The sequence below is a fragment of the Pseudoxanthomonas koreensis genome, assembly GCF_010093225.1.
GTDB classification, from domain to species: domain Bacteria; phylum Pseudomonadota; class Gammaproteobacteria; order Xanthomonadales; family Xanthomonadaceae; genus Pseudoxanthomonas; species Pseudoxanthomonas koreensis.
On the sequence record NZ_PDWM01000023.1, the window covers coordinates 1 to 48,106 of the forward strand.

General features: G+C 69.7%; 41 protein-coding genes, 1 tRNA gene and 1 pseudogene. 9 read left to right on the plus strand and 34 right to left on the minus strand.

What is annotated here, in order from left to right; translation table 11 throughout:
* Positions 1-119 precede the first annotated feature (119 nt).
* From CSC64_RS08475 to yddG, 6 genes are all read left to right on the plus strand, one after another.
* The gene (locus CSC64_RS08475) at positions 120-1,658 is read left to right on the plus strand and encodes an amino acid permease (protein ID WP_162434888.1); all 1,539 of its coding nucleotides are present in this window, start codon (positions 120-122) and stop codon (positions 1,656-1,658) included.
* A 118-nt stretch (positions 1,659-1,776) separates the two neighbouring features.
* A complete protein-coding gene (locus CSC64_RS08480; RefSeq protein WP_162434889.1) occupies positions 1,777-3,078 on the plus strand; it encodes an amino acid permease in 1,302 nt (433 codons plus the stop codon).
* 10 nt (positions 3,079-3,088) lie between these two features.
* Complete coding sequence (locus CSC64_RS08485) at positions 3,089-3,739, plus strand: methylthioribulose 1-phosphate dehydratase (protein ID WP_162434890.1); 651 nt, start codon at positions 3,089-3,091, stop codon at positions 3,737-3,739.
* A 149-nt stretch (positions 3,740-3,888) separates the two neighbouring features.
* Positions 3,889-4,443, plus strand: coding sequence for a 1,2-dihydroxy-3-keto-5-methylthiopentene dioxygenase (locus tag CSC64_RS08490; RefSeq protein WP_162434891.1), 555 nt, complete (start codon positions 3,889-3,891; stop codon positions 4,441-4,443).
* Between the two features lie 67 nt (positions 4,444-4,510).
* Entirely contained in the window at positions 4,511-5,209 is a 699-nt protein-coding gene (mtnC, locus tag CSC64_RS08495) for an acireductone synthase (protein WP_162434892.1), read from the plus strand.
* A 13-nt stretch (positions 5,210-5,222) separates the two neighbouring features.
* A complete protein-coding gene (yddG, locus tag CSC64_RS08500; RefSeq protein WP_202922340.1) occupies positions 5,223-6,074 on the plus strand; it encodes an aromatic amino acid exporter YddG in 852 nt (283 codons plus the stop codon).
* Between the two features lie 296 nt (positions 6,075-6,370).
* On the opposite strand, the gene CSC64_RS08505 is transcribed toward yddG, so the two are convergent.
* From CSC64_RS08505 to CSC64_RS08550, 10 genes are all read right to left on the minus strand, one after another.
* The gene (locus tag CSC64_RS08505) at positions 6,371-7,930 is read right to left on the minus strand and encodes a calcineurin-like phosphoesterase C-terminal domain-containing protein (RefSeq protein WP_425501701.1); all 1,560 of its coding nucleotides are present in this window, start codon (positions 7,928-7,930) and stop codon (positions 6,371-6,373) included.
* 229 nt (positions 7,931-8,159) lie between these two features.
* Complete coding sequence (hisIE, locus tag CSC64_RS08510) at positions 8,160-8,837, minus strand: bifunctional phosphoribosyl-AMP cyclohydrolase/phosphoribosyl-ATP diphosphatase HisIE (RefSeq protein WP_162434895.1); 678 nt, start codon at positions 8,835-8,837, stop codon at positions 8,160-8,162.
* A complete protein-coding gene (gene hisF / locus CSC64_RS08515) occupies positions 8,830-9,603 on the minus strand; it encodes an imidazole glycerol phosphate synthase subunit HisF (protein ID WP_162434896.1) in 774 nt (257 codons plus the stop codon). The genes hisIE and hisF overlap by 8 nt, the downstream gene beginning before the upstream one ends.
* Complete coding sequence (gene hisA, locus CSC64_RS08520; RefSeq protein ID WP_162434897.1) at positions 9,597-10,379, minus strand: 1-(5-phosphoribosyl)-5-[(5-phosphoribosylamino)methylideneamino]imidazole-4-carboxamide isomerase; 783 nt, start codon at positions 10,377-10,379, stop codon at positions 9,597-9,599. The genes hisF and hisA overlap by 7 nt, the downstream gene beginning before the upstream one ends.
* Positions 10,379-10,969 (minus strand): imidazole glycerol phosphate synthase subunit HisH, encoded by a 591-nt coding sequence (gene hisH, locus CSC64_RS08525; RefSeq protein ID WP_202922341.1) that lies wholly within the window; start codon positions 10,967-10,969, stop codon positions 10,379-10,381. The genes hisA and hisH overlap by 1 nt, the downstream gene beginning before the upstream one ends.
* Before the next feature lie 20 nt (positions 10,970-10,989).
* Positions 10,990-12,081: a bifunctional histidinol-phosphatase/imidazoleglycerol-phosphate dehydratase HisB gene (gene hisB / locus CSC64_RS08530; RefSeq protein WP_162434899.1), complete on the minus strand. Its 1,092-nt coding sequence runs from the start codon at positions 12,079-12,081 to the stop codon at positions 10,990-10,992.
* Positions 12,078-13,178, minus strand: a complete 1,101-nt coding sequence (gene hisC, locus CSC64_RS08535) for a histidinol-phosphate transaminase (protein ID WP_162434900.1) — start codon at positions 13,176-13,178, stop codon at positions 12,078-12,080. Before hisC ends, hisB begins: the two co-directional genes overlap by 4 nt.
* Positions 13,175-14,509: a histidinol dehydrogenase gene (gene hisD, locus CSC64_RS08540; protein ID WP_162434901.1), complete on the minus strand. Its 1,335-nt coding sequence runs from the start codon at positions 14,507-14,509 to the stop codon at positions 13,175-13,177. Before hisD ends, hisC begins: the two co-directional genes overlap by 4 nt.
* On the minus strand, positions 14,506-15,429 hold the full coding sequence (gene hisG, locus CSC64_RS08545) for an ATP phosphoribosyltransferase (protein WP_162434902.1): 924 nt from the start codon (positions 15,427-15,429) through the stop codon (positions 14,506-14,508). The genes hisD and hisG overlap by 4 nt, the downstream gene beginning before the upstream one ends.
* Positions 15,426-15,752, minus strand: a complete 327-nt coding sequence (locus CSC64_RS08550) for a YerC/YecD family TrpR-related protein (protein WP_162434903.1) — start codon at positions 15,750-15,752, stop codon at positions 15,426-15,428. The genes hisG and CSC64_RS08550 overlap by 4 nt, the downstream gene beginning before the upstream one ends.
* Before the next feature lie 145 nt (positions 15,753-15,897).
* Here CSC64_RS08550 and CSC64_RS08555 point away from each other — a divergent pair, with 145 nt between their 5' ends.
* A complete protein-coding gene (locus CSC64_RS08555; protein WP_162434904.1) occupies positions 15,898-17,733 on the plus strand; it encodes a sensor domain-containing diguanylate cyclase in 1,836 nt (611 codons plus the stop codon).
* Here CSC64_RS08555 and CSC64_RS08560 read toward each other — a convergent pair.
* Together CSC64_RS08560 and hisS are read right to left on the minus strand one after the other, a co-directional pair.
* Positions 17,730-19,640, minus strand: coding sequence for an HAL/PAL/TAL family ammonia-lyase (locus CSC64_RS08560; protein WP_162434905.1), 1,911 nt, complete (start codon positions 19,638-19,640; stop codon positions 17,730-17,732). The two genes, CSC64_RS08555 and CSC64_RS08560, sit on opposite strands and share 4 nt — an antisense overlap.
* 1 nt (position 19,641) lies before the next feature.
* Positions 19,642-21,066: a histidine--tRNA ligase gene (gene hisS, locus CSC64_RS08565; RefSeq protein ID WP_162434906.1), complete on the minus strand. Its 1,425-nt coding sequence runs from the start codon at positions 21,064-21,066 to the stop codon at positions 19,642-19,644.
* Positions 21,067-21,174: 108 nt separating this feature from the next.
* Here hisS and CSC64_RS08570 point away from each other — a divergent pair, with 108 nt between their 5' ends.
* On the plus strand, positions 21,175-21,918 hold the full coding sequence (locus tag CSC64_RS08570; RefSeq protein WP_162434907.1) for a Crp/Fnr family transcriptional regulator: 744 nt from the start codon (positions 21,175-21,177) through the stop codon (positions 21,916-21,918).
* Between the two features lie 99 nt (positions 21,919-22,017).
* Here the strand turns inward: CSC64_RS08570 and pnp are convergent, their stop codons facing one another.
* From pnp to CSC64_RS08680, 22 genes are all read right to left on the minus strand, one after another.
* Entirely contained in the window at positions 22,018-24,123 is a 2,106-nt protein-coding gene (pnp, locus tag CSC64_RS08575; protein WP_162434908.1) for a polyribonucleotide nucleotidyltransferase, read from the minus strand.
* Positions 24,124-24,320: 197 nt separating this feature from the next.
* Positions 24,321-24,581: a 30S ribosomal protein S15 gene (rpsO, locus tag CSC64_RS08580; RefSeq protein ID WP_052633351.1), complete on the minus strand. Its 261-nt coding sequence runs from the start codon at positions 24,579-24,581 to the stop codon at positions 24,321-24,323.
* Between the two features lie 185 nt (positions 24,582-24,766).
* Complete coding sequence (truB, locus tag CSC64_RS08585; RefSeq protein ID WP_162434909.1) at positions 24,767-25,708, minus strand: tRNA pseudouridine(55) synthase TruB; 942 nt, start codon at positions 25,706-25,708, stop codon at positions 24,767-24,769.
* Positions 25,709-25,885: 177 nt separating this feature from the next.
* Positions 25,886-26,284 carry a 30S ribosome-binding factor RbfA gene (gene rbfA / locus CSC64_RS08590; protein WP_162434910.1) on the minus strand — a complete coding sequence of 133 codons (399 nt, stop codon included), beginning with the start codon at positions 26,282-26,284 and terminating at the stop codon, positions 25,886-25,888.
* A gap of 19 nt (positions 26,285-26,303) precedes the next feature.
* A complete protein-coding gene (infB, locus tag CSC64_RS08595; RefSeq protein ID WP_162434911.1) occupies positions 26,304-28,937 on the minus strand; it encodes a translation initiation factor IF-2 in 2,634 nt (877 codons plus the stop codon).
* Between the two features lie 130 nt (positions 28,938-29,067).
* The gene (nusA, locus tag CSC64_RS08600) at positions 29,068-30,579 is read right to left on the minus strand and encodes a transcription termination factor NusA (RefSeq protein WP_162434912.1); all 1,512 of its coding nucleotides are present in this window, start codon (positions 30,577-30,579) and stop codon (positions 29,068-29,070) included.
* Between the two features lie 6 nt (positions 30,580-30,585).
* Positions 30,586-31,194: a ribosome maturation factor RimP gene (rimP, locus tag CSC64_RS08605; RefSeq protein WP_162434913.1), complete on the minus strand. Its 609-nt coding sequence runs from the start codon at positions 31,192-31,194 to the stop codon at positions 30,586-30,588.
* Positions 31,195-31,426: 232 nt separating this feature from the next.
* A tRNA-Met gene (locus CSC64_RS08610) sits at positions 31,427-31,503 on the minus strand.
* 596 nt (positions 31,504-32,099) lie between these two features.
* Positions 32,100-33,548 carry an NADH-quinone oxidoreductase subunit NuoN gene (gene nuoN, locus CSC64_RS08615; RefSeq protein WP_162434914.1) on the minus strand — a complete coding sequence of 483 codons (1,449 nt, stop codon included), beginning with the start codon at positions 33,546-33,548 and terminating at the stop codon, positions 32,100-32,102.
* A gap of 13 nt (positions 33,549-33,561) precedes the next feature.
* The gene (locus CSC64_RS08620) at positions 33,562-35,073 is read right to left on the minus strand and encodes an NADH-quinone oxidoreductase subunit M (RefSeq protein WP_162434915.1); all 1,512 of its coding nucleotides are present in this window, start codon (positions 35,071-35,073) and stop codon (positions 33,562-33,564) included.
* A 19-nt stretch (positions 35,074-35,092) separates the two neighbouring features.
* On the minus strand, positions 35,093-37,228 hold the full coding sequence (nuoL, locus tag CSC64_RS08625) for an NADH-quinone oxidoreductase subunit L (RefSeq protein ID WP_162434916.1): 2,136 nt from the start codon (positions 37,226-37,228) through the stop codon (positions 35,093-35,095).
* 183 nt (positions 37,229-37,411) lie between these two features.
* Positions 37,412-37,717 carry an NADH-quinone oxidoreductase subunit NuoK gene (gene nuoK / locus CSC64_RS08630; protein WP_162434917.1) on the minus strand — a complete coding sequence of 102 codons (306 nt, stop codon included), beginning with the start codon at positions 37,715-37,717 and terminating at the stop codon, positions 37,412-37,414.
* Entirely contained in the window at positions 37,714-38,358 is a 645-nt protein-coding gene (locus tag CSC64_RS08635) for an NADH-quinone oxidoreductase subunit J (RefSeq protein WP_162434918.1), read from the minus strand. The genes nuoK and CSC64_RS08635 overlap by 4 nt, the downstream gene beginning before the upstream one ends.
* Positions 38,359-38,365: 7 nt before the next feature.
* On the minus strand, positions 38,366-38,854 hold the full coding sequence (nuoI, locus tag CSC64_RS08640; protein WP_162434919.1) for an NADH-quinone oxidoreductase subunit NuoI: 489 nt from the start codon (positions 38,852-38,854) through the stop codon (positions 38,366-38,368).
* 3 nt (positions 38,855-38,857) lie between these two features.
* A complete protein-coding gene (gene nuoH, locus CSC64_RS08645) occupies positions 38,858-39,949 on the minus strand; it encodes an NADH-quinone oxidoreductase subunit NuoH (protein WP_162434920.1) in 1,092 nt (363 codons plus the stop codon).
* Positions 39,946-42,195, minus strand: coding sequence for an NADH-quinone oxidoreductase subunit NuoG (gene nuoG / locus CSC64_RS08650; RefSeq protein WP_162434921.1), 2,250 nt, complete (start codon positions 42,193-42,195; stop codon positions 39,946-39,948). The genes nuoH and nuoG overlap by 4 nt, the downstream gene beginning before the upstream one ends.
* On the minus strand, positions 42,192-43,562 hold the full coding sequence (gene nuoF, locus CSC64_RS08655; protein WP_162434922.1) for an NADH-quinone oxidoreductase subunit NuoF: 1,371 nt from the start codon (positions 43,560-43,562) through the stop codon (positions 42,192-42,194). Before nuoF ends, nuoG begins: the two co-directional genes overlap by 4 nt.
* A gap of 11 nt (positions 43,563-43,573) precedes the next feature.
* Complete coding sequence (nuoE, locus tag CSC64_RS08660) at positions 43,574-44,101, minus strand: NADH-quinone oxidoreductase subunit NuoE (RefSeq protein WP_162434923.1); 528 nt, start codon at positions 44,099-44,101, stop codon at positions 43,574-43,576.
* Positions 44,098-45,405 carry an NADH-quinone oxidoreductase subunit D gene (locus CSC64_RS08665; protein WP_162434927.1) on the minus strand — a complete coding sequence of 436 codons (1,308 nt, stop codon included), beginning with the start codon at positions 45,403-45,405 and terminating at the stop codon, positions 44,098-44,100. Before CSC64_RS08665 ends, nuoE begins: the two co-directional genes overlap by 4 nt.
* An 8-nt stretch (positions 45,406-45,413) precedes the next feature.
* On the minus strand, positions 45,414-46,166 hold the full coding sequence (locus CSC64_RS08670; RefSeq protein WP_162434924.1) for an NADH-quinone oxidoreductase subunit C: 753 nt from the start codon (positions 46,164-46,166) through the stop codon (positions 45,414-45,416).
* A 35-nt stretch (positions 46,167-46,201) separates the two neighbouring features.
* A complete protein-coding gene (locus CSC64_RS08675) occupies positions 46,202-46,774 on the minus strand; it encodes a NuoB/complex I 20 kDa subunit family protein (RefSeq protein WP_162434925.1) in 573 nt (190 codons plus the stop codon).
* Complete coding sequence (locus CSC64_RS08680) at positions 46,765-47,121, minus strand: NADH-quinone oxidoreductase subunit A (protein WP_162434926.1); 357 nt, start codon at positions 47,119-47,121, stop codon at positions 46,765-46,767. Before CSC64_RS08680 ends, CSC64_RS08675 begins: the two co-directional genes overlap by 10 nt.
* Before the next feature lie 467 nt (positions 47,122-47,588).
* Between CSC64_RS08680 and CSC64_RS08685 the strand changes: the two are divergent.
* Positions 47,589-48,106, plus strand: a pseudogene (locus CSC64_RS08685) (hypothetical protein); the annotation flags it as partial.

Sequence of the window (48,106 nt, forward strand, 5' to 3'; positions counted from 1 at the left end):
GCCATTATCACCCTCCGGCGGATTTCGTCTTGTGCGGCGGAAGGCAATCCGGGTAAGGTCGGGCGCATCCACGCCCCGCCGTTCCGGCGGGGTAAACCGTTATGCAAGGGGACCCACCGATGCTTTTTTGGCGCGTCAAACCGCTCGACAAGATCCTTGAGACTGCCGAGAAGAAGTCGCTGAAGCGCCAGCTCGGCGCGTTCCAGCTGACCATGCTCGGCATCGGCGCCATCATCGGCCCCGGCATCTTCGTGCTGACCGCCGAGGCGGGCCAGAAGGCCGGCCCGGCGATGATGTTCGCCTTCGTGATCGCGGCGGTGGTCTGCGCCCTGGCCGCCCTGGCCTATTCCGAACTGGCCTCGATGGTGCCGGTGTCCGGCTCGGCCTACACCTACACCTACGGCGTGCTCGGCGAGGCGATCGCCTGGACCGTGGGCTGGGCCCTGGTGCTGGAATACGCGGTCGCCGCCGGCGCGGTGTCGGTCGGCTGGTCCGGCTACATGAACGGCCTGCTCACCAGTGCGGGGATGGAACTGCCCGCCGCGCTCAAGGCCGGCCCGCTGGATGGGGGCAGCTTCAACCTGCTGGCCTTCCTGATCGCGCTGGCGGTGACCGGCCTGCTGGTGATCGGCACCTCCAAGTCGGCCAAGGTCAACGCGGTGCTGGTGCTGGTGAAGGTCGCCGCGCTGACCGCCTTCATCTTCGTCACCGTGCCGGCGGTGCAGGACGCGAACTTCCAGCCGTTCTTCCCCACCGGCTGGGGCAGCCCGCTGGGCGGGATCGGCGTGCTCGGCGCGGCCGCGTCGATCTTCTTCGCCTACGTCGGCTTCGACGCGGTTTCCACCGCGGCCGAAGAAACCAAGAACCCGAACCGCAACATCCCGATCGGCCTGATCGGCTCGCTGCTGGTGTGCACGATCTTCTACATGCTGGTCAGCTACGGCGCGGTCGGCGCGATCGGCGCCCAGCCGATGCTCAACGCCGACGGCGTGGCGATCCATCCGGGCACCCCTGAACTGGCCGCCGCCTGCAAGGGCACCGATGCGCTGGTCTGCAGCAAGGAGCCGCTGGCGCACGTGCTCAAGGTGATGGGCTTCGCCGGCCTGGGCAACCTGATCGGCCTGGCCGCGGCGGTCGCCCTGCCGTCGGTGATCCTGATGATGCTGTACGGCCAGACCCGCATCTTCTTCACCATGTCGCGCGATGGCCTGCTGCCGGAGGGGCTGTCGAAGGTGCACCCGAAGTTCCACACCCCGCACGTGGTGACCATGATCACCGGCGGCTTCGTCGCCCTCTTCGCGGCGCTGTTCCCGGTCGGCATCCTCGCCGACATCTCCAACTCGGGCACGCTGTTCGCGTTCATGGCCGTGTCCGCGGCGGTGCTGATCCTGCGCAAGCGCGATCCGCTGCGCCCGCGCCCGTTCCGCACGCCGATGGTGTGGCTGGTGTGCCCGCTGGCCATCGCCGGCTGCCTGCTGCTGTTCCTGAACCTGTCGATCTACACCCTGGCGATGTTCTTCGGCTGGGCGATCGTGGGCCTGCTGATCTACTGGTCCTACGGCTACCGCAACAGCGACCTGGCCCGCGGCATCACCGGCCCGGAAGGCGGCCCGAAGATCGATCCGGAACCGCCGTTCCACGAAGGTCCGCAGGCCTGACCCGGCGGCACCGCGCGAAAGGCTCGCGCGGTGCACGCCGCAACGGACACCCGAAGCGGCCGGCCCTGTGCCGGCCGCTTCGTTTCCACCACCGCCCCATCCTTCCGGAACCGCGCAGATGAGCGCCACCTCCGCCCGCAAGATCGGCCCGGTCCTGGCGACCTTCGTCGTCGCCAACAACATGATCGGCTCCGGGTTCTTCCTGCTTCCAGCCACGCTGGCCAAGTCCGGCGGCGTCACCGCGCTGAGCTGGCTGCTGTGCACGGTGCTGGCGATGATGCTGGGCGGGGCCTTCGCCCGGCTCGCGAAGCACCACCCTGACCTGCAGTCGCCGGACGACTACGTGCGGCCTTCGCTGGGCCGCGATGTCAGCTTCCTGGCCACGACCATGTACTGGGTCTCGTCGTGGATCGGCAACAACGCCATTGCTGTCGCCGCGTTCGGCTACCTGCTGATCCTGCTGCCCCTGGCCGACACCCCCGGCGTGCACCTGGCCGGGCAGATCGCGCTGATCTGGCTGATGTTCGCGCTCAACCTGCTCGGGCCGCGGCCGATCGCGCGCTTCCAGTCGCTGTGCGTGGTGCTGGGCCTGCTGCCGGTGGCGGTGATCCTCACCGCCGGCTGGGCCCATTTCGACCCGACGCTGTACCGCGCGGCCTGGAACGTGTCCGGCCAGTCCGACCTGGCGGTGGTGATGCATTCGCTGGCGCCGATCTTCTGGGCCTTCATCGGCCTGGAGACCGGGGCGATGGTCGCCGGCGTGGTCGACGATCCCGACCGCAACGTGCCGCTGGCCACCCTCGGTGGCATCGCCATCGCCGGCGTGGTCTACCTGGTGTCCTCGGTGCTGATGATGGGCATCGTCCCGGCCGCGGAGCTGGCCGACTCGAGCGCTCCGTTCGCGCTGGTCGCCGGGCGCATGTTCGGCGCCTGGGCGGTGCCGCTGATCGCCGCGGCGGCCGCGCTCAAGGCGGTCGGCACGCTCGGCGGCTGGATGCTGGTCACGGGCGAGTCGGGCGCGCGCGCGGCGCAGCGCGGGTTCCTGCCGTCGGTGTTCGGACGCCTGCGCGCCAACGGTTCGGCCGGCACCGGCCTGTTCATCATCGCCGTGCTGATGACGCTACTGGCGATCGTGACCCTGTCGCCGACCGTGTCGGGCCAGTTCGAGATCCTGATCGAGATGGTCGTGATCCTGGTGGTGATGGCCTACGCCGCCGCCGGCCTGAGCCTGCTGCTGGGCACGCCCGAACGCCCCCCGGCCCGGCGCGAACAGGTGCTGGGCATGGGCGCGCTGGTGGCCTGCGGCCTGCTGGTCTACTCCACGCCGGTGAAGACCCTGGTCGGTGGCCTGGTGATCGCGCTGCTGTGCTGGGCCGCCTACCGCGGTTTCGCGCGCCGGTCGCCGCCGCCTGCGCGGTAGACTTCGCGGCATGAATGCCACCGCTTCCGCCCCCTACGATCCTGCGCGCCTGCAGCCGCTGGCGCGACTGCTGATCGACAACATCCGCGAGCTGGCGCAGGCCGGCTGGACCCCGGCCACCAGCAGCAACTTCTCGCACCGGCTCGACGACCACCACGCCGCGATCACCGTCTCCGGCCGCGACAAGGGCCGGCTGGTCGAGGACGACATCATGGTCGTGGACTTCGACGGCCAGGCCGTGGGCCGGCCGCTGCGGCCCTCGGCCGAGACCCTGCTGCACACGCAGCTGTACCGGCGCTTCCCGGAGATCGGCTGCGTCCTGCACACCCACTCCCCGGTGCAGACCGTGGCCTCGCGCCTGTACGCCGGCACCGGCCACGTGCGGCTGGAGGGCTACGAGCTGCTCAAGGCCTTCCACGGCAACAGCACCCACGAGGCCGCGGTCGACGTGCCGGTGTTCGCCAACACCCAGGACATGACCGTGCTGGCCGCCCAGGTCGACGCCCTGCTCGACCGGCAGCCGCTGTGGGGTTACCTGATCGACGGCCATGGCCTGTACGCCTGGGGCCGCGACATGGCCGAGGCGCGCCGCCACCTGGAAGCGTTCGAGTTCCTGCTCGGCTGCGAGCTGGAGCTGCGCAAGCTCGGCGTCCGCGGCTGACCGCGTTCCGGCGCTGGCAGCCAGGCAAGCCCGGCGCTACCGCCACGGCTGCGATGGGGCGTTGCGCCGGTGTTGTCGGAGGAGCGGGGCCGGGCTGGTAACCTAGCCTCCCCCACGGCGCGCGTGCGCCACCGCAGGTGAGACACCCCATGAGCCGACTGCGCATCTTCGACGAGAACGACCCGGGCCAGCCGCTGTTCGCCAGCAGCGACGGCGCAGCCATCGCCGCCGAACTGGAGAAGATCGGCGTGACCTTCGAGCGCTGGCAGGCCAGCCAGCCGATCGAGCCGGGCGCCACGCCCGAACAGGTCATGGACGCCTACCGCGCCGACATCGACCGGCTGGTCGCCGAGCGCGGCTTCAGGACCGTGGACGTGGTCAGCATCGCCCCGGACAACCCCGGCCGCGGCGAGATGCGCAAGAAGTTCCTCGACGAGCACTTCCACAAGGAGGACGAGGTGCGCTTCTTCGTCGCCGGCTCGGGCCTGTTCACCCTGCACGTGGACGGCAGGGTGTACGAGATCGAATGCGTGAAGGACGACCTGATCGCGGTGCCGGACGGCACGAAGCACTGGTTCGATATGGGCGAGGCGCCGAGCTTCGTGGCGATCCGCTTCTTCACCGAGCCGGACGGCTGGGTCGGCCATTTCACCGGCACCGACATCGCGCAGAAGTTCCCGCGCTACGAGCCGGAAGCGGCCTGAGCGCCCCACGAACACCACGCATTCCACACCGCCCCTCCCCGGAGGCGCGCCGTCTTTGCAGGACGCCATGACCCGCGCCATCCTCACCGACATCGAAGGCACCACCAGCAGCATCTCCTTCGTCCGCGACGTGCTGTTCCCGTATGCGCGGCGCGCCCTGCCCGGCTTCGTCCGCGCGCACGCGCAGGAGCCGCAGGTGCGGCAATGGCTGGATGCGGTGGCCACCGAGGCCGGCGGGCTGTGCCAGGACGACATGATCGTGGAGACCCTGCAGGGCTGGATCGACCAGGACCGCAAGCACACCGCGCTCAAGGCGCTGCAGGGCCTGGTCTGGGAAGCGGGCTACCGCAGCGCCGACTTCACCGCACCGATCTATCCGGACGCGGTGCCGACCCTGCAGCGCTGGCATGCGCTGGGCCTGCCGCTGTACGTCTACTCCTCCGGCTCGGTGCCGGCGCAGAAGCTGTTCTTCGGCCACAGCGACGCCGGCGACCTGACCGGGCTGTTCTCCGGCTGGTTCGACACCGAGGTCGGCGGCAAGCGCGAGGCGGACAGCTATGCCCGCATCGTCGGCGCCATCGGCCTTGCGCCGCACGAGGTGCTGTTCCTCTCCGACGTGGTCGAGGAACTGGACGCCGCGCGCACGGCAGGCATGCAGACCGTGCTGGTGGACCGGCCGGCGGACTACCCGGAGTCGCGCCAGGGCGAGGCGGCGCACGGGCACACCCGCGTCGCCAGCTTCCTCGACATCGAACTGCCGCTGTAACCGCATGGACGCCATGCGCAAGGCCACCCTCGCAGGCGTGGCCGCGATCCTGCTCTGGTCGTCGCTGGCGCTGCTGACCGTCGCCACCGAGGGCCTGCCGCCGTTCCAGGTGCTGGCCACCGCTTTCGCCGTCGCCGGCACGGTCGGCCTGCTGCGCGCGGGCCTGCGCGGCCGCGCCGGCTGGGCGGAACTGCGCCAGCCGCCGTCGGCGCTGGCCCTGTCCACCGCGGCGCTGTTCGGCTACCACGCGCTGTACTTCATCGCGCTCAAGCGCGCGCCGGCGGTGGAGGCCAACCTGCTCAACTACATGTGGCCGCTGCTGATCGTGGTCTTCGCCGGGTTCCTGCCCGGCGTGCGGATCGGCGCGCTGCAGTGGCTGGGCACGCTGATGGGCCTGGCCGCGGCAGTGCTGCTGGTGACCGGCGGGCGGCGCCTGCAGGTCGATCCGGCGTACCTGGCCGGCTACCTGGCCGCGCTCACCGCGGCGGTGCTGTGGGCCGCGTATTCGGTGCTCAACCGGCGCCACGCGCAGGTGCCCTGCGCGGCGATCACCGTCGCCTGCCTGGCCGTGGCCGTGCTCGGCGCACTGGTCCACTTAGGGTTCGAGCGCAGCGTGGCGCCCACGCCGGTGCAGTGGCTGGCGCTGCTGGCGATGGGCATCGGCCCCACCGGCGCGGCGTTCTGGCTGTGGGATACGGGCACCAAGCGCGGCGACATCGCCCTGCTCGGCAGCCTGTCCTACCTGGCGCCGCTGCTGTCGACGGTGCTGCTGGTGCTGTCGGGACGCACGCAGCCACATCCGCTGCAGGCGGTGGCACTGGCGCTGCTGCTGGGTGGTGCCTGGCTGAGCACGCGTTCGCGCTGAGAATGCTTCGCGTTTGAACGCGGCGCGGCGCGGCTGGCTAGACTGCGCGCCACGCAACCAGCCCGCACCTCGCGCGCCAGTCACGCAATCCGCGCCAGCCAGCCTTCGCCAGCCAGCCGCGGACCCATCGAAGACGCCCCCACGGGGCGTTTCTTTTTTGCCCTCCTGTAGGAGCCCACGTCAGGGGGCGACCCGACGAGGCCGGAACGCAGCCGCGCTCGACGCGACCGCTCCGGAGGGTCCGTGTTCAACGCGGCGCCTCCAGACGTGATCGCGTCGCCCCCTGAAGTGGGCTCCTACAGGGGAACTTCATCCAGGCGGTAGGTGGTCGCGGCGCGGGTCTCGCCCTGCCAGCGGTCGAACGCGCGCACCTCGACGCGGTGTTCGCCGATGGGCAGATCCGTAGGCAAGGCACCACGCCACAGGTGGGTGGAATCCACCGCTTCCGGCGACCGGTCGAAGCCGCGCAGGGCCGCGGCGAGATCGTCGGCGACGTTTTCCAGCAGCAGCCGCGGATCGGCGCGCTCGACCCGGCGCATCGGCTTCCACTCGCCGCCGTCCACGCGGTACTCGACGCGACTGTCGGCATCGCCCATGAACACGTTCGCGAACACGCCCCAAGCCGGATAGGCGCCACGGCGCAGGACCTTCGGCGCATGCAGGGCCATGCTGCCGGTGAAGGCCGGATCGTCCGCCGGCGGGCGTGCCGGATGCCAGGCCAGCGCGTAGCCGCCGGTGCCGTCGAGTTCCAGCGTCGCATGGCCGTTGGGCGTGCCGTCGGCCATGGTCGCGTCGGGAATGCCCTCCGCATCCGGCGCACCGGACCAGAACGCACCGCACGCCGCGCCCAGGTTGTACTCGTGCAGCGGCGCCGCGCCCTGCCAGCCGTCCTTCGCCGCGTGCCAGTAGTGCTGCTGCACGTGGCTGTGGCCGCTGAGCAGCAGCAGGCGCGGCCGCTCGCGCAGCAGCGCGAACAGGCGCGCGCGGTCGGCGGCGAGGAACGTCTGGCGGCCGCCGGTATCGAACACCGGGATGTGCATGCCCAGCACCAGCAGCCGCTCGCGCGGCAGCTGCGCCAGGTAGGCCTCGAGGAAACGGAACTGGTCCTCGCGCAGACCGCCGACGTAACCGGGCCCCTGCCCCGCCTGCACGACCACGTCGTCGAGGAACACGAAGGCCGCGCCGCCCTCCTCCACCGCATAGGTGTCCGGGCCGTAGACGCCGCTCCAGGTCGCCAGCGAACCGGCGTCGCCGGTCGAGCCCGGGTCGACATCGTGGTTGCCGGGCACGTGGAACCAGGGCACGCCCAGCTTCGCGGTCACGGCGTTGAGCGCCGGATACAGGTGCATTTCGTCGTCGACCAGGTCGCCGAGGGTGGTGCCGAAGGCGGCCCGGTGGCGACCGTCCATGGACGCGACGATGGGCTCGACGATGTCGCGGCGGTAGTAGTCGATGTCGCGCGTGTTCTTGACCTGGGTGTCGGTGAACAGCAGCACCTGCAGCGGCCTGGCGCCAGTGGCGGTGCGACCACCCTCTTCGACCAGGCTGAAGTCGAAGCTGCCGGCAGCCGCCCCCCCCGCGGGCGGCACCCGCCGCCAGAACGCAGGCAGTCCATCGGCGCCGGCGGCGAAACGGTAGCCGGCCGGCTTGACCACGAATACCAGTCCGTCCGGCGCGACATCGATGCGGTAGCGCCCCTGCGCGTCGGTGCGGACGATGTCCACGCCGTTGGACACGGCCACGCCGGCAAGCCCGGGCCCGAAGCCCTGTTCCGCGCCGCGCGCCAGATGGACCTGGCCGGAGATGGTGCGTGAGGCGGATACGGCCGGCGTGGCTGGTGCGGCGACAGCCTGCATGCAGGACGCGGCAGCCAGCAGGAATACGAGCAGAGAACGGATCGGCATGTCGGTCGGAACCCGGCGGGACCCGCCCATTGTAGGAGCCCACTTCAGGGGGCGACCCGATTCCCTCTGACGGCGCCACGTTGAACGCGGACCCTCCGGATCGATCGCGCCGATCGCGGCCGCGTTCCGGCGCCTTCGGGTCGCCCCCTGAAGTGGGCTCCTACAGGGAGAACGCTACGGATCAGGGGCGGTGGCGCTGCTCCAGCACGGCGACCGCGTCGGCCAGGGCCAGGCCGCGGGAGTGCAGCAGCACGGTCAGGTGGTAGACCAGGTCCGCGGCCTCGCCCAGCAGTTGCTCGTCGTTCTGCGCAACGCCCGCCAGCGCGGTTTCCACGCCTTCCTCGCCGACCTTCTGCGCGATCCGGCGCACGCCGGCCTCGAACAGGCGCGTGGTGTAGCTGCCCGCCGGCCGATCGCGGGCGCGGGTCGCGACCAGCGCGTCGAGTTCGCCGAGGAAGCCCACGTCGGCCGCCTCCCTGGGCGCCGCCTCCTCCACCGCCGGCGCGCCAGCGAAGCAGCTGGCCCGCTGCAGGTGGCAGGTCGGCCCGCGCGGGCGCGCCAGCACCAGGATCGCATCCGAATCGCAGTCCGCCTCCAGGCCGACCAGTTCCAGCACGTTGCCGGAGGTCTCGCCCTTGGTCCACAGCTGCTGCCGGCTGCGGCTGTAGAAGGTCACCAGGCGGTTGGCCAGGGTGGCGCGCAATGCCGTGCGGTCCATGTAGCCGAGCATCAGCACGCGCAGGCTGTCGGCGTCCTGGACGATGGCCGGGAGCAGGCCGTCGCCCTTGTCCCAGTCCAGCGATTCGGGCAGCAGGGTCGGTCCGGCGGCGACCCGCGGCGTGGCGGAAGGTTCAGGCATCGCGCACCTCGATTTCGCGCTGGCGCAGGAAGCGCTTGAGTGCGGGGATGGGAATGGCGCCGCTGTGGAACACGCTGGCCGCCAGCGCGCCGTCGACGTCGGCCTGCTCGAACGCGGCGGCGAAATGCTCCGGTTCGCCGGCACCGCCCGAGGCCACCAGCGGCACCGCGCACAGCGCGCGCGCCTGGCGCAGCTGTTCGATGTCGTAGCCGCGGCGCACGCCGTCGCTGTCCATGCAGTTGAGCACGATCTCGCCGGCACCCAGGCGCTGCACCTCGACGATCCAGTCGAGCGTGCGCATGCCCGGCGCGCGGGTCTTCGACGGATCGCCGGTGTTGGTCCGGACCCGCCACTGGCCGTCGGCCTCGCGGATCGAGTCGATGCCCACCACCACGCACTGCACGCCGAAGGCATCGGCCAGTTCGGACACCAGCGCCGGGCGCTCCAGCGCCGGCGAATTGACCGAGACCTTGTCGGCGCCGGCATGCAGCACACGGCGCGCGGTTGCCACGTCGCGGATGCCGCCGGCGACGCAGAACGGAATGTCGATCAGCCGCGCCACCCGTTCGACCCAGGAATGGTCGACCGAGCGCCCCCCGGGGCTGGCGCCGATGTCGTAGAACACCAGCTCGTCGGCGCCCTCGTCGCGGTAGCGCAGGGCCAGCTCGACGATGTCGCCCATGTCGACGTGGTCGCGGAAGCGCACGCCCTTGACCACGCGGCCGTCGCGCACGTCCAGGCAGGGGATGATGCGGCGGCTCAGCACGGGCCGTCCCCCGCATTCCGCGCGGCGTCCGCCGCGCGTGCCTCCTGCGCCAGCGCGTCGGCCAGCTGCAAGCGGCCCTCGAGCAGCGCGCGGCCAAGCACCGCGCCGGCACAGCCGACCTGGCGCGCGTTGCGCACGTCGTCGGCGTCGCGCACGCCGCCGGAGGCCTGCACCGCCACGCCGGGCGCCAGCGCGCGCAGGTGCGCGTACAGATCCAGGTTGGGGCCGGACAGCATGCCGTCGCGGGCGATGTCGGTGCACAGCAGGTGGCGCAGGCCGGCGCGCACGTAGCGCGGGAGCAGCGCGTCCAGGGTCACGCCGGCGTCCTCGGTCCAGCCGTGTACCGGCAACTGCCATTGGCCTGCCGCATCCTGGCGCGTATCCAGGGCCACCGTGATCCGCTCGCCGCCGAACTCGGCCAGCCACGCGGCCACCGTCTCCGGCTCGCGCACGGCCAGCGAGCCGACCACCACGCGCGCGGCGCCGGCGTCGAGGATCCTGGCCACGTCCTCGCGCGAGCGCACGCCACCGCCGGTCTGCACCTGCAACCCGGTGTCGCGGGCGATGCCGCACAGCAGCGTACCCAGTGTGTAGCCGCCGGCCCGGGCCGCGTCCAGGTCGACCAGGTGCATCCAGCGCGCGCCGGCCCGGGCGAAGTCCGCCGCGCGCGGCAGCGGGTCGTCGCCGTACTGCGTCTCGCGCGCGTAGTCGCCCTGGGCCAGCCGCACCACGCGGCCGCCACGGATATCCAGCGCGGGATAGACGGTGAACGCCATCAGCAATCCATCTCCAGGAAGTTGCGCAGGATCCGCGCGCCGGTGGCGGCCGAACGCTCGGGATGGAACTGCGCGCCGCAGCGGCGGCCGTCCTGCACCATCGCGGTGAACAGCCCGCCGTGCTCGCTGGTGGCGACCGTGGCGGCGGTCACCGGCGCGGCATAGCTGTGCACGAAGTAGGCGCTGGCACCCTCGGCCACGCCGTCCAGCAGCGGCGACGGGCGCATCGCGCGCAGGCCGTTCCAGCCCATGTGCGGGATGCGGACGCCCAGCGCCGGGGTCAGGCGCCGAACCACGCCGGGAAGCAGGCCCAGGCATTCCACGTCGCCCTCCTCCGAACGCTCGTACAGCAGCTGCATGCCCAGGCAGATCCCCAGCAGCGGCGCCCGCAGCGCGCGCAGCGGTTCGACCAGGCCCTGCGCCTGCAGCCGGCGCATCGCCTCCGGCGCGGCGCCGACGCCGGGCAGGATCACCCGGTCGGCGCCGTCGAGGCCTGCCGGCGCGTCCACCACGTCGGGCCGCACGCCCAGCCGTTCCAGCGCGTAGCAGACCGAACCGAGGTTGGCGCCACCGGCATCGACGACCACCACGCGGGCAGCGGCAGCACGGCTCACAGCACCCCCTTGGTCGAGGGCAGCGCGTCGCCTTCGCGGCGGATCGCCTGGCGCAGCGCACGCGCCAGCGCCTTGAAGCTGGCCTCGATCTTGTGGTGGTCGTTGTCGCCCTCGACCCGGATGTGCAGGTTCAGGCCCGAGGCATCACACAGCGAGCGGAAGAAGTGCGGCACCAGCTCGGTCGGCATGTCGCCCACGCGCTCGCGCCTGAACCCGCCTTCGTACACCAGGTACGGCCGGCCGCTGAAATCCAGCGTGGCGCTGGCCTGGGTCTCGTCCATGGGCAAGGTAAAGCCATACCGGCCGATCCCGCGCTTGTCGCCCAGCGCCTCGCGCAGCGCCTGGCCCAGGGCCAGCGCGGTGTCCTCGATGGTGTGGTGCTCGTCGATGTGCAGGTCGCCGTCGGCGTGGATCTTCAGCTCGAAGCCGCCGTGCTTGCCGATCTGCTCGAGCATGTGGTCGTAGAACGGCAGGCCGGTGTGGACCTGCGGCTCGGCGGCACGGTCCAGGTCCACTTCGACCCGGATCTTCGTCTCCTTCGTGTTGCGCTGGACCACGGCGCGGCGCGGCGCGTCGGCCAGCTCGTGCGCGATCCCGGCCCAGTCCCACTCGCCGCCGAACTGCGCGGTCCTCAGCTGGAACGCGCGGATGCCCAGGTTGGCGGCGAACCCGTTGTCGGTGGGACGGTCGCCGACCATCGCCGAGCGCTTCCAGTCGACCGTGCGGTCCTGCACGTAGGGCAGCGCCAGGCCGATGGCCGGCTTGCGCGTGGGCGAGTTCTCGTGGGCGAAGCTGGTGTCGACCAGCACGTCGCGGAAGACGATGCCCTGGCTCTCGAACAGCTGCATCATCAGCGCGTGCGGGCCGTCGAAGCTGGCCTGCGGATAGCTGTCGGTGCCCAGCCCGTCCTGGTTGGTGACCATCACGAACTGCCAGCCGGCGTCGCGCAGCTTCAGCAGCGCCGGGACCACGCCGCGGACGAAGCGCAGCTTCTCGTAGGCGTCGACCTGGAAATCCTCCGGCTCCTCGATCAGGGTGCCGTCGCGGTCGACGAAAAGCACGGGGCCATTGACGGCACGGGTGTTCATGCGGCGGCTTCCTTCGCATCCAGCGCCGCGAGCACGCGGTCGTTCTGTTCCGGGGTTCCCAGGGAAATGCGCAGTGCGTCGCCCAGCTGCGGCGCAGCGCGCTGGTCGCGCACCACCACGCCGGCGGCCAGCAGCCGCGCGAACGCCGCGTCGGCATCGGCGAAGCGCACCAGCAGGTAGTTGCCGTCGGAGGGATACACGCGCAGTACGCCGGGCAGGGTCGCCAGCGCCCGTTGCACCCGGGTCCGTTCGCCACGGAGCTGGGCCACGCGCGCGCGGGTGCGCGCCAGCGAATCGTCGGACAGGCCGGCCACGGCCAGTTCGGCGCAGGGGGTCGGCACCGGATACGGCGCCTGGCAGGCGCGCAGGACCCGCACCAGTGCCGGATCGGCGATCAGCACGCCGATGCGCGCGGCGGCCAGCGCATGCGCCTTGGACAGGGTGCGCAGCACGGCGATGTTCGGATGCGCGGCCATCAGGGTGGTCGCGGACGCCTGCGCGGAGAACTCGCCGTAGGCCTCGTCCACCACCACCAGCGCGCGGCCCTGCAGGCTCGCGGCCAGCGCGGCGATGCCGTCAAGCGGCACGCTGGCGCCGGTCGGGTTGGACGGCGAGCACAGGAACACCAGCTTCGCCCCGCCCTGCGCGGCCGCGACGGCGACCGCGTCGAGGTCGACGGCGAAGCCGGCGTCGCCATCGACCAGCGGCACTTCCAGCAGCGGCGCGTCCTGCAGCCGCGCGCCGACCGCGTACATGCCGAACACCGGCGGCGTGATCAGCACCGCGTCGCGGCCAGGCTCGCACATCACGCGCACCAGCAGGTCGATCGCCTCGTCGCTGCCGCGACCAACCAGCAGCTGCGCCGGGTCGACCCCGTACAGGCTGGCCAGCGCATCGCGCAGCGCCGGCGGCTGCGGTTCGGGATAGCGGCGGCTGCCGCCGCCGGGGTCCGCCGGGTTCGCCCAAGGGCTTTCGTTGGCGTTGAGCCAGACCTCGCCCTGCAGCGCATTGCTGCGCGCGGACGAATAGCCGGCGAATCCGCGCAGGTCCGCGCGTACCAGGCGCAGCAGGCCGTCGTCGTTGCCGGCGCGGTTCATGCCGCGGCCCCGCGCAGGCGCAGCGCCACCGCGTTGGCGTGCGCATCGAGCTGTTCGGCGCGCGCCAGGGTCACCGCACAATCGCCGATGGCGAGGATGCCCCCGCGGCTGGCCGCCTGCACGCTGACGAAGTTCTGGAAACTGGCCACGCTCACCCCGCTCCACGCCCGCGCCGCGCCATTGGTCGGCAGCACGTGGTTGGTGCCGCTGCAGTAGTCGCCCAGCGCCTCGGGCGTCCAGTCGCCGAGGAACACCGAGCCGGCGGCCTCGACCCGGTCGAGCCAGTCGCGCGGCTGGCGCAGGGCCAGGATCAGGTGTTCGGGCGCGTAGGCATTGCTGATCGCGAAGGCCTCGTCCAGCGAATCGACCAGGACCAGGCGCGAGGCCGCCAGCGCCTTCTCCGCGATAGCCGCGCGCGGCAGCGCGGCCAGCTGCACGGCCAGTTCGGCCTCGACCCGATCGATCAGGCCAGCGCTGTCGGACAGCAACAGCACCTGCGAATCCGGCCCGTGCTCGGCCTGCGACAGCAGGTCGGCGGCGATGAAGGCGGCATCGGCGCCCTCGTCGGCGATCACCAGCACTTCCGAAGGCCCGGCCGGCATGTCGATCGCCGCCGCGCCGGACTGCGCCACCTGGCGCTTGGCCTCGTCGACGTAGCTGTTGCCCGGGCCGAAGATCTTGTCGACCCGGGGCACGCTGCCGGTGCCGAAGGCCAGCGCGGCGATCGCCTGGGCACCACCGAGCTTGAACACCCGGTCCACGCCGGCCAGTTTCGCCGCCACCAGCACCGCCGGATCGGCGCTGCCGTCGGCGCGCGGCGGGGTGCACAGCAGCACCTGGCGGCAGCCGGCCAGCGCGGCCGGCACGCACAGCATCAGCGCGGTGGAAGGCAGCGGCGCGCTGCCGGCCGGCACGTACAGGCCGACCCGCGGCACCGGCCGGATCATGCGCTCGCAGACCACGCCCGGCGCGGTCTCCACCGCATAGCCGGCCGCCATGCCGGCGCGGTGGAAGGCTTCGATCCGTCCCTTCGCATCGAGCATGGCCTGGCGCAGTTGCGCCGGCACCGCCGCCTCGGCGGCGGCGAATTCGGCGGGCGATACCTCGAAGCGATCGAGTTGCACTCCGTCGAAGCGCGCGGTCAGTTCGCGCAGCGCCTCGTCGCCGCGCGTGCGCACCGCATCGAGCACCCCGGCCACGGCCTGGCGCGTGGCCTCGGCCACGGCCTGCACCGGGCGGGTCAGCGCGCGCTCGCGCGCACCGGCGTCCAGCGCCGACCATTGCAGCCGGTTCCATGCCGGCGTGCTTGCATTCGCGGGAACGGCGCTCATGCCAGCGACCTCTCCACCGCCAGCACCATCAGTCCGCGCGCACCGGCGCGCTCCAGTTCCTCCAGTTGCTGCCAGCTCACCGCGCCCTCGCACATCGCCTGCAGCGACAGCACGCCGTTGCTTCCCGGCAGCTCGACCAGCGGCCCGGCGTCCTGCAGCAGGCGCTCCAGCGCCGGCAGCGAGTCGCGCTCGGCATTGAACATCAGCAACTTGCGGTCCTTGAGCTGGAGCACACCATCGACCCGGCGCAGCAGCATCTGCGCCAGCCCGGCACGGGCGTCGTCGAACGCGCCCGCGGGCCCGGCCAGCACCGCCTCGCTGTCGAGCAGGTTCTCCACCGGCCGGAGGTGGTTGGCGGCGAGCGTGGCGCCGCTGGAAACCAGGTCGCAGACCAGGTCGGCGGTGCCCAGCCGCGGCGCGATCTCGACCGAGCCGGACAGTTCCACCACCTGCGCGTCGATGCCCTGCGCGTCGAGCCAGTTGCCCAGCACCGCCGGATAGCTGGTGGCGATGCGCAGCCCCTGCAGTTGAGAAGGACCGGTCCATTCCCATTCCTCCGGCACCGCCAGCATCAGCCGGCACTGGCCGAAGCCCAGCCCGCGCAGCGCGCGGTAGGCCGGCGCCAGGCCGTTGCGCGCGCGCGCGCCGGCCTGCTCGTCCAGTTCGTTGCGGCCGACGATGCCCAGGTCGCAGACGCCGTCGGCGATCAGGCCGGGGATGTCGTCGTCGCGCACCAGCAGCAGGTCCACCGGCAACGTCTCGCCGTAGCAGAACAGTTTGTCGCGGCTTTCGCGCCAGCTCAGGCCGCAGGCGGCCAGCAGCGAACGCGCCGGCTCGGCCAGGCGGCCGCTCTTCTGGATCGCGATGCGCAGGCGGTCGCGCGGGGCCGTGCCGAGCCTCTGGCCGGTGGGGGGCGTCATCGTGTTTCCCTGGCGCTGGAAGAAGGGACGCGCGGCTGCAAAGCCAGCGCATAACCGCCGGTGCCGCGCTCCAGCGTGCGCGCGACCCGGCCGATGGTGGTGACGCTGACCTGGGTCAGTTCGTGGATCTCGCGGTACGGCACGCCCTGCTGCAACAGCGGCACCACGCGCCAGCGGTCGGTCATGGCCTCCAGTTCGGCCGGCGTGCACAGGTCCTGGAGAAAGGCCTTGAACGCATCGGCATCGCCCAGCCCGGACAGGGCCTGGGCGAGCTCGTCGAGGCCTTCATCGTCCTTGCCGTTTTCCTGTCCTCGCCGCTTCATGGCACGATCCAATGTATTAATGCGTTAGTACATTAGAACAGCCCGCCGCTGATCCGGTCAACCCCCGCGGCGCAACCCGCCGCCGGCCCGGTACACTCGCCGGCAGCCGTCCCACGGCCACGGGAACGGGCGTTCCGGGGGAAGCATGGAGCAGCGGAAACACCGAAGGACCTGGTTCCAAGGCTGGCTGCTGGTGCTGGCCCTGCTGCTGCCCGCGCTCGCCGCGGCACAGGCGCCCGCCCGGCTGGAGCCCGGCCGCACCCAGCTGGAGCTGGGCCCCTACACCCGCTACTTCCACGACCAGGCTGGCACCCTGCAGGCGGGGGACGCCTGGGAGCAGGCCGCCGCCGGCGGCTTCGTCCCCCTGCCCGACACCGGCGCGGCCTTCGGTTTCCAGCCCGGCGCGTACTGGTTCCACCTGTCCCTGCACAACCTCGACCCGGCCCAGCCGCACTGGCTGCTGGTGCAGGACTATCCACTGAGCGACCGGCTCGACCTGTACCTGCGCTATCCCGACGGCCGCGTGGTCCACCGCGGCGGCGGCGACCACCTGCCGTTCAACGCGCGCAGCGTCAGCTACCGCTACCCCAACTTCATGCTCGACCTGCCCACCGGCGCGCCGGTGGAAGTGCTGCTGCGGGTGCAGAGCCAGAGCTCGATGCAGGTGCCGCTGACCCTGTACACGCCGGCGGCGTTCATCGGGATCTCGCGCGACGCGCAATTCGGCATCGGCCTGTACTACGGCATCCTGATCGCGCTGTTTTTCTACAACCTGGTGCTGTGGCTGGCACTGCGCGACGCCAGCTACTTCTGGTACCTGTTCCACCTCAGCGCATTCGGCCTGGTGCTGATGACGCTCAACGGCCTGGGCTTCGAATACCTGTGGCCGGGCTCGCCGCGGCTGGCCGACCTGTCGGTGCCGCTGTCGATCTGCCTGTCGCAGATCGGCATGCAGCAGTTCGCGCGCGTGTTCCTGCGCCTGCCGGCGGTGTGGCCGGCGGGCAACCGCATCTCGCTGGGCGTGATCGCGTTCTACGTGGTGCTCGGCATCGCCTCGTTGTGGCTGCCCTACCGCATCGCCACGCCGGTGGCCGCTGCCACGGTGCTGCTGAGCATCCTCTGGATCCTGACCGTGACCCTGACGGCGATGCGCCGCGGCGACCGCTCGGCGCGGCTGTTCCTGCTGGCCTGGGGCATGTTCCTGCTCGGCACGGCGATGTTCACCCTGCTGGCCTTCGGCCTGCTGCCCAAATCCTTCCTCACCGTGTACGGCGTGCAGATCGGCTCGGCGCTGGAGATGCTGCTGCTCTCGGTCGCGCTCAGCTACCGCTACGCGGCGCTGCGCAACGAGAACGAGCGGATCGTGCGCCGGGCCAAGGTCCAGCTGGAGTCGCAGGTGCTCGAACGCACGGCCGAACTGCGTACCGCGCTGGCCGAGCTGGAAACCGCGCACACGCGACTGCGCGAGGCCAGCCGCCACGACGCGCTGACCGGGCTGTACACCCGCGCCTGGTTCCGCGAACGCTTCGACGCGCTGCGGGAGGCGGCGCGGCTGCAGGACCAGCCGCTGTCGCTGATGATGATCGACCTTGACCACTTCAAGGCGATCAACGACCGCCACGGCCACCTGGTCGGCGACGACTGCCTGCGCCGCTGCGCGCGGGTGATCGAGGGCATCCTCGGCGCGCAGGGCGCGCTGGTGGCGCGCTACGGCGGCGAGGAATTCATCGCCGCCCTGCCCGGCGTCGACGTCTACCGCGCGCGCGAACTGGCCGAGGAAGTGTGCACCCGGCTGCGCGAGGAGCCGCTGCGCACGCGCGGGCCGGCGGTGACGGTGACCGCCAGCATCGGCGTGCACGCGGTCGACACCGGCGCCGAGCATGAAAGCATCGCCACCGACCAGGCGCTGCAGGTGGTGGACGATGCGCTGTACGCCGCCAAGTCCGGCGGCCGCGACCAGGTCCGGGTGGCCGGGGGCTAGCCGGCCGGCGCAGGCGCGCCGGCCGTCGTCGCCGGCAGCAGTCCGCCGGACGCGACCAGGGCGACCATCGCCGCGACTTCGCCATCGAGCGCGCGGTCGCGTTCCAGGAACGGCACGGGGGCGCGGATGCGCGTGTGCGCGGCGGCCACCGCCGTGCCCGGATGGAAGGCGTCGGCCTGCGCCAGCTGGGCGCGCAGTTCCTCGACTTCGGCCAGGAAGCGTTCGCGCCCAGGGGCTTCGGCGGCTGGGCCGCCCTGCACCTTGGCCGCCAGCGCGGCCGCGTCGGCGCGCCGGGCCAGGGCACGGGCGGCGTTGATCATGTCGCGGCGCAGGTCCAGCGCCTGCGCGGCGGTGTACAGCTCCAGCGCCAGCACCTTGCCCAGGTCCTCGACCATGGCCAGGACGTGGCGCGCCTCGTTGGCGCCCATCGACACGTGGTCCTCGGCGTTGGCACTGGTCGGCACCGAGAACACCGAGGCCGGGTGCGCGCGGCTGGCCAGGTCGTTGACGATCGCCGCGGCGGTGTACTGCACGATCATATGCCCCGACTCGGTGCCGTCCTCGTTGCCGATCAGGAACGCCGGAAGGCCGTCGCTGGTGGCCGGGTCGACCAGCTTGTTGAGCCGGCGCTCGGAGATCGAGGCCAGGGTGGGGATCGCTGCCTTCAGGTAGCTCAGCGCCAGCGCCAGCGGCATGCCGTGGAAGTGGCCGGCGGAGATCACCTGCTCTTCTACGTGGGTGGCATCGGCCTTGTCCGGGAACACCAGCGGGTTGTCGGTGACAGCGTTGAGCTCGATCTCCAGCACGCGCGCGGCCTGCGCGGCGGCATCGCGCACCGCGCCGTGCACCTGCGGGATGCAGCGCAGCGAATAGCTGTCCTGCGGCTGGTGCTTCTTGCCGCCACGGAACGGCAGGAAGCGCAGGTAGAACTTCTCGCGGCCGTGGCGCTGGTCGGCCGGCACCCAGTCCCAGCCGATGTCGAAGCGCAGCGCCTGCGCGTCGGCGGTGTCCCAGCTTGTCGGCAGCCACTGCCGGAAACGCGGCACCAGGGGGTAGGCGATGTCCGCCAGGGTCGAGCCGGCGAGCAGGCCGCGCAGGTTCGCGGCGACCCTGACCTGCCCCGGGTGCGGACGCAGCGCATGCACTTCCGGCGCGAACGCGCCCAGGCGGCCGGCGAAGGCGTCGATGGTCATCGCCGCCGCCAGGTCGGCGGTGTCCAGCATCAGCTCCAGGCGCTGCAGCGCCAGCACGCCCATCGCCAGCATCTGCGCGGTGCCATTGTTCAGCGCCAGACCTTCCTTGTACGACAGCGACACCGGCTGCAGGCCGGCGCGGCGCAGCGCCTCGGCGCCGGGCAGGCGCTCGCCTTCGAAGAACGCTTCGCCACCGCCGAGCAGGACGATGGCCAGGTGCGACAACGGCGCCAGGTCGCCGGAGGCGCCGACCGAGCCCAGCTGCGGCACCACCGGCACGATCCCGGCGTTGAGCATCGCCGCCAGCGCCTGCAGCGTCTGCACCCGGATGCCCGAGTGGCCCTTGAGCAGGGTGTTGATGCGGATGCACAGCATCGCGCGGACCACGTCGGCGGCCATCGGCTCGCCCACGCACACCGCGTGGGTGACGATCAGGTTGCGCTGCAGCTCCTCGTGCAGCGAACGGCCCGAGGGCGTGGCGCCGGGCAGTTCATCGCGCAGCGGGTGCGCGCCGAGCAGCTTGTCGGCATTGGAGCCGAAGCCGGTGGAGACGCCGTAGATCGGCTCCTGGCGACGGACCTGCTCGGCGAGGAAGTCGGCGGCGCGCTGCACGGCCTGCAGCGCCTGCGGGTCCAGTTCGACCGGCGCGCCATTGGCGACGGCGACGAGGCGTTCGCGGGTGAGGGACTGGCCGTCGAGGCGGATCGGATTCATGTCAGCGTCCGGCCAGGGCACGCGCCTGTTCCAGCTCCACGCGCAGGGCGCCGGCCAGTTCCTCGCGCGGGACTTCGAACTGCTGTTCGCGCACCAGGTCCTTGACCGCGACCACGCCGCGCGCCAGCTCGTCCTCGCCGGCCAGCACGACGAAGCGGATCCCGGCACGCGAGGCGTACTGGAACTGCTTGCCGACCTTGCGCGCTTCCACCTGCACCTCGGTGTTGATCCCGCCGGCACGCAGGTGGCGGGCGATATCCAGCGCCTGCGGCAGCTGCGCCTCGTCCATCAGCGCCACCATCGCCTGCACGCTGCTCTCGGCGATGCCGGCAATGAGGCCCGCCTCGCGCAGCTGCCAGAACAGCCGGGTCAGGCCGATCGAGATGCCCACGCCGGGCAGCTTCGACTTGGTGTAGTGGCTGGCCAGGTCCTCGTAGCGCCCGCCCGAGCAGATCGAGCCGATGCCCGGGTGCTCCACCAGCTGGGTCTCGTAGACGGTGCCGGTGTAGTAGTCCAGGCCGCGGGCGATGGAGAAGTTCAGGCAGTACGCCGACTCCGGAACGCCCAACGCCTTGACCAGGCCGAGCACCTCGCGCAGTTCGGCCGCGCCCTCGCGCAGGACCGTGCTGGCCCCCTCGCCTGCGCCTTCCAGCACCGCGTCGATCCTGGCCAGCGCATCGGCGTGCGATGACGAGCGCACCTCGACGAACTGCAGGATCCGCGCCACCGCCGCTTCCGGCAGGCCGAAATCCGGCCCGACAAGCGTCTCGCGCACGTAGTCGGCGCCGCGCTTGTCGATCTTGTCGACCTCGCGCAGCACCAGCGCCTGCTGCTGCGGGTCGGCCACGCCCTGGGCCTCGAAGAACCCGCGCATCAGCTTGCGGTTGTTGAGCTGGATGCGGAACTCGCCGATGCCCAGCTCGGAGAACACCGCGTGGATCACCGCCAGCACCTCGGCGTCGTAGCGCACGCTCAGCGAATCCTTGCCGATCACGTCGATGTCGCACTGGTAGAACTCGCGGAAGCGGCCGCGCTGGGCGCGCTCGCCGCGGTACACGCGCTGCATCTGGTAGCGGCGGAACGGGAAGCTCAGCTCGTGCTCGTGCTCGGCCACGTAGCGCGCCAGTGGCACGGTCAGGTCGAAGCGCAGCGCCAGCTCCGGCAGGCCGCTGTCGGCCTTGCCGGCTTCGGCATCCGCCGCCGCGTTGGCCAGCGCGCCGGTGGACTGGACGAAGTACACCTGCCGCTCGGTCTCGCCACCGGACTTGGTCAGCAGCACGTCGGACAGCTCGAACACCGGCGTCTCCACCGGCAGGAAGCCGAAGCGCTCGTAGTTGCGGCGGATGACGTCGAGCATGCGCTGGAACGCGATCTGCTCGCGCGGCAGCAGCTCCATGACGCCGGGCGGGGTGCGGGGCCTGATCAAGCGGGAAACTCCTGGTGGAACGCTTTGGCCCGCGATTCTACCTTGGCCGCACATCCCCGGCCCGCGCCGCGCCGCTATCATGTACGGATCGAAATCCCGGCGCGACGCATGTCCTGGCCCCCGTTCGACAGCCCCTGCCTGACCCCGCCCACCGAGGATGCCGGCCCCATCGGCCCCTGCCTGCATTGCCAGGTCCGCCACCTGGCGGTCTGCTCGGCGCTGTCGCGCGAGGAGATCCAGGCGCTGGAGGCGACCGCCAGCGCGCAAGTGCTCGCGCCCGGTACCGTGCTCGCCCGCCAGGGCGAGGCGCGCCGCCACGTGTACACCGTTACCCGCGGCGCCCTGCGCCTGGCGCGGGTGTCCGCCGACGGCCGCCGCCAGGTCGCCGGGTTCGCCCTGCCCGGCGACTTCGTCGGCCTCTCCGGTGCACCCACCCACCAGCACGACATCGAAGCCCTGGCCGAAACCGAACTGTGCCGCTTCGGCACCGATGCCATGCAGCGGCTGGGCACCCGCTTCCCGCACCTGCAGGGCAAGCTGCTGGAGCGCGCCTGCGTCGAGCTGGACAGCGCGCGCGAGCAGATGATGTCGCTGGCGCGAATGACCCCCACCGAGCGCGTGGCCGACTTCCTGCTCAAGCTCGCCGGCCGCCAGGCCCGCACCGGCGACCCCGGCCCCTCCATCGCCCTGCCGATGCCCCGCGCCGACATCGCCGACCACCTCGGCCTGACCGTGGAAACCGTCAGCCGCTGCCTCACCGCGCTGCGCACCCGCGGCCTGATCGCACTGCCAGGCACCTACCGCGTCGAGATCCTCGATCCGACCGGCCTGAAATCGCTGGAAGCCGCCTGACCCGGATGGGGCGGGGGTTGCCCGGCTCCACGAACGGAACCCGGACAAAGAAAAAGCGGGCCGAAGCCCGCTTTTTCGTGTCCAGCGAAGCGGCCCGGTTTACCCGGTCACGCCCTCGCCTTCCTCGACGGCCTTGATCGACAGGCGGATGCGGCCCTGCTTGTCGACTTCCAGCACCTTCACCTTGACCATGTCGCCTTCCTTCAGCGCGTCGCCGACCTTCTCGACGCGGTCGTTGGAGATCTGCGACACGTGGACCAGGCCATCCTTGCCCGGCAGGATGGTCACGAACGCGCCGAAATCCATGATCTTGGCGACCTTGCCCTCGTAGATCCGGCCCGGCTCGACGTCCGAGGTGATCTGCTCGATGCGGGCCTTGGCGGCCTGGCCGGCAGCGCCATTCACCGAAGCGATGGTGATCGTGCCGTCGTCCTGGATGTCGATCTGGGTGCCGGTTTCCTTGGTGATGGCCTGGATCACCGAACCGCCCTTGCCGATCACTTCGCGGATCTTGTCGGGGTGGATCTTGATGGTGATCAGGCGCGGCGCGAACTCGCTCAGCTCCTGGCGCGGCGAGGTCATCGCGTGGGCCATTTCGCCGAGGATGTGCAAGCGGCCGGCCTTCGCCTGCGACAGCGCCTGCTTCATGATCTCTTCGGTGATGCCCTCGATCTTGATGTCCATCTGCAGCGCGGACACGCCGTTCTGGGTACCGGCCACCTTGAAGTCCATGTCGCCCAGGTGGTCTTCGTCGCCGAGGATGTCGGAGAGCACGACGAAGTCGTTGCCTTCCTTGACCAGGCCCATGGCGATGCCGGCGACGGGCGCCGAGATCGGCACGCCGGCATCCATCAGCGCCAGCGAGCTGCCGCAGACCGAAGCCATCGAGGAGGAGCCGTTCGACTCGGTGATCTCCGAAACCACGCGGATCGTGTAGGGGAACGACTCCATGGTCGGCATCACCGCCAGCACGCCGCGCTTGGCAAGGCGGCCGTGGCCGATCTCGCGACGCTTCGGGCCCATCATGCGGCCGGCCTCGCCCACCGAGTACGGCGGGAAGTTGTAATGGAACAGGAAGTGGTCCTTGTACTCGCCGGAAACCGCGTCGATGATCTGGCCGTCACGGGCGGTGCCCAGGGTGACGGCGACGATCGCCTGGGTCTCGCCACGGGTGAACAGCGAGGAGCCGTGCACGCGCGGCAGCACACTGACCTTGGAGGTGATCGGGCGCACGGTGTCCAGCGCGCGGCCGTCGATGCGGACCTTGGTGGCGAGGACCGAACCACGCATGGTCTGGTATTCCAGCTCGCCGAATTCCTTCGACAGCGCACCGGTGCTCCAGCCGTCGGCCTCGGCGCGGCCGGCCAGCTGCTGCAGCACGTCCTTCTTGATCGCGGAGATGGCGTCGCGGCGCTGCAGCTTGTCGCGCACCTGGAAGGCGGCCTCGAGCTGGGTGCCGACGACTTCCTTCAGCGCCGAGACCATCGCCTCGTTCCTGGCCGGGGCGGCCCAGTCCCAGTTCTTCGTGCCGGCTTCGGTGACCAGCTCGTTGATGATGTTGATGACCTTCTGCATCTCGCGATGGCCGAACATCACCGCGCCGAGCATCACGTCCTCGGACAGCTCGGCCGCCTCGGACTCCACCATCAGCACGGCGTTGGAGGTACCGGCGACGACGAGCTCCAGCTTGGAGTCCTTCAGTTCGCTGACCGTCGGGTTCAGCACGTACTCGCCGTTGATGTAGCCGACCTTGGCGGCGCCGATCGGGCCGTTGAACGGCGCGCCGGTCAGGGCGACGGCGGCGGAAGCACCGATCAGCGCCGGGATGTCGCCGTCGATTTCCGGGTTCAGCGACATCACCGTGGCGATGACCTGCACTTCATTGCGGAACTCTTCCGGGAACAGCGGGCGCAGCGGGCGGTCGATCAGGCGCGAGATCAGCGTCTCCTTCTCGGTGGCACGGCCTTCGCGCTTGAAGAAGCCACCCGGGATGCGGCCGCCGGCGTAGAACTTCTCCTGGTAATCGACCGTCAGCGGGAAGAAGTCCTGGCCTTCGCGGGCCGTCTTCGCCGCGACGGCAGAGACCAGCAGCACGGTGTCATCGAACTTGACGATGACGGCACCGCCGGCCTGGCGGGCGATCTCGCCGGTTTCCAGGGTGACCTGGTGCTTGCCGTACTGGAAGGTTTTGGTGATTTTTGCCACGTCGATTCCTTGGGGATGCTGCTTGCGATTGACCGGGTACGACCCTTGCCGCGACCGGGTGGCCGGAGAGTCCGGCCGCTGCCTATCTTGCTCCGGCGTTGCCGGAACGGTTTTACGGATTCCTGCAGGCGCCGGTGCCCGACCGGTGCCTCAAACGCAAACCGCGGCGCATCTCTGCGCCGCGGCCGGGTCTTGCATCAGCGACGCAGGCCGAGCTTCTCGATCAGGGCCTTGTAGCGCTCGTTGTCCTTGCGCTTGAGGTAGTCGAGCAGGCTGCGGCGGCGGTTGACCAGCTGCAGCAGGCCACGACGGCTGTGGTGGTCCTTCTTGTGGGTCTTGAAGTGCTCGGTCAGCTGCTCGATGCGGCCGGTCAGCAGGGCGACCTGGACTTCCGGGGAGCCGGTGTCGTTGGTGCCGCGCGCGTTGTCGGCGATGATCTTCTGGGTGTCGATGGACATGGTTTCTTCTCGTGGATGCGAGGCCGGCAGGAACGCGCTGGGCGCACCGCCTGACCCGCCGCTTGCGGAGGCCGCCTTCCCGGAACGGGAATGGTCGGCAGGGAAGCCCGTGAAAACGGGCGCGCAAATTGTAGCCGCCATGGCCTTTGCGGACAAGGCTTTAGCGATATCCGGCGTCGTGGCGCTCAGCCTTCCGGCGGCGCGACAGGCGCGGCATGGCCGTGAAACACCCGCTGCGGCGACAGCCGGCCCTCCGGGTCGACCCGGGCCAGGCCCAGCGCCACGCCAGCGTCGGAGAAAACGGCCGCCGGGTCCGCGGGCGCCCAAGGGCCGCGCAGGCGCTGGCCCTGGGCGAAGCGGGCCGCCTCGGCCGGCGCCAGTTGCACCCGCGGGAACCCGGCCAGCCCGGCCTCCAGCGGCAGCAGGCAGGCTTCCAGCGCCGCCTCGCCGCCGCTTTCGAGCAGCGACTCCAGCTGCCCCGGGGTGAACATGCGCGGCTCGCGGAACGGATCCACCCACAGCCGGCGCAGGCTGGCGATGTGCGCGCCGCAGCCCAGCGCCTCGCCCAGGTCGCGGGCCAGGCTGCGGATGTAGGTGCCGCTGCCGCAGGTCACCCGCAGCCGCAGCTGTTCCGGACCGGATTCGAGCAGGTCGATGGCATGGACCACGACTTCGCGCACCGGCGCCTCGATCGCCTCGCCGCGACGGGCGCGGGCGTACAGCGGCTCGCCGCCCTGCTTGAGCGCCGAGTACACCGGGGCACGCTGCTGCAGCACCCCGGTCAGGGCCACCAAGGCGGCCTCCAGCACGGCCTGGTCCAGCGCCGGCACGGGCCGCTGCAGCAGCACTTGGCCGTCGGCGTCGTCGGTATCGGTGGTCGTGCCCAGGGCGATGCCGGCCTCGTAGGCCTTGTCCGAACCGAGCAGCAGCCCGGCCAGCTTGGTCGCCTCACCGAAGCACAACGGCAGCAGGCCGGTGGCCAGCGGATCCAGGCTGCCGGTATGGCCGCCCTTCTCCGCGCGGAACAGCCGCCGTGCGGCCTGCAGGGCGGCGTTGGAGCTCATGCCGGCCGGCTTGTCGAGCAGGAGGATGCCGTCGAGGGAGCGGTAGCGACGGGAAGATTTCATGCAGGCCTGCGATGGTGGTCCTTGCAGGAGCCCCTCCAGGGGCGAACCGATGGCGCCGGGGATGTGATGTTCAACGCGCGAGTCCCGGACGGGGCGCGTTCAACGCGGGCGTTTTCCGGGGGCTGCCGGGTCGCCCCTGAAGGGAGCTCCTACAGAAAGCGGTGCCGCCGGAGGGGGTTACGGGTCCCGGCCCGGATCGTTGCCGGAGCCTTCACCGTCGCCGACCAGGTCCGCCGCATTCTCGCGCAGCAGGATCTCGATGCGCTCGCCGCGGTCGACCGAATCATCGTAGTGGAAGTGCAGCTCCGGCACGTGGCGCAGCTTGACCCGCCGCGCCAGCTCCATGCGCAGCTGCTTCGCCAGCTCCTTCAGCCCCTTCATCGCCTCTGTCGAACGTTCCGGCATCAGCGCGGTGACGAACACCTTGGCATGGGCCAGGTCGCGGCTGACCTCCACGTCGGACACGCTCACCGACGGCAGGCCATGCTCGCGCACGGCCTCGTGGACCAGCGTGCCCAGTTCTCGGCGCAGCTGCGCCGAGACCCGGTCGGTGCGATGGAAGGACTTGGTCGGCATGTCGCTGCTCCTCGCCCGCTTACAGCGTGCGCTGGACCTCGATGCGCTCGAAGCACTCGATCTGGTCGCCGGCCTTGACGTCGTTGTACTCCTTCACGCCGATGCCGCACTCGGTGCCGTTGCGCACTTCCTCCACGTTCTCCTTGAAGCGGCGCAGCGATTCCAGCTCGCCCTCGAAGACGACCGTGTTGTCGCGCAGGACGCGGATCGGCTTGTTGCGCTTGACCACGCCCTCGATGACCATGCAGCCGGCCACCGCGCCGAACTTGGAGCTGCGGAACACGTCCCGGACCTGGGCAATACCGATGATCTCCTCGCGGATCTCCACGCCCAGCAGGCCCGAAGCGACCTGCTTCACCTGGTCGATGACGTCGTAGATGATCGAGAAGTAACGCAGGTCCACGCCGTTGGACTCGATGATCTTGCGCGCCGAGGCGTCGGCACGGACGTTGAAGCCGATCATCGTGGCCTTGGTCGTGGCCGCGATGTTCGCGTCGGACTCGGTGATGCCGCCGACACCCGAACTGATCACGTTGATCCGGATCTGGTCGTTGGACAGCGCCACCAGCGCCTGCTTGAGCGCCTCCACCGAGCCCTGCACGTCGGCCTTGACCACCAGGTTGAGGACCTGCTGGCCCTCGCCCTTGCCCATCTGGGCCATGATGTCTTCCATGCGGTTGCCCGCGGCCTGGACCAGGCGCGACTCGCGGCGCTTGGCGTCGCGCTGCTGGGCCACGTCCTTGGCCAGGCGCTCGTCCTTGACCACGACGAAGTCGTCGCCGGCGTCCGGCACGCCCGACAGGCCGAGCACCTGCACCGGGATCGACGGACCGGCCGAGGCCGGCTGGCCGCCGGTTTCGTCGAACAGCGCGCGCACGCGGCCGTACTGGATGCCGCAGACCAGGTAGTCGCCCTTCTTCAACTGGCCCTGCTGGACCAGCACGGTGGCGACCGGGCCGCGGCCCTTGTCCAGCGCCGACTCGATGACCACGCCGCTGGCGTTGCCGTCCGGCACGGCCTTGAGCTCGAGCACTTCGGCCTGGATCGAGATTGCGTCCAGCAGGTCGTCCACACCGTCGCCGGTCTTGGCCGACAGCTCGACCATCTGGGTGTCGCCGCCGAAGTCCTCGGCCACGACCTGCTCGGCGAGCAGCTCGTTCTTGACCCGCATCGGGTCGGCGTCGGACTTGTCGATCTTGTTGATCGCCACGATCAGCGGCACGCCGGCCGCCTTGGCGTGCTGGATCGCCTCCTTCGTCTGCGGCATGACGCCGTCGTCGGCGGCCACCACCAGCACCACGATGTCGGTCAGCTTGGCGCCGCGCGCACGCATCGAGGTGAAGGCCGCGTGGCCGGGGGTATCCAGGAAGCTGATGACGCCCTTGGGCGTTTCGACGTGGTAGGCGCCGATGTGCTGGGTGATGCCGCCGGCCTCGCCGGTGGCGACCTTGGTCCGGCGGATGTAGTCCAGCAGCGAGGTCTTGCCGTGGTCGACGTGGCCCATGATGGTGACCACCGGCGGACGCGGGGCGAGTTCGCCCTCGGCCTGCTCGACGTGGGCCAGCAGTTCGCTCTCGGCGTCGTCGTTGCCGGCGCGCACTACCTTGTGGCCGAGTTCCTCGGTCACCAGCGCGGCGGTGTCGTGGTCGATGGTCTGGGTGATGGTGACCATCACGCCCATCTTGAACAGGGTCTTGACCACGTCGCCGCCCTTGAGCGCGAGCTTCTGCGCCAGGTCGGCCACGGTGATCGCGTCGCCGATCGCCACCTCGCGCACGACCGGGGCGGTCGGGCGCTCGAAGCCACCGGCGCCGCCGGCGGAGGAACCGCCACGCATCTCCTGGCGCCGCGGCTTGGGCCTGGCGCCCGGACGGGCGGTGGTGCGGCGGGCGCGGTCGGCGGCCGACAGGTGCAGCTGGCCGGCGAAGCGGCTGGCGGCCGAATCGTCCTCGATGCCGGCGACCATGGCGTGCGAGCCGCGGGTCTTGTGCTTGTGGCCGCGGCCATCGTCCGCGCCACGATCCGGGGCCGGGCGATGCGCGGCGGCAGGTGCGCGCGCCGGGCGCGCTGCGGTCTCGCCATCGGCCGCGGCGCGCGGACCGGCGGCCTTCTGCCGTTCTTCTTCGGCGCGGCGCTGCTCTTCCTCGGCCTTGCGCGCCGCCTCTTCCTCCTGGCGCTTGCGCTCGAGCTCCTCGGCACGCACGCGGTCGACTTCGGCCAGGTGCTGCTGCTCGGCCAGGTTGCGCTGGCGCGATTCCTCAAGCTTGCGCAGGACCTCGGCGTGCTCGTCGTTCACCGGCACGATGGGCGCGGGTGCGGCGCCCGTGGCGTCCTCGGCCGCCTTGACGTAGGTGCGCTTCTGCCGGACCTCGACGTTGACCGTGGTCTTGCTGCGGCCACCGCCAACGGTGAGCTCCTGGACCTTGCGCCGGGCCAGGGTGATCTTCTTCGGCGCGGCGATTTCCTCGGCCTGGCTGTCGCCCTTGCCGTGCGCGCGCTTGAGGAAGCCGAGCAGCTTGAGCTTCTCGGCGCTGGTCACGACCTGGTCCGGGTCGCTGAAGGACATGCCGGCCTCGGCCAACTGCTCCAACAGCTTCTCGACGGGGGTGTTGACCAGCTCGGCAAGCTTGCGGATGGTGGTTTGCTGCGACATTCGGATCCTATGCTCCTGGTGGCGCCCCCTCGCCAGGTGCAAGGGAAACGCGGATTCTAAGCCCTGGACGGTGCAGGGCGGTGTTCATCGCCGGCTCATGCGCCGCGCCCCGGATGGGAGGCGGCGCGGTTCACGCGCCACGCTCCAGGAGGGCGATCTCCTCGGCGCGTGCGGCCAGGATCAGCGCCGCGGCGCGGGCCTCGTCCAGCCCCTCGATACCGAACTCGACGACCTCGTCGGCGGCCAGGTCGGACAGGTCCCCGGAGGTGCGCACGCCATGGCCGGCCAGGGCGTAGGCGGTCTCCTCGTCCATGCCTTCCAGCGCCAGCAGGTCCTCGGCCGGCTGGTGCTCGTCCAGTTCCTCCTCCACCGCCAGGGCGTCGTTGAGCAGGGCGTCGCGGGCGCGCGAACGCAGCTCCTCAACGATGTCCTCGTCGAAGCCTTCCACCGCCAGCAGCTCGCCGACCGGCACGTAGGCGATTTCCTCGACCGTGTTGAAGCCCTCGGCCACCAGGATCCCGGCGATCTCCTCGTCCACCTCCAGCTTGTCCATGAACAGCTGGCGGGCCACGGCCTGCTCGGCCTCGGACTTGGCCGCGACCTGGTCCTGGGTCATGACGTTGAGCTGCCAGCCGGTCAGGCGGCTGGCCAGGCGCACGTTCTGGCCGCCCTTGCCGATCGCCTGGGCCAGGCGGTCCTCGGCCACGGCCAGGTCCATCGAGTGCTTCTCTTCGTCGACGATGATCGACTGCACCTCGGCCGGCGCCATCGCGTTGATGACGAAGTTGGCCGGGTTGTCGTTCCACAGCACGATGTCCACGCGCTCGCCGTTGAGCTCGTTGCTCACCGCCTGAACGCGCGAGCCACGCATGCCGATGCAGGCGCCGATCGGGTCGGTGCGGTTGTCGTGGGCGACCACCGCGATCTTGGCGCGGTCGCCCGGGTCGCGGGCGCAGGCCTTGATCTCGACCAGGCCCTGGCCGACTTCCGGCACCTCGAGCTTGAACAGCTCGATCATGAATTCAGGCGCACCGCGGCTGATGAACAGCTGCGGGCCGCGCGGTTCGCTGCGGACTTCGAACAGGTAGCCGCGGACGCGGTCGCCAGCGCGCAGCACGTCGCGCGGGATGCCCTTGTCCTTGGGGATGAAGGCCTCGGCATTGCCGCCCAGGTCGACGTAGATGTTGCCGCGCTCGGCGCGCTTGACCACGCCGGTGACCAGCTCGCCGACGCGGTCCTTCCACGCGTCCACGACCTGCTGGCGCTCGGCCTCGCGCACGCGCTGGACGATGACCTGCTTGGCGGCCTGGGCGGCGATGCGGCCGAACTCGGGGTTTTCGATCTGCTCTTCGATCCAGTCGCCGACTTCGACGCCGTCGGCCTCGTCGACCGCGTCCATCAGGCGGATCTGGCGGTCCGGCGACTCCATGACCACGTCGTCGGCCACCACTTCCCAGCGGCGGAAGGTCTCGTAGCTGCCGTCCTTGCGGTCGATCGCCACGCGCGCGACCACGTCCTGGTCGATGTAGCGCTTCTTGGCGGCGGAGGCCAGCGCGGCTTCCAGCGCGTCGAAGATGACGTCGCGCGGCACGCCCTTCTCGTTGGCGACCGCGTCCACTACCAGAAGAAGTTCCTTGCTCATTCGTCGTTACTCCGCATGCGGCTTGCCGGCCGCCGGCTTGTTGGAGGGTTGCTTGCCATTGCTGCCGTTGCCGGGCTTCGGCGCGGGCTTGCCCTTGTTGGAGGGCGAATACTTGTTGGGCGCCAGGCCCAGCGCGGCCCAGTCCGGGACCAGGCGCGCCTTGTCGATGTTGTCGACGGCGGCGGTGAACTCGCTGCCGTCCAGTTCGAACACGACGTTGCCGCCTTCCACGCGCAGGATCCGGCCCTGCAGGCGGCGGCGACCATCCTGCGGCAGCTTCAGCCCGACCTTGGCCTGTTCGCCGATGAAACGGGCGAACTGCGCGGCGCCGAACAGCGGCCGGTCCAGGCCCGGCGAGGACACCTCGAGGGTGTAGTTGCCGGAAATGGGGTCGGCGACATCGAGCTGGGCGGACACCTCGCGGCTGACCGACTCGCAGTCCTCGATGGTGACCACGCGCGCATCCCCGGCGCCTTCGCCGGCGGGGACGTCGATGTACAGGCGCAGGGTCGCGCCGCCGGGGGCCGGCAGGTACTCGATGCCCAGCAGGTCCAGGCCCAGCGACTCGACGGTCGGGCGCAGGAGCTCGGCGATTTCGCTGTGCTTCTCGCTCATTGCGGCGTTACTCGGGACGCAGGAAACAGAACGGCGGTGTGCTGTGGAAAAAATCCGGGCCCCGGAAACGACAAAGGGCCCGACTGGGCCCCGTGTCCGACAGGAGACCCGCCTGGGCTTCCCATCCGATGTGCTGGAATCGGCGCAACGGCGGGAACATGCGCCGTTGCAAGCCCAGGCTTTGCGGTTGCCGCCTGCCCTTGTACGACCGGGAAGACGGAACCGCGAAACATGGTAGCGGGGGCAGGATTTGAACCTGCGACCTTCGGGTTATGAGCCCGACGAGCTGCCAGACTGCTCCACCCCGCAGCAGAGGCGGAATTATGGCGATTGGCGGGGATTGTTGCAAGCCTTGGATGTGTCGGCCGGCTGAACCGTGGGTACTTCCGCGGAGCAACAGCACCGGCTTCCGCCGAGCAACAGCACCGGCTCCGGACGGGGCCGCCGTACCAAGGGGCCGGATTTCAAGTAAAGCGGGGCCCACCCCGCGGGACGACATCCTGTCTTTACGCGGGGCCGTGGCACATCCATGTGCCACTTGGGCCATATCCCCTTGGCACGACGTCCTCAGGCGGCTTCCAGGTCGTGGCTTCGACAAAGCCAAAGCAAAGCTCCGGTCTTCCCCACCTTGAACGAAGCCGCGACCGGGACACCCCCCGAAGACGCCGTACTCCCCGGGTGCCGCGCCAAGCAGGCCATGGATGGCCTGCGCCCGCTTGGGGGCAGGAAGCCCCCACGCGGGAAAAGCGGCACCCGGGGAGTGCGGCGGCTCCCGCCGGAGCCAGCGCCCTCCCCAGCTCTTCAGCTCCAGCTCCCCGGCACTGCCCAGAACGAGCGCCGGACAAACAAAAACCCCCGGCATCAACCGGGGGCTTTCGGATCGGGGGAAGTGCTGCCGCCACGGATTACATGAAAGCGCGCTGGCACCACACCATGATCGGGTTCCAAGCCAGGCCCAGGGCCAGCAGGCCCAGCGAATTGACGCCCAGGACCACGCCGAGGACACGGTCGTTGTGCGCCGGCAGCGGCGCGCCGACCGGCTCGTCGAAGTACATGACCTTGACCACGCGCAGGTAGTAGAAGCAGCCGACCACCGCGCAGATCACGCCCAGCAGCGCCAGCCACAGCATTCCGCCCTGCACCGCCGCGCCCAGCACCAGCAGCTTGGCCCAGAAGCCCAGGAACACCGGGATGCCCGCCAGCGAGACCATCGTGCACAGGACCAGGCCGGCCATCCACGGATTGCGCGCGTTCAGGCCCTTGAAGTCGTCGATGTTCTCGGCCTCGAAGCCCTGCCGCGACAGCGCGATGATCGCGCCGAAGGCTGCCGTCGACATCAACGCATAGGAGATCGCATAGAACAGCGCCGCCGCATAGCCACGCTCGTCGCCGCCGGCCAGGCCCATCAGCAGGAAGCCGATGTGCGAAACAGTGGAATACGCCAGCATGCGCTTGAGGTTGCTCTGGGCGATGGCCATCAGGTTACCGACCACCAGCGACACCGCGGACAGGCCGGCCAGCAGCCACTTCCATTCGTCGGCCAGCGGACCCACGCCCGTTTCCAGCAGGCGGTACGCCATGCCGAACGCGGCCAGCTTGGGGGCAGAACTGATGAACAGCGCGACCGGCGCGGTCGCGCCCTGGTACACGTCAGGCAGCCACATGTGGAACGGCGCCGCGCCGAGCTTGAAAGCCACGCCGGCGACCATGAACACCGTGCCGGTGAGCAGCAGGGTGCGCTGTTCGCTGCCGGCGATGGCGGCGTTGATCGCGTCCAGGTGCAGGCTGCCGGTGGCGCCGTAGACCAGCGACATGCCGTACAGCAGCAGGCCCGAGGCCAGCGAACCGAGCACGATGTACTTCATCGCCGCCTCGGTGGCCTTGCCGTTGTCGCGGTCGGCGGCGACCAGGGCGTAGGAGCTCAGCGCCAGCAGTTCCAGGCCCAGGTAGACAATGACCAGGCTGCCGGCCGAAACCAGCATCATCATGCCGGCGGTGGCGAACAGGATCAGCACCGGGATCTCGCCCTGGTACAGGTTGCGCTCGCGCAGGTAGCTCCAGCCGTAGACCAGGGTCAGCGTGCTCATCAGCACGATGGCGATCTTCATCACGTCGGCGGCGGTGTCGCGCACGAACATGTCGTTGAACACCACGCCCTGCCCGCCCGTGCCGGTGGCCAGCATCGCCAGCACCACGACCAGCAGCAGCACCGACAGGAAGTGGGTCCAGACCTTGTGCCGCGCCTCGATGAACAGGTCGGCGATCAGCAGGGCGAAGGCACCGCCGATCAGCACCAGCTCGGGCAGGAGCGGCAGCAGTTCGGAGGCGGACGGCATCGCGAGGGAGGTGGTCATCTTCGGCAGGTCCTTACAGCTTGCTGGTGGCGATCTGCACCGCCAGTTGCGCGATCGACGGTTCCATCAGGTCGGTCAGCGGCTTGGGCCACACGCCCAGCAGCAGCACGCCGGCGGCGAACACCCCCAGCACCAGCGTCTCGCGGGCATCGAGGTCCTTCATCTCCGCCACGTGGGCATTGCCGACCTCGCCGAAGAACACCCGCTTGTAGAGCCATAGCGTGTACGCGGCGGTGATCACCAGGGTGGTGGCGGCGAGGAAGGCGACCACCGGGTGCTTCTGGAAGCTGGCCATGACCACCATGAATTCGCCGACGAAGCCGCTGGTGCCCGGCAGGCCCGCATTGGCCATGAAGAACAGCATCGAGAACGCGGCGAACCACGGCATCACGTTGGCCACGCCACCGTAGTCGGCGATGCGGCGGGTATGCATGCGGTCGTAGAGCACGCCTATGCAGGTGAACATCGCGCCGGAGACGAAGCCGTGCGAGACCATCTGCACCATCGCGCCCTGCAGGCCCAGGCGCGCCGCGTCGAGCGAACCGAAGTCGCGGACCAGGGTGAAGACGATGAAGGTGCCCAGGGTGACGAAGCCCATGTGCGCCACGGACGAGTACGCGACCAGCTTCTTCATGTCGTCCTGGACCAGGGCGACCAGGCCGACGTAGACCACCGCGATCAGCGACAGCGCGATCACCAGCCAGGCCCATTCCTGGCCGGCATCGGGGGTGATCGGCAGGTTGAAGCGCAGGAAGCCGTAACCGCCGATCTTCAGCGCGATCGCGGCCAGGATCACCGAGCCGGCGGTCGGCGCCTCCACGTGCGCGTCCGGCAGCCAGGTGTGCACCGGGAACATCGGCACCTTGACCGCGAAGGCGATCATGAAGGCGAAGAAGATCCAGGTCTGCTCCCTGGCGGTGAGCGGCAGTGCGTACAGGTCGGCCAGCTGGAAGCTGCCGCCCTTCAGATACAGGTAGACCAGCGCCACCAGCATCAGCACCGAACCGAGGAAGGTGTAGAGGAAGAACTTCATCGCCGCGTAGATGCGCCGCGGCCCGCCCCAGACGCCGATGATCAGGAACATCGGGATCAGCATGGCCTCGAAGAACACGTAGAACAGGATCGCGTCGGTGGCAGCGAAGATGCCGACGGTCACGCCCTGCAGGATCAGGAACGAGGCCACGTACTGGTGCACGCGCTTGTTGACCACGCCCCAGGCGCCGATCAGCGCGAGCAGGCCGACCAGGGTGGTCAGCAGGATCAGCGCGATCGCGATGCCGTCCACGCCCAGGTTGTAGTGGATGCCGTAGGCCGGGATCCAGGCGTGCTGTTCGACGAACTGCATCCCCGGGTTGGAATAGTCGAACCCGGTCAGCAGGCGCAGGCTCCAGAGGAACGTGGCCAGGGCCACGATCACCGAAGCCCAGCGCGCCGCCTGCGCCCGGGCGTTGCCCAGGGCGAGGATCAGCGCGCCGCCGATCACCGGCAGCCAGATCAGGACACTCAACAGGTGCGTGTTCGCCACGTCTAGTTCTTCCGTACAGTCAGCGCCAGAACCGCATGAGCACGGCCAGCAGTGCAATCAGGCCGAGGATCATCGCGAAGGCGTAGTGGTAGAGGTATCCGGATTGGGTGCGCCGCAGCAGCGAGGCGGCCAGGTCGACCACCCGCGCGCTGCCGTTGACGATCACGCCGTCGATCAGGGTGCTGTCGATCCAGCGCGAGAGGCGCCCGAGCGCAAGGCCGCCGCCGGCGAAGCCCTTGATCCACAGATGGTCGAAGCCGTACTTCTCTTCGAGGATGCGGACCAGCGGCGCGAACGCGCTGCGCGCGCGGCCGGCCAGGTCCGGCTTCCACAGGTACAGCAGCGCCGCCAGCAGGAAGCCGGCCACAGTCAGCCAGAACGCCGGCATCAGCATGCCGTGGGTCGCGTACGCGACCGGCCCGTGCCAGAACTCCGCGCCGACCTGGGCGATGGTGTCGCGCGCCGGATCGAGGAAATCGATCGCGCCGGTGAAGAAGCCCACCTCCTGGCCCGGGATCGCCGCGGCATGGTGGTTGCCCTTCCAGTCCGTGCCGAACAGCATCGGCCCGGCGGTGAAGAAGCCGATCAGCACCGACGGGATCGCCAGCAGGACCAACGGCACGGTCACCACCCATGGCGACTCGTGCGGCTCGTGCGCGCCGTGGTGGCCATGGTCGTCGTGGCCATGATGCTCGTCGTCGTGCGCGTGGCCATCGTGCACATGTGCCGGATCGGCATGCTCGCCATGGCCATGCCCGCCGTGCGCATCACGGAACCGCTCCGGCCCGTGGAAGGTCATGAACAGCAGGCGGAAGCTGTAGAAGCTGGTCACGATCACCCCGCCCAGCACCGCCCAGTAGGCGTAGGTGGCAATCCAGTGGTGGGTCTGGTGCGCGTGGTGCGCGGCCGCCTCGATGATCGTGTCCTTCGAGTAGAAACCCGAGAAGAACGGCGTGCCGACCAGGGCCAGGGTGCCGACCACGCTGGTCCAGTAAGTGACCGGCATGTACTTGCGCAGCCCGCCCATCCGGCGCATGTCCTGCTCGTGGTGCATGCCGATGATCACCGAGCCGGCCGCCAGGAACAGCAGCGCCTTGAAGAAGGCGTGGGTCATCAGGTGGTACACCGCACCCGAGTAGGCGGACACGCCCAGGGCCACGGTCATGTAGCCCAGCTGCGACAGGGTCGAGTACGCGACCACGCGCTTGATGTCGTTCTGGACGATGCCGATCAGGCCCATGAAGAACGCGGTGGTCGCGCCGATGAACAGGACGAAGTGCAGCGCGGTCTCCGACAGCTCGAACAGCGGCGACATGCGCGCGACCATGAAGATGCCCGCGGTGACCATCGTCGCGGCGTGGATCAGCGCCGAGATCGGGGTCGGGCCTTCCATCGAGTCCGGCAGCCACACGTGCAGCGGCACCTGCGCCGACTTGCCCATGGCGCCGATGAACAGGCAGACGCAGATGATCGTAGCCACGCTCCACGGGTGCCCGGCGAAGATCTGCACGTGGCCGTCCTGCAGCATCGGCGCGCGGGCAAACACGGTGGCGTAGTCCAGGGTGCCGAACCACAGCAGCACGCCGGCGATGCCCAGCAGGAAGCCGAAGTCGCCCACGCGGTTGACCAGGAACGCCTTCATGTTGGCGAACACCGCGGTCGGGCGCTTGAACCAGAAGCCGATCAGCAGGTAGGAGACCAGGCCCACCGCTTCCCAGCCGAAGAACAGCTGCAGGAAGTTGTTGCTCATCACCAGCATCAGCATGCTGAAGGTGAACAGCGAGATGTAGCTGAAGAAGCGCTGGTAGCCCGGGTCGTCGGCCATGTAGCCGATGGTGTAGACGTGGACCAGCAGCGAGACGAAGGTCACCACCACCATCATCATCGCGGTCAGGCGGTCGACCATGAAGCCGACATGGGCGTCGTAGCTGCCTACCTGGAAGAAGGTGTACACGTTCTCGTTGAACGGCGAGGCGCCGCCGGCGACCAACTGGTACAGCACCCAGCACGACAGCGCGCAGCTCACCGCCACGCCGAGGATGGTGGCGTACTGCGCGCCCTTGCGGCCGACCTGGCGCCCGAACAGACCGGCCACGATGCTGCCCAGCAACGGGGCCAGGACGATCAGCAGCAGGTGGGTTTTGGAGATGATCATGGTGTGCCGTCTGTTCCAGTACGTGCCGTCATGGCTGGCTTGGCGCCTACCCTTCGAGGGTTGGGCGCCGCGCAATCATTGGTTCCCCCGCCATCCCTGGCGGTACCACGCGGGCTCCGGAGAACCCTGCCCGGCCATCCCAGGCCGGGCGCTGAGCCGCGCGAGCCAGTGGCTCGCGAGGGCTCAGCCCTTGAGCGAGTCCACCTCGCCGACGTTGATCGTGCCGCGGGTGCGGAACAGCGCGACCAGGATCGCCAGGCCGATGGCCGCCTCCGCGGCGGCCACCGTGAGGATGAAGAACACGAAGATCTGGCCAGCCGCATCGCCCAGTTCGCGCGAGAACGCGATGAAGTTGATGTTGACCGACAGCAGCATCAGTTCGATCGACATCAGCAGGACGATGACATTCTTCCGGTTGAGGAAGATGCCGGCCATGCTGATGCAGAACAGCACCGCGCCGAGCGCGAGCATGTGTCCGAGCGTGATCATGCCTGGCCCTCCCCTTCAGCCGGGGGTGCAGCGGGCGCGGGCTTCTCCGCCGGCATCGACACCATGCGCAGGCGGTCGCTGGCCTTGACCCGCGACTGCGCGGACGGGTTCTGGGTCTTGATCCCGGTGCGCTTGCGCAGGGTGATCATCACCGCCGCGATCACCGCCACGGTCAGGATCACCGCGGCGAACTCGAACGGCAGGATGAAGCCGGTGAACAGGTGGTGGGCAAGCCACTGCGTGTTGCCGGCGTCGGCCGCGGCGGCGGCCGCATTGTCCGGGAACGGCGTGGCCAGGCTGGCCTTGACCCCGATCAGGGCCAGCATCTGCACCAGCATGACCACCGCGACCACGATCCCGACCGGCAGGAACCTGACCCAGCCCTCACGCAGCGCGGCTACGTCGACGTCCAGCATCATCACCACGAACAGGAACAGCACCATCACCGCGCCGACGTAGACCAGCACCAGGGCCACGCCGAGGAACTCGGCGCCGACCAGCAGCCACACGCAGGCCACCGAGAAGAAGGTCAGGATCAGGCACAGCGCTGCGTTGACCGGGTTGCGCACGCTGACCACCGCGCCGGCGGAAACGACCGCGGAGGCGGCGAAGGCGTAGAAGAGGATCTTTATCCAGTCCATCGTGGCCTCAGCGGTAGGCGGCGTCGGCGGCGCGGCGCTCGGCGATCTCCGCCTCCAGGCGGTCGCCGAGGGCCAGCAACTGCGGCTTGGTGACGATGTTCTCGCCGCGCTTCTCGAAGTGGTATTCCAGCACGTGCGTCTCCACGATCGAATCCACCGGGCAGCTTTCCTCGCAGAAGCCGCAGTAGATGCACTTGAACAGGTCGATGTCGTAGCGCGTGGTGCGGCGGGTGCCGTCCTCGCGCCGGGTCGAGTCGATGGTGATCGCCAGCGCCGGGCACACCGCCTCGCACAGCTTGCAGGCGATGCAGCGTTCCTCGCCGTTCGGATAGCGGCGCAACGCGTGCAGGCCACGGAAGCGCGGCGACTGCGGGAACTTCTCCATCGGGTACATCAGCGTGTACTTGGGACGGAACAGGTAGCGCAGGGTCAGGCCCATGCCCCGGAGCAGCTCCAGCAGCATCAGGCTCTTGAAGTAGTGGACGACTTTGCTCATCGGTCAGGCGCCCTTCTCGAACACGCCATAGAACACCATCAGCGCGGTGACCGCGATCCAGGCGATCGTGATCGGGATGAATACCTTCCAGCCCAGGCGCATGATCTGGTCGTAGCGGTAGCGCGGGAAGCTGGCGCGGAACCAGATGTAGGCGCTGGCGAAGAAGAACATCTTGGCCAGCAGCCAGGGCCAGCCACCCTTCCAGATCCAGTCGATCCACGGCGACACGTCCGCGGTCACCCAGCCCTGGATGGGGCTCAGCCAGCCGCCCAGGAAGAACAGGCTGATCAGGAAGCTGACCAGGATCATGTTGGCGTACTCGGCCAGGAAGAACAGCGCGAACGCCGACCCGGAGTACTCGACCATGTGCCCGGCCACGATCTCCGACTCGCCCTCGACCACGTCGAACGGCGCGCGGTTGGTCTCGGCCACGCCGGACACCCAGTAGACGATGAACAGCGGCAGCAGCGGCAGCCAGAACCATTCGAAGAAGCCGGCGTTGCCGGACTGGGCCATCACGATGTCGGTCAGGTTCAGGCTGCCGGCGGCGATCATCACCCCGACCAGGGCGAAGCCCATCGCGATCTCGTAGCTGACCATCTGCGCGGCCGAACGCATCGCGCCCAGGAACGCGTACTTCGAGTTCGACGCCCAGCCGGCGATGATCACGCCATACACGCCCAGCGAGGTCATCGCCAGCAGGTACAGCAGGCCGGCGTTGGCATTGGACAGCACCAGTTGGTAGTCGAACGGGACCACCGCCCAGGCCGCGAAGGCCGGCGCCAGCACGATCAGCGGCGCCAGGATATACATCACCTTGTGTGCGCTGGACGGCTGGATGACTTCCTTGAACAGCAGCTTGAACACGTCGGCGAAGGCCTGGAAGATGCCCATGCCCACGTACATCGGCCCGTGGCGCACGTGCATCCAGCCGATCAGCTTGCGCTCCCAGACCACGTAGAACGCGACCGCGACGATCACCGGCACGGCGATCACCAGGATCTTCAGCACGATCCACAGCACCAGGCCGAGCTCGCCCAGCCCGAAGAACCATTCGCGCACCGGGTCGACCGCGTCGATCAGCAGTTCGTTCATGCCTTCACCACCTCGACCCGGCCCGCGCCCAGCGGCGCGGTTGCGCCGTGGCCACCTTCGATCCATGCCGCGCCCGCGGCGACGCGGGCGTCCACCACCACCGGCAGCGCCGCGGTACCGCTGGCGCCCCGCACCTTGGCAACCTGCCCGTCCGCGATGCCGATGGCGGCGGCATCGGCCGGATTGAGCACGATCCGTGCATCGACGTTGAGCGGGTGCGCCTGCAATGCGGCGGCGCGGCGCACCACCGCATCGGTGCGGTAGATCGCCGGCACCAGCGCCAGCTCCAGCCCGGCGTCGCCGGTCTCGCCGGCACGCCCCGCCTTCACCCCGACCTTGCGGCCGCCCCCAAGCAGCGCGCGCGCGCCGGCCAGGTCGCTGAATTCGAACCCGGCCAGCCCCAGCTCGCCGCCCAGCGCACGCAGCACGCGCCAGCCCTCGCGGGCCTGGCCCGGCAGCTTGCCGCCGGCCTGCGCGGACTGTTCGATCCCGTCCAGGTTGACCAGGGTCGCGTCGATCTCGGGCAGTGCGCCGATCGGCAGGATCACGTCGGCCACCGCGCGGGTGGACTCGCAGGCGAAGTGGCTCAGCGCCACCACCCTGGCCGCGTTCAGCGCCTTCAGCGCGGCAGCGGTATCGGCGAAATCCAGGCCCGGCTCGATGCCATGGAGCAGGTAGGCGCCGCGCGGCTCGGCGAACATGCCGGCCACGTCACGCCCCGTCGGCAGCACGCCGGCGCGGGCCAGGCCCACGGCATTGGCGCCCTGCGGAATGCGGCACAGCGCCGCACCGGTGGCAGTGCAGAAATCGCGCGCGGCGGCGCGGATCGCGGCCGCCTGCGGGTGGTTCTCGGCGATCGCGCCGACGATCACCACGGCACGGCCCGCGCCCCTGGCGGCATCGCGCAACGCGGCGTCGCCCAGCGCTTCGGCGAAGCGCGACGGCGGCACGATCGCCTTGCCGGCCACGGCGAAGGTGAAGTCGAAATCGACCGGGTTGACCACGTGGATGCGCGCGTTGCGCTTGACCTGCGCCTGGCGCAGGCGCGCATGCAGCAGCGGCAGTTCGTGGCGCAGGTTGCTGCCGACCAGCACGACCACTTCGGCCTCGCCGGCTTCGGCCAGCGGCAGCGCGAACGGTTCGGCCACGGCCGCGTCGGAGAAGTCGCGGTTGCCGATGCGGTGGTCGAGGTTGCCGCTCTCCAGCCCGGCGGCCAGCAGCGCCAGCAGCCCGCCCTCCTCGTTCGAAGTGGCCGGGTGCGCGAGCACGCCCAGCGCGTCGCCGCGATTGTCGCGCAGGATCGCGGCGGCCGCGGCCAGGGCCTCGGCCCAGCTGGTCTCGCGCCACTGCCCGTCGACCTTGCGCATCGGCACGGTGGCGCGGTCGGCGGCCTGCAGGCCCTGGTGCGAATAGCGGTCGCGGTCCGACAGCCAGCACTCGTTGACCGCCTCGTTGTCGCGCGGCACGGTGCGCAGCACTTCGCCGCGGCGCACGTGCAGGAACAGGTTCGAGCCCATCGCGTCGTGGTAGCCCAGCGACTCCTTCGCGATCAGCTCCCACGGCCGGGCGCGGAACTGGAACACCTTGTTGGTCAGCGCGCCCACCGGGCACACGTCGATCACGTTGCCGGACAGCTCGGTGGTCAGCGGCTTGCCGTCGTAAGTGCCGATCTGCAGGTTCTCGCCGCGGTACATCCCGCCCAGCTCGTAGGTGCCGGCGATCTCGGCGGTGAAGCGGATGCAGCGGGTGCACTGGATGCAGCGCGTCATCTCGGTGGCGACCAGCGGACCGATGTCCTCGTCGGCGACCACGCGCTTGCGCTCGGCGAAGCGGCTGACCGAACGGCCGTAGCCCAGCGACAGGTCCTGCAGCTCGCACTCGCCGCCCTGGTCGCAGACCGGGCAGTCGAGCGGGTGGTTGATCAGCAGGAACTCCATCACGTTGCGCTGGGCCTTCAGCGCCTTGTCGTTGCGGGTGAAGACCTTCAGCCCGTCCATCACCGGGGTGGCGCAGGCCGGCGACGGCTTCGGCGCCGAACGGCCGCCGACCTCGGTGTCGACCAGGCACATGCGGCAGTTGGCGGCGATCGCCAGCTTGTCGTGGTAGCAGAAGCGCGGGATCGGGATGCCGGCCTTGTCGGCGGCCTGGATGATCATCGAGCCCTTGGGCGCGGCCAGTTCGACCCCGTCGATGAAGACGGTGACGTGGTCCGGCGGCAGGTTCGGGTTGACGGGCTGCGCGCTCACGCGGCCACCTCCAGGTTGCTGCGCACGACCTTGCCGTCGCGCTCGTCGTCGACCAGGAAGCGCCTGTTGACGATCGCGTACTCGAACTCGTGCCAGAAGTGGCGCAGCATGCCCTGCACCGGCCACGCCGCGGCTTCGCCGAAGGCGCAGATGGTGTGGCCCTCGATCTGGCCGGCGGCCGCGCGCAGGGTCTGCAGGTCTTCCAGCGTGGCCTTGTGTTCGACCACGCGGGTGATCATGCGGTACATCCAGCCGGTGCCCTCGCGGCACGGCGTGCACTGGCCGCAGCTTTCCTTGAAGTAGAACCGCGCGATGCGCTGGCAGGCGCGGACCATGCAGGTGGTGTGGTCCATGACGATGACCGCGCCCGAACCCAGGCCCGAACCGGCCTTCTGGATCGAGTCGTAGTCCATGGTCAGGCCCATCATGGTCTCGCCCGGCAGCACCGGCATCGAGGAGCCGCCCGGGATCACGCCCTTGATGCGGTTGCCGTTGCGGATCCCGCCGGCCATCTCCAGCAGTTCGGCGAAGGACGTGCCCAGGCGGATCTCGTAGTTGCCCGGGCGGGCGACGTGGCCGGAGACCGAGAAGATCTTGCAGCCGCCGTTGTTGGGCTTGCCCAGGTTCATGAACCACTCGGGGCCGTTGCGCACGATCGCCGGCACCGAGGCGTAGGTCTCGGTGTTGTTGATCGTGGTCGGCTTGCCGTACAGGCCGAAGTTGGCCGGGAACGGCGGCTTGAACCGCGGCTGGCCCTTCTTGCCTTCCAGCGACTCCATCAGCGCGGTCTCTTCGCCGCAGATGTAGGCGCCGGCGCCGAGCGCGTTGTAGATGTCGATGTCCACGCCCGAGCCAAGGATGTCCTTGCCCAGCCAGCCGTTGGCATAGGCCTCGGCGGTGGCTTCTTCCAGGTGCTCGAACGGCTCGTGGTGGAACTCGCCGCGCAGGTAGTTGTAGGCCACGGTCGAACCAGTGGCGTAGCAGGCGATGGCCATGCCCTCGACCACCGCGTGCGGGTTGTAGCGCAGGATGTCGCGGTCCTTGGCGGTGCCCGGCTCGGATTCGTCGGAGTTGCAGAGGATGTACTTCTGCATGTCGCCCTTGGGCATGAAGCTCCACTTCAGGCCGGTCGGGAAGCCCGCGCCGCCGCGGCCGCGCAGGCCGGACTGCTTGACCATCTCGACCACGTCGGCCGGCGGGATCTTCTCGGTGAGGATCCTGCGCAGCGCCTGGTAGCCGCCGGTCTTGAGGTAGTTCTCGTACGACCACGGCTTGTCGAAGTGCAGCGTCGTGTAGACCGCCTGGTGCTCCTTCGGGGCCGGGCCGACCGGGCCGTAGCCCTCGGAAACCTTGGTGTGGTGTGCCATCTGCCGTGGCCTCACTTCAGTCCGTCGAGCAGCTCGTCCACCTTCGCGGCGTCGAGCTTCTCGTGGTAATGGCCGTTGATCACGACGACCGGGGCGCCGCAGCAGGCGGCCACGCACTCTTCCTCGCGTTTGAGGTAGACGCGGCCGTCGGCGGTCGATTCGCCCAGCCGGCAGCCGAGCTTCTTCTCGGCGTGCGCGACCAGTTCCTCGGCGCCATTGAGCCAGCAGCTGATGTTGGTGCAGAAGGCCACGTTGTTACGGCCGACCTTCTGCGTCTCGAACATCGAGTAGAAAGTGGCGACCTCGTAGGCCCACACCGGCGGCAGGTCCAGGTACTTCGCCACGCCGGCGATCAGCTCGTCGCTGAGCCAGCCGCCGTTCTGCTCCTGCGCCGCGTGCAGCCCCTGCAGCACCGCCGACCGCTTGCGGTCGGGCGGGAACTTGGTCAGCCAGTGGTCGATGTGCGCGCGCGTGTCGTCGCTGAGGACGACCATCGGGTCGACGTTGCGCGCGTTCTCGAAATTACCGGTGGCCTTCATCGATCCACCTCGCCAAACACCAGGTCATAAGTACCGATCATGGCCACGACGTCGGCCAGCATGTGGCCGCGCACGATCTCGTCCATCGAGGACAGGTGCGCGAATCCCGGGGCGCGCAGGTGCACGCGGAACGGCTTGTTGGCGCCGTCGGAGACCAGGTAGCAGCCGAACTCGCCCTTGGGCGCCTCGACCGCGGCGTAGGTCTCGCCGGCCGGCACGCAGTAGCCTTCGGAGAACAGCTTGAAGTGGTGGATCAGCGCTTCCATGTCCTCCTTCATCTCCTCGCGCCGGGGCGGGGCGACCTTGAAGTTCTGGACCATGACCGGGCCGGGGTTGGCCTTCAGCCACTGCACGCACTGGGCGATGATCCGGTTGGACTGGCGCATTTCGGCCACCCGCACCAGGTAGCGGTCGTAGCAGTCGCCGTGGGTGCCGATCGGGATGTCGAAATCGACCGCGTCGTACTTCGCGTACGGCTGCTTCTTGCGCAGGTCCCAGGCGATACCCGAGCCGCGCAGCATCGCGCCGGTCATGCCCCACTCCCTGGCCTGCTCCGGGGTGATCACGCCGATGCCGACGGTGCGCTGCTTCCAGATCCGGTTGTCGGTCAGCAGGGTCTCGTATTCGTCGACGCGGGCGGGGAAATCGCGGGTGAAGCTCTCCAGGTAGTCCAGCAGCGTGCCTTCGCGCGCCTCGTTGAAGTACTTGAGCTTGGCGCCCTTGCGCCAGGGCGACTCCTTGTACTTCGACATCCGGTCCGGCAGGTCGCGGTAGACGCCACCGGGGCGGTAGTAGGTCGCGTGCATGCGCGCGCCGCTGACCGCCTCGTACACGTCCATCAGTTCCTCGCGCTCGCGGAACGCGTACAGGAACACCGCCATCGCGCCCAGGTCCAGCGCGTTGGAGCCCAGCCACATCAGGTGGTTCAGGATCCGGGTGATCTCGTCGAACATGGTGCGGATGTACTGCGCACGCTCCGGCGCCTCGATGCCCATGAGGGTCTCGATGGCGCGCACGTAGGCGTGCTCGTTGCACATCATCGACACGTAGTCGAGGCGGTCCATGTAGCCGATCGACTGGTTGAACGGCTTGGACTCGGCCAGCTTCTCGGTGCCGCGGTGGAGCAGGCCCACGTGCGGGTCGGCGCGGACCACGGTCTCGCCGTCCATCTCCAGGATCAGGCGCAGCACGCCATGCGCGGCCGGGTGCTGCGGGCCGAAGTTCATGGTGTAGTTGCGGATCTCCTGCCGGGCTTCCGCAGGATTGCTGGCGAAACCCGCCGGCCGGGCATGGTCAGGGTGCATCTGTGCGCTCACTTGGCGGCCTCCCGCTGCGCGGCCTCGCCGGCCGCGGTCTCGTAGCGGGCGTCGTCGCGGATCACGCGCGGCACGCCCACGCGCGGCTCGACCGAGGTGACCGGCTCGTACACCACGCGCCTGCGCTCCTCGTCGTAGCGCACCTCGACGTTGCCGATCAGCGGGAAGTCCTTGCGGAACGGGTGGCCGACGAAGCCGTAGTCGGTCAGCAGCCGGCGCAGGTCCGGATGGCCTTCGAAGACGATGCCGAACAGGTCGAACGCCTCGCGCTCGAACCAGTTGGCGCCCACCCAGATCGAGGTGACCGAGGGCACCACCGGCATGGCGTCGTCGGCGGCGAAGCAGCGCACGCGCAGGCGCCGGTTGTGCGCATACGAAAGCAGGTGCAGGACCGCGGCGAAGCGGCGCTGCGGCACGGCGACGGGCTCGATTCGGTCCTCGCCCTGCTGGCTCGGCCGCTCGCCCCAGGCGAAGCGCCCGGCGCCCTTGCCTTCCACGCCGCGGCTGAAGCCACCGGAAGAGACGCCCTCGGTGTCCCACTCGTCGCTGCCATAGCCCATGTAGTCGACGCCGCTGACCGCAGTCAGTTGCTCGAAGCCGAACTCGTCGCGCAGCGCGCGGCAGGTGTCCAGCCAGTCGTGGGCGGCCACCTCGAGGGTGGTCTCGCCACGGGGCTCGACCACGGTCACCGTCGCGGCCGGGAAACGGTCGCGCAGTCGCTGGGCGAAGGAGGCTGCTGGCTCGGCCATGGGGCTTGGCGTGTCCGGAAAGTTCTGGGGGCGGGTCAACGGTCGATCGTGTTCTTCCTGGCCACGGTCTCCGTGCGCCAGATCTTCTTCTGCAACTGCAGGATGCCGTACATCAGCGCCTCGGCCGTGGGCGGGCATCCGGGCACGTACACGTCGACCGGCACGATCCGGTCGCAGCCGCGCACCACCGAGTAGGAGTAGTGGTAGTAGCCGCCGCCGTTGGCGCAGCTGCCCATCGAGATCACCCACTTCGGGTCCGGCATCTGGTCATAGACCTTGCGCAGCGCCGGGGCCATCTTGTTGACCAGGGTGCCGGCCACGATCATCACGTCGGCCTGGCGCGGCGACGGGCGGAACACCACGCCGAACCGGTCCTGGTCGATGCGCGCCGCACCGTTGTGCATCATCTCCACCGCGCAGCAGGCCAGGCCGAAGGTCACCGGCCACATCGAGCCGGTACGCCCCCAGTTGAGCAGCGCGTCGACGGTGGTGGTGACGTAGCCCTTTTCCAGCAGCGGGTTGTCGCCTTCGGGGCGCAGGATGTCGTCGACCCGCCCTTCCGGGATCGGGTTGGTCATCAGGCGGTCGATGGTCTGGATCACTCCCATTCGAGCGCTCCCTTCTTCCATACGTAAATGAAGCCGAGGAACAGCATCCCGACGAACAGGCCCATGGTGACCAGCGCGCGCGGCCCCAGTTCCTGGAACACGAGGGTCCACGGCACGATGAAGATGATTTCCAGGTCGAAGACGATGAACTGGATCGCGATCAGGTAGTAGCGCACGTCGAACTTCATGCGCGCGTCCTCGAACGCCTCGAAGCCGCACTCGTAGGGCGACAGCTTCTCCAGGCTGGGACGGCGCGGCCCGAGCAGGTTGCCGATGACGATCAGCGCGATGCCGATGCCAGTGGCCACGATCAGGAACAACAGGGTCGGCAGGTATTGGGCCAGCACGTGCGGTTCTCTCTTGCCTCTGCCCGGCGCGCCGGGCTTGGGTCGTTTTCCGCGAAGGCCGCGGAGCACCTGTTGCGTCCTCGCCACCGCGGTGCCCGCGGGCGGGCGGTGTAGCCGCGGACGGGCGCATGTGCCGGTGTCCGCTGCGATTGTGCACAGCAGCGGAATTGTAGCTGTGAGCGGTTGTCTCGTAAACGCTTGCAGCCCCGCCCGGGCGCCTCCGTCCAAAGAAAAAGCCCGCTGCGGGCGGGCCTTGACTTCACGGCCACCGGCGCGTGCGCCGGCCTTCACATTGGTGCCCAAGAGGGGCGACGGCACCTATCCGGGCCATTGTAGCGCATGGGCGCGGATCGGCGGGAATGCCTGTCTCAGCTAGCGCGACGGCAGCTTGGCAGAGTGGCCGACCACGGCGCCACAAGGGGCTCGGCGCCGGACCACTACGCCAGAATCTACGCCAAGATCGCGCCATGCCCACCTACCGCCAGCGCGGCTCCACATGGCGCGCCGAAGTGTTCAAGTCCGGCCGCCGGGAATCGGCGTCGTTTGCCACGAAGCGGCAGGCCGTGGCGTGGGCCACGCAGCGGGAAGCCGAGCTGGTCGGCGCCCGCCTGCCGGATCATACCCTCGCCGAAGCCCTGCGACGGTTCGCCGACGAGAAGTGCCCCGGCCGGAAGGGGGGCAAGTGGGAGCAGGCCCGGCTGGGGGCCATGCAGCGCGATGCGCTGGCCGCTGTGGCGCTCCCGGTCCTGTCACGTACCGATGTGGCCCAGTGGCGGGACCGGCGCTTACAGGCCGTCTCCGGGGCTTCCGTGCGCAGGGAGATGAACCTGCTGCTGGCGGTGCTGGAGGAAAGGTGCGGGGGACCGGGGTCGGCGCCGCTGGCAGTAAGCTTGCAGCTCTTTCCCGTCGGACCAGCGGAGCGAACACCCGCAACGCTCTGGAGCTGCTGGCGGATGCAGGCGTGGGGTCTCCGCCGCCTCCACTG

Bases quoted from the DNA above. Each gene is read 5' to 3' on its own strand.
- CSC64_RS08475 (WP_162434888.1), top strand. From the start codon at position 120: ATGCTTTTTTGGCGCGTCAAACCGCTCGACAAGATCCTTGAGACTGCC.
- CSC64_RS08480 (WP_162434889.1), top strand. From the start codon at position 1,777: ATGAGCGCCACCTCCGCCCGCAAGATCGGCCCGGTCCTGGCGACCTTC.
- CSC64_RS08485 (WP_162434890.1), top strand. From the start codon at position 3,089: ATGAATGCCACCGCTTCCGCCCCCTACGATCCTGCGCGCCTGCAGCCG.
- CSC64_RS08490 (WP_162434891.1), top strand. From the start codon at position 3,889: ATGAGCCGACTGCGCATCTTCGACGAGAACGACCCGGGCCAGCCGCTG.
- mtnC (WP_162434892.1), top strand. From the start codon at position 4,511: ATGACCCGCGCCATCCTCACCGACATCGAAGGCACCACCAGCAGCATC.
- yddG (WP_202922340.1), top strand. From the start codon at position 5,223: ATGCGCAAGGCCACCCTCGCAGGCGTGGCCGCGATCCTGCTCTGGTCG.
- CSC64_RS08505 (WP_425501701.1), bottom strand. From the start codon at position 7,930: ATGCAGGCTGTCGCCGCACCAGCCACGCCGGCCGTATCCGCCTCACGC.
- hisIE (WP_162434895.1), bottom strand. From the start codon at position 8,837: ATGCCTGAACCTTCCGCCACGCCGCGGGTCGCCGCCGGACCGACCCTG.
- hisA (WP_162434897.1), bottom strand. From the start codon at position 10,379: ATGGCGTTCACCGTCTATCCCGCGCTGGATATCCGTGGCGGCCGCGTG.
- hisB (WP_162434899.1), bottom strand. From the start codon at position 12,081: ATGAACACCCGTGCCGTCAATGGCCCCGTGCTTTTCGTCGACCGCGAC.
- hisC (WP_162434900.1), bottom strand. From the start codon at position 13,178: ATGAACCGCGCCGGCAACGACGACGGCCTGCTGCGCCTGGTACGCGCG.
- hisD (WP_162434901.1), bottom strand. From the start codon at position 14,509: ATGAGCGCCGTTCCCGCGAATGCAAGCACGCCGGCATGGAACCGGCTG.
- hisG (WP_162434902.1), bottom strand. From the start codon at position 15,429: ATGACGCCCCCCACCGGCCAGAGGCTCGGCACGGCCCCGCGCGACCGC.
- CSC64_RS08550 (WP_162434903.1), bottom strand. From the start codon at position 15,752: ATGAAGCGGCGAGGACAGGAAAACGGCAAGGACGATGAAGGCCTCGAC.
- CSC64_RS08555 (WP_162434904.1), top strand. From the start codon at position 15,898: ATGGAGCAGCGGAAACACCGAAGGACCTGGTTCCAAGGCTGGCTGCTG.
- CSC64_RS08560 (WP_162434905.1), bottom strand. From the start codon at position 19,640: ATGAATCCGATCCGCCTCGACGGCCAGTCCCTCACCCGCGAACGCCTC.
- CSC64_RS08570 (WP_162434907.1), top strand. From the start codon at position 21,175: ATGTCCTGGCCCCCGTTCGACAGCCCCTGCCTGACCCCGCCCACCGAG.
- rpsO (WP_052633351.1), bottom strand. From the start codon at position 24,581: ATGTCCATCGACACCCAGAAGATCATCGCCGACAACGCGCGCGGCACC.
- truB (WP_162434909.1), bottom strand. From the start codon at position 25,708: ATGAAATCTTCCCGTCGCTACCGCTCCCTCGACGGCATCCTCCTGCTC.
- rbfA (WP_162434910.1), bottom strand. From the start codon at position 26,284: ATGCCGACCAAGTCCTTCCATCGCACCGACCGGGTCTCGGCGCAGCTG.
- infB (WP_162434911.1), bottom strand. From the start codon at position 28,937: ATGTCGCAGCAAACCACCATCCGCAAGCTTGCCGAGCTGGTCAACACC.
- nusA (WP_162434912.1), bottom strand. From the start codon at position 30,579: ATGAGCAAGGAACTTCTTCTGGTAGTGGACGCGGTCGCCAACGAGAAG.
- rimP (WP_162434913.1), bottom strand. From the start codon at position 31,194: ATGAGCGAGAAGCACAGCGAAATCGCCGAGCTCCTGCGCCCGACCGTC.
- nuoN (WP_162434914.1), bottom strand. From the start codon at position 33,548: ATGACCACCTCCCTCGCGATGCCGTCCGCCTCCGAACTGCTGCCGCTC.
- nuoL (WP_162434916.1), bottom strand. From the start codon at position 37,228: ATGATCATCTCCAAAACCCACCTGCTGCTGATCGTCCTGGCCCCGTTG.
- nuoK (WP_162434917.1), bottom strand. From the start codon at position 37,717: ATGATCACGCTCGGACACATGCTCGCGCTCGGCGCGGTGCTGTTCTGC.
- CSC64_RS08635 (WP_162434918.1), bottom strand. From the start codon at position 38,358: ATGGACTGGATAAAGATCCTCTTCTACGCCTTCGCCGCCTCCGCGGTC.
- nuoI (WP_162434919.1), bottom strand. From the start codon at position 38,854: ATGAGCAAAGTCGTCCACTACTTCAAGAGCCTGATGCTGCTGGAGCTG.
- nuoH (WP_162434920.1), bottom strand. From the start codon at position 39,949: ATGAACGAACTGCTGATCGACGCGGTCGACCCGGTGCGCGAATGGTTC.
- nuoF (WP_162434922.1), bottom strand. From the start codon at position 43,562: ATGGCACACCACACCAAGGTTTCCGAGGGCTACGGCCCGGTCGGCCCG.
- nuoE (WP_162434923.1), bottom strand. From the start codon at position 44,101: ATGAAGGCCACCGGTAATTTCGAGAACGCGCGCAACGTCGACCCGATG.
- CSC64_RS08665 (WP_162434927.1), bottom strand. From the start codon at position 45,405: ATGCACCCTGACCATGCCCGGCCGGCGGGTTTCGCCAGCAATCCTGCG.
- CSC64_RS08670 (WP_162434924.1), bottom strand. From the start codon at position 46,166: ATGGCCGAGCCAGCAGCCTCCTTCGCCCAGCGACTGCGCGACCGTTTC.
- CSC64_RS08675 (WP_162434925.1), bottom strand. From the start codon at position 46,774: ATGGGAGTGATCCAGACCATCGACCGCCTGATGACCAACCCGATCCCG.